The organism is Variovorax atrisoli, assembly GCF_014195185.1.
GTDB lineage: Bacteria > Pseudomonadota > Gammaproteobacteria > Burkholderiales > Burkholderiaceae_C > Variovorax > Variovorax atrisoli.
The window spans coordinates 497,527-553,102 of sequence record NZ_JACIBG010000003.1 but is presented as its reverse complement, the minus strand read 5'-3'; the positions used below and the strand labels follow the sequence as shown (position 1 = coordinate 553,102).

The following is a 55,576-nucleotide window of genomic DNA, read 5'->3' as shown; positions in this document are numbered from 1 at the left end:
GTCGGTAGCCATCGAGCGACAGCAGTTCATGCTGTGTCCCGAACAGCAGTGCCTCGCGCACCGCCGCGCGCAAGACGACCACGCCCTTGGCGACAGCTGAACGTTCCAGTGGGTGGTCATTTACCCATGTGGGCAGCGAGGTGGCGATCGAGCGAGGCAATTGTTCACGCGTCTGCCCACGCAACACTAAGCTTGTACCGACGAACGCCAGTGCGAACGGCAGGCTGCCCGTGTCACTGCCGAGCGCAATGGCCTCGGTGTGATAGCCCCGCGCGAGGTGCCATACGGCGATCGCGCAGAAGGCCGGATTGAGCAAGTTGCGCTGCTCGATGGTGCGGTCTTGCCAGACACTCATGCCACGCAACCCTTACCGGACTCACTTAAGACCGCCTGCAGCCGCGCCTGGAATTCGGGATGCCAGCCGAGGCGCAGATCCTCTGCCAGCATGTGCAGCGAACCTCGACAGACCCAGGGCACATTGACGCCCGATCGGATCGGCACATGTGCGTCCTCGGCCCACTTTAGGATGGCCCGGCCGGCCCGGGCCATGGCGTCCTCAGAGGCGCTGGCGCCGAGTTCGTCGCAGGCCTGAGCGAACTGCAGTTCCCACTCCGTATGTAGGCGCTGGTCGTACTTCTGCAGGTCGGCATCGAACAGCAGGTCGTCGCGAGTCCAGGCCGAGCGCTGACGGAAAGCCTGCAAGTAGCTAGTGATCGCGTTGCGAATGCGTAGTTGGCTGCCTCCGACTAGCTCCACCTGCTTGTAGAAAGGGCGGCTGGCGAACTCTGGCAACTGCTCCAGTGCCACCATCAACGCGTCAAGCTCGCTGTCGATCGGCAGAGAATTGGGCTTTAGCGACTCCTGGATCTCCGTGATCTGGGCATCGATCTCCGCGCGTGGGATGCCACCGGCGGGTTGGACCAGTTCGTCGAGCACACGCCTGAACCACCAACCTTCGAGCATTTGGACTGACAAGTCCTGGTGGTGCAGGGAGACATGGTAGAGCTCAGACTGCAATTGCGCTTCGATAGCGGCTACGTCGGGCTGGGACGGCAAGACGTAGACACGGCCCAATAGGGCCTCGCGCTCAGCTTCCTCTAATCCTAGGTACGCTTCGAACGCTTCCTTGAGCTCGGTATTGCTCGATGTGATTGCAGCCTGCTTGAGCAGCTTGGCCGCCTCGGCCACGTCGCGTCCAGCCCCTTCTACACCTAATGCGGCGCAGGCGCTGCCCGCGGGGGCGTCTGCAGTGGTGATCAAGAATCGGGCTGTCTCGAGCGGAATCTCTCCGCTGGCCAATCCGACAAGCCAGATTCGCAGGGTCTTCCACACCTCTGAGCTCAAGTCAGTCAAGTTGGCTACTGCGTTAAGAGAGTGCTTGGTCTGCAGCACGGCGTCGGCCTTGCCGCTGACCTCGAAGCTCACATCGTCCAGCGTCTCAATGCTGACCGTGAAGTCGCCGACGCGACTGCGTCGGATGGACCAAAGCAGCGCGATCCGGACCTGGTAGAGATAGCCCGCCATCGAACCGGCGGCGCCGAAAGTGGAAAGGGCTGGACTCATGGAGATGAACCTCCTGGGAGCACTATGCAATCGAAGGGGTTCGGGCTCCGAACAGTTGCACGAATGCCTGCAGTATCTCGGTCTTGCCCGAAGCGTTCGCACCGACGAATGCGATGAGACCCGCGCTTAGCGGGATGCCTGCCGGAGGGAAGGCCAAAACACCGGAGCCCAGTGATCGTGACACTTTCGATATGCATGGCCGATGTCCCTCGTAGTCGGTATTCTCATTGCTTTGGTCCTGCAACTCGGCGGCAGCGTTGCATTCGTCTAGCCTGCTGGGCGAATCCCTTCTCGTAGCCACGTACACCTACTCCTGCAGTACATCAGTTCGTCAATGGAGAGCCCGTCTCTGTATCCACTGGATCTTGGGCCACTAAGCTCACAGACCACAGTCCCTCGGCCTCCTGCTGCAGAATCAAAAGATCATAGGTCCGGACCATGTCGAGCAGTCCTGAGTGGCCATAGAGCTTCGGTGAGAAGGCTGGATCGGTGCGCTTCAGATATTGCCCGAGGGCCCCGAGACCGACTTTGCCTTCGGAGGTATCGCTGGCGAGCAGGCTGACTGCATCGACGAGGAAACGCGGCCTACGTTTGGCTGCCGGCTTCGTCGCTTCCGGCTTTACCATCGCTGCCTTCACGATTGCTTTCTCGGGCGTGTCCGGTAGTAGTTCAGACGCTTCTGGTCTCACCCACTCGAAGAATTGGTCGCTGGCATTGCGCAATGCGTCTGGTGTCTTGGCTTCGCCGACGATACACACCGTCGCGCCGCGCTCGCGAAGCTTTCGGCACAGGTATGCAAAGTCGGAATCACTGGTAACCAGGCAAAAGGTCTCGGCCCGATGATCAAACATGGCCTCCATTGCATCGAGAGCCAGCGCGATGTCTGCGGTGTTCTTGCCGGCCGCGTACTGATACTGCAGGCAGGGGGTGAATGCCAACCGAACCAGAGCATCCTGCCATTTGTGCGCAAGAGTGCCGTGATTCCCGTAGCCGCGACGCAAGACAACACGACCGAACTGAGCGATCACGCGCAATGCATACTCAAGAATCTCTGGGGTGACGTTGTCGCAGTCAACTAGGACGGCGACGCGCATCTCACCATTCGCGGATGAGGGATTCATTTACGCGCTGTTTCAGCACGAGACGGTAAAGATACTTCGGGACCGCTTTGAGTTCGCATGCTCTTCGCCTTATGGCCTCGTCTGCAGAAGCACAAGGCGCCGTGAGTCAATCAGCGGTATCTGGCAAGGATCGTCTGCAGGCGATCCTTGGCTGCGGGCTTCAGCCGTTCGGATCCCGCTAGCTCACCGGCTTTGGCGAGGATGCTGTTCTTCGCTTCGGTTTGAGATGTCTTGTAGAACTGAAGAAGTTGCTGGGCGTTGTCGGAGACAGGCGTGGGGACAGCTTTCGATGCTGCACGATAGACCATGCGCTCCGGACCTGGCAGAACGCCGGAAAGCTTCGGCTGAAGCACAGTCAGCATCGCAAGCTGGATGCCGATGGTCTCGACATACTCGTCCTGATACCACCTGCCCTGGCTCTTCTCGAAGGCCATTTCGTAGCGCTGCAAGATCGGCGGCAGCCCGTTGAGAATCTCGTTCGTGACCTTTTCGCTGCCGACACCCGCTTGCGCAAGGCCATAGAAAATCATTGCCGCGTTGTCCGCATTCAGAACCGTATCAACGCTCCTGCCACCTTCATCGCGCAGCCACAGCGGCTCGTCAGGGTAGGCAATCTGTCGCTTCTCCATCGCACGAAGCGCGAGCACGTACTGATTCAAAAGGCTGGAACTCTGGACGGCAGGGTACGGAAGTGCTGGAAGCGTTGCTCTACCGCAGGCGGACACCATCACGATTGCACAAAGAGCGAGTACGAATCGAATTCGGAGCAGCAGTTTCATGTGGCCGAATGTAATCTTTGGTTACGCAAACGGTATCCCATATTCAAGCGATGGATAAGCCAGCGCAGCGGCCAGCCTGCTTTCTGGCCTTCGGCGGCAACATCAGCAACCCGGGGAGCATCGGCAAGTTCCCGAGCCCGTCGTCAAGTCACCTGTCAGGGGCGGAGGGAGCTCAGCAGGGGCAGTAGCTCGAGGCACAATGCTGCCTCCCGTCAGAGGACAGCCGCGAGATGAGACCCGCCGCAGTGGAATTTGGCGAGGTGCTTCGCATCTTGAATTTCCGTTCTTGGCGCAAGCCTGATTCGGGGACTTCCCGCAAGGAGCAAAGTCGCGTTCGGTCGCGGCGTGTTGAGGCTGGATCGAGGCGTTCCTTTCATGCGCGAGGACTTGCGGTTCGTGCGTGGCTCCTGCACCATCCGCAGCACATAAGCAGGAGGGAATCGATGCCAGACGACAAGAATTCTGTCTCGCCCGAGGCAGCTGGAAAGCCCAAGGCAAAGCCTGAGGAAAAACCATCGGCGCCGCTGCCGGCTTCTCCGGGAGCTGAAAGACAAAGGTTCAAGCTCGAGCGATGGAACACCATTGCGCGCTGGAGCGCCGCATTTGTGATGCTCCTCGTCCTGATCTATGTCATTGTCGGACCCGAGCGCGCATACGTTCCCCACGCGCGCGTTCTGATCTACCTTATCGCCGGCGTGACGTTGGCGCTGATGACGGGAGCGGAGCTCGCCAACAAGTTCGAGCTCAAAGGCCCTGGGTTTGCGGTCACGCTCGTGGGGGCCGCTGCGGTCGCTCTCGGAACGGTGGCCGCGCTCGTGCATCTGACCAAGCCCGAAACAGAAGTGGTTGTCATCGACATCCTCGACGGCAACTTGGAGCCGGCGATGTTCGCCGACGAGATGGTGACCCTGCGGCCCGAGGCGGGCCAGAGCGAAATCACTTCGGTGGCGAAGAATGGCAAGCTCTATGTGGTGTACCCGAGCGACGTGGGCGTCGTGTTCATGATGCTTCGGTACGACGGCAGCAGTCCTTACACGGCCAAGATTCTCAGGCCCGCCAGCAACCGACTCACGCTCAAGAAGGGCAAGAACGGGAAGGGCGAAAACGTACTGACCCCGGTTACGTGAAGGGAGACAGCATGTGGATTCGAGGAGCTACCGTGGCGTCGATGCTGGCGCTTTCTTCTGGCCTAGCATTCACGCAGGGCAATGTGGCGGGGGACTTCTGCAAGGTTCGCGCCCTGAAAGATATGGAGTCGAGCTATCCGTCGGGATTCATCAGCCTGGGCCCGTCGCAGATATTCGCGTTCTCGAACAATTGGCGCAACGAGGGGTTGCAAGAGTCGTTCGATCGTGAGGCGAAATTCGCCAGCGGGAGGAAGATCGTGGCCCAGCTGGACTCGACATACGGATCCGGCAAGGAAACCGCACGACTGCTATCCCTGCATCTTTCGTTGAAGACGGCGCAGATCTGGGTCATGACGACGGACATCCGCTCGGGCAGCATGAACGCCATGCCGGTTGACAGTGGCGGGGCCTTCGCTGCCGCCGCCATGTTCTTCGATAAGATCGTGTGCACCGCGACCATTGCCACGACGACGATCAAGGCCAAGGTCGCCAGCGCGGATCTGCCCTCCGGTTATCGCTTGCTTCAGGATGCGCAGACAGATCCCTATGTACTCGCGAGCGTTCGCACCGACCTCGCTGCGAAGTACTATGACCGTCTCAACAACGCGAAGGCACTCGAGCTCGACCAGTTCAAGCAGAGGGCGCCGTTGGATTTCGAAAAGGCGCAGAGATCGAACCAGCTCATCAGGCTCGAGATGAAGCGCAACGTCTCGAGCTTCAAGTTCGACCAGAGTATGGTCGATGCTTGGGGGAACACCGCCGATTCTCTCGGGGCGAGCAATGTCCAGCGCTTGCAGCGGCAGAGAGATCTCGCGGACGCCATACAGCGTGCGCAGATCCGCAGCGGCTCGCTAAACAAGTACCAAGTCCAGCTCCCTTCGAGTGGCGGATCGAAATGACGGGCGGCGAACCGGGTTTGTCGGCGCAGTGCCACCGGGCCGGCCGGACGGAGCCACAGTGCTCTGACATTCGATCAGATGCGAAGGCGTGGCCCCGGCACTGGTGGGCATCATCCCCGAGCGCCTTGGCGCTCCGCACGGACGCGGTGCCCATCCGCGTTTCGCGCTCAAAGTCGCCAGGAGGCTGGAGAGCGCCAGCGTAGACATTGTCGCCGCGGACTTCGGCGTGAGCGGCCGACACCTGCATCGTGTGTTTCGCGAGGCCCTGGGCAGCAGCCCCAAGGCGTTCGCAATGCTCACGCTCCGATCGCACGCTGCGCACCAGGACGTCAGCGTGGGCTGGACGGGCATCGTTGCTGCCGCAGGCTGCCACGACCAAGGTGAGTTCTTTCTCAGCAGCAGCCGAGCGCCAAGTCCATGCTCCCCAAAAAAGGGGATGTATCCAAATCGGGATTTGTCTGAGGATTCTCATCCACCGGATGGAGGAACCTATGCGAAATCTTGTCCCAGTTTGGCGCTTGGTCTTGTCAGTTTGGGTGCTCGGCCTATGGGGGTGTGCCGCATCTTCGAACTTCTCGCGCGCCATGGACGACCCCATCAAAATGGTCGGCAAGGCGAGTTCCATCGCGGGGGATGCAACGAGTACGGTCATCGCGCTCCAGGCCATCGGGGTGAGTTCCGACGTGCTCGTCACCCCAGTTAGTACGCTTGCTTGTGAATATCCCAACACCGGCACCGCTGCGGCAGTGCGAACCTTGTCGGTGTATTCGAACGGTCTCGAGATCGTTCAGGACATAGGATCGGCGCCCGAAGATAAATCGTATGCCGGCTACATTCGTCAATTCAAGAAGAACAACGAAGCCCTGACCTCCAAAGCCAAGACAGATGTGCAGCGCCAGGCTGAGGTCCACGCGCTGTTGGCCAGGCAGCAGGCACGCTGCGTTGCGATGCTCGCCGCAGACCTCAACGCATCCACCACGTTCCACAGTCTGCCAGGAATTACAGGAGGAGCCACTCCTGCCATCGTCGGCACACTCATCTCCTTGGATAAGCTCGCGAAGACTCTGCTTGAACAGGCGGAAAGGTTGCAGCGTGAAGCGGCCGTTCGCAAGACCCTTGACGATCTGACACCGCAGTTCGAAAGCGCGACCCGCGTCCTGGCTGCAGAGCCCAACACCTTCTTTGGGCCACTCGTTGTCTACGACCCGTCAATGGACAATGAGGCAACTCGGATGAACAAGTCGGTCCTTGGTGCGGCTCTCACCATCGACCGATGGATGACCGCCAAGGTCATGGTGCAGCAGTGGCGCGCGTTGGCCCCTTGCAGAGTCACCGTGGAGCTTGGTACTCAATGCCTGGGTGATGCGCAGAGGCTGGCGGTGGCAAACGCATTTGCAGCGAACGCAAGAAAATATCAAGCCTTGTCGCAACTTGATGCGGAAAGACTCTTGAATGGCATTTCCAAGGCAACGGATGCCGCGAAGAGCGCCAGCAGACTTGATGGCGTCGGTGGATTCCTCGATGCCCTGATGGGTCTCGCGGGAGCGCTCTCAGACGTGGACGCTGCCTACGTTGCTACGCAAAAAGCAGATTAAGGGGTGATGCCATGCAGCTTGTTGCATTGATTCCCCAGGGTCTGAAGATCAGCAGTTCGGAGATGTCGGCAGTCAGCAGCGCAATCCAGGTTCAGTTGCAGCGTGACTTTACGGCCTGGGGAATTACCGCGGGCTGTACCTGGTATCCCAGAGTCGAGGACATGCCTGGAGGCGTGTGGCCCGTATTCATTAGGGACAACGCGGCAGGAATTGCCGGCTTTCATGCGCAACCGAACTGCGAGATGCATCCACCGATGCCGCCGTTCGCCGTGGTTGCTTACGCTCCGGAGGGCGCTTGGTCGGTCGGCGCTAGCCACGAAATCCTCGAAATGCTGGTCGACCCCCGAGGTGACGCAATGTCGTGGGGTCCGGATCCAAGAGGTTCCGGCGAGTCAGTCGAGTACCTGATGGAGATATGTGATCCATGTCAGGCGCCGGCGCTCGCTTATCAAGTCGATGACCATCAGTGGCCGCTGGTCTCCGACTTCTGCCTACCCTCCTACTATCGCAGGGGCACCGCCCTGGCGCCTTACACATGCCGGAACAGCATCCCAGCACCCTTGAGCACGGCCCTCGGGGGACTCGTCTCGTACAGGGCGGGTGAGCAGTGGTATCAGTTGGTTGGGGGGCGTATTGTCAAGGTTGATGCCGATCGGCTAATGGGAGACGTGTCGGCGCAGGCCTTGAACTTTCGTGGCAGGATCGACCGCAAGGATGGTGTCTATGCAGGTCCGCCAAGCTCCGGAACGTCCTCAGCGAGAGCGAAGATTCGCGCGTCGATGCTTGCGCTCGCATCTCAGAGTCGAAAGCAGGTAGCGCGCCAACTTAGAAGGGAACTCGCGCGCCTCGATGAGATGGCCGCTGAGGCAAAGACCAAATTGACACGAAAAGTTGACGGCCAGTTGTAATGCCTGACGTCTACTAGATGACCAGGTGTTGGCGCCGACAGAAATTGAGCCAGTGGGGGCGGTTAAAAATTTGGAATGGTCTTATGTCATTAGCCCAAGACTCTCGGTATTCGATGGAGTGAAAATCCAGGGATATCTTGATCCATTCTTCGTTGTACCAACGGATGTAGGAGTCGACCACCTCGATGAACTGCTCGGTGGTGGCGTTCTTCCAGTATCAGGATAGAACAGCTCGTTCTTGAGCCGACCGAAGAAGCCTTCACAAGCTGCGTTGTCAGGTGAACATGCCTTGCGAGACTGTTGATTTGGGAGCGTCGTCGTCTGCGTCGGCTTTGCGGCCGCTATTTCGTGATGCCACCGACCTCCGGAGACTTGGCCGCTTGGGTACGGGCGGTCGGCTCGATAGCCGCCATCGGCTTCTCGATTGGTCTCGTGGGATGACCGGATGCTCACTGCTCGCATACCCAGGGCTAAGGGTATCCAAGATTCTTCGCAGGCCGATAACACACGCCATTGTGGTCGCTGGGTCGTGCTTGGTTCGGGTGTTCTCTTTACAGGCGCATGGGTTGGCTCGGTGTGCTAGCGGGGAGCACTCATTCGCTGAGCTACGAATTCCCGCCGAAGGTTGATCGGTCGGCTTCGAGCCGGTAGCGCCTGGACCGGGACGAGACTGAGAGGGCATCACAGGTTTCGCCATCCTGCTCGCGCTAGATGCGAGCTTTTTTGCCTCTCAGGCATGGGCAATCCGCTCGGAAATTCCACTGACTTACCGCTGGTCGCCGTGATCGGCTGCAACGCTATTCATGCCGCGTTCCCCGAGTCCGCCCATGAGATGGGCTCAGCAACTCACTTGGCGCAACGTTCAGTGCGTGAGCAAGACGGTGGATGTTGAATAGCGAGACGTTTTTCAGTCCACGTTCGATCTGACTGATGTATGTCACGTGCATATCGCTGAAGTCCGCGAGTTGCTCTTGAGTCAGCTTGCGTTCGTCCCTAAACGTACGCACGGCAAGCCCAAAGTTCAACTGAACATCCTCCTTGCTGGCTAGTTTGGAGGTCGACTTCGGCATCACCCGGAGTCTGAAAATTCTAGACTCAGAAATCCATAGACGATGAATCTATATCTGGCAAACTATGCGAAATATAGATCTAAAAATCTATGGCGCTTTGTCCAAGAAGGCTTGGGTAGCGATTCCAGAAATCTTCAAACACATATGACTTCCTTGAGCTTTGGAGGAGGCGCGTACTTGCTGTGCGCGACTGAGCGGATTGGGTGCGTCCGAGCACCGGATACGCCCCGGCTCAAGGGCATTTCCACCGAAAACCTAGGAGAAATCACATGACCAACTTCGTCCACTGCCGCGGCTGCGGCCACCAGATCCACGAAACCGCCCCGACATGCCCCAAATGCGGTGCCCCCCAGACCCCCGCAGGGCAGGGACCTGCCACAGCGCAGGCACCGCTTTCCGGAAGCCCGAGTCCCTACGGCTCGATCCCTTGGTTCCGCCAGCGCTGGGCGCTGGTCTGCATTTTCCTGGTGTTCCCGCCGGCTGCCGTAGTCATTGCCTGGAGTGGCGAGATCTACTACCTCGTCGGCACCACCATCAAGACCTTCCCAAAGAGCGCCAAGATCATCATGACGGTGATGATGGCGGTACTGCTGATCGCCCTGGCAAGCGATGACGAAGCCTTCCAGGGCTTCGCCGGCATGCTGCTCGTCGGCGGCGCCATCGGCTTGTCGATCCGTAGGTGAGCCGAGCGGCCAATAACTTCTTCCTCTCCACACACCATGAAAACCATCATCAAGGCGCTGCTCGCGCCGTGCATGTCCGTGGGCGCCGCATTCCTGCTGGCCGGCTGCGGCCCCTCGACCCTGGAGTTCCGCAACGCCGAGGTCGTCAACGGCAAGATCTTCCGGGCTGGTGCCGACAAGCCGTACTCAGGGCACCTTACCAACATTCCCGCACGTACAGCCATCATGGGTCGCAGGGACTATGGGGCTTACCACCAGACCCTTTCCAACGTCTACACGTCGCTGGGCATCCAGGCGGACATCTACACCGCTGTCGCTGTCTGCGACGTCGATGTCGATCAAGGCGTTCTGGATGGCAAGGCAGTCTGCCGCGCCACTGCGGACCAACTGCTGTCCGACGAGATGAGCTTCGACAAGGGAGCGCTGGATGGACGCATCAAGACCTACTTTCCTCGCAACGGCAGCAAGCTCGCAGCAGAAGCGCAGTTCGACAACGGCGTCCTGGATGGCGACATGACGATGTACGGGCCCGAGTCCGGGCGCAAGATCCTGCAGGTGAGCTTCAAGCAGGGGAAGGTGCACGGCAAACAGGAAATCGTCGACGACGAGACCGGCAAGCTGGTCTTTCGCGCCACGTACTCCAAGGGCCTGGTCGACGGCGAGCTCGTACGCTATTCACGCGGCACCGACCGGCTGGTGTACCGCGTCAGGATGGTCGACGGGGTCAAGGACGGCATCGAAGAAAACTACGACGTTTTCTCCGGCAAGCTCAGGGATCGCAGCGGGTGGAAGATGGGCAAGCCCCATGGTGACGTCGTGGTCGCCACGCTGGACAGCGACAGGAACACAACGGACGAGCTCAAGGTCGTGGCCAGGTACGACAACGGCGTGGAAGTGCCGTTGGCACCGACAGCGAAGTCGGCAGTGACGGTGGTGCCACCGGGCGCTGCCTCCAATGTGCAGGGCTGCGTGGATACGCAGATCGTCGCCTTCCGCGTCCAGCATGGTGAGGACGAGTTGATCACCGCCGACCAGCTCGGCGAATGGGAGGCCGAGTGCCGCAGTGGCAAACGCCCAGGCTGATGCCTCCGTCTCGACCTTCCAATTCCTCTCAAGCCGCCTTCGGGCGGCTTTTTCGTTTCTGCATGCCGTCTCGCCTGGCCGTGCCCGGCCCTGTCCGGCCGTGTGGCCGGGCGCTATGCCGTCTGCTCATTGACGCAGCGCGGCCCGAACCCTTCCCAGACACCCAATTGCCCGACCCCATCGGGCCAAGACTTGGAGACCCCATGGAACTCATTACCCCCGAGTTGCGCCAGTTGCTGCTCGCCAACGGCGAAGCCTCGCGCGATAACCCTCGCTTCGATCCACCTCCCGTGGTCAAGTGGTTCAACCCCTGCGGGGCCGCTACCTGGCTCATCACCGAGCTGGACCCCGATGACGAAGACCTGGCCTACGGCCTGGGCGACCTCGGCATGGGCATGCCTGAGACGGGCCATGTGTCCGTGCAAGAGCTGATGTCGATCCGACTGATGGGCGGTGCCCTCGGCATCGAGCGTGACCTGTACTGGAAGGCGAACAAGCCCTTGAGCGAATACGCACGCCTGGCACGGCTTGCTGGCCGCATCGTCGACTGACGCCTGTTCCTCCTTCGCTCCCCGAATTCAGCAAGAGCCTCCGAAGAGCCCGGTCCGGCCTCGCCGTCGACCGGGCTTTTTGCCGCCTGGGTCCGGCCTTTCCAGCTCTTCTCTTCCTCTTTTTTCCACCTGCTTTCAAAGGAGCACTTTCACCTTGTCTTCCCTTCAATGTCCCAACTGCGGCTGCGACCGCATCGAAACCCGCGACATCGCCCAGCGAACCGGCGGCACGCTCGGCGGCCTGGCAGGTGCCGCCGGCGGCGTTGCCGGTGCGCTTCGCGGCGCGCGCGTCGGCTTCGCCGTCGGTATGGCCGCCGGTCCGGCCGGCGGAACGATCGGCACTGTCATCGGCGTGGTGCTCGGTGGCCTGGGCGGCGGCGCCCTGGGCACCGAGGTCGGCGCCATCTTCGGGCGCGTTGTCGATGACCGTGTCCTGAACAACTGCAGGTGCACCAACTGCGGCCACACCTTCAGCGGCCGACGCGGTGCGTCCGACGGACCGTGGTCGTCCCCGGACCCAGCGCCGGCGTCGTCAACGTTCCGGACAGCGGGGCCGTCCCCAGCCGACGCTCCGTTCTACGACGACCCCGAAGACCCGGATCTGGACTGACGCAGCACTCACGGTCCCGGTTCTTCTTTTCTTCCCCATTTCCTTCCTCATTCTCTTCCCGATTCCCAATGGCACATCTCATCGAACAAATGGCCTTCGCAGGTGATACCCCTTGGCATCGCCTGGGTCACCGTCTCCCGCCCAAGCAGCCGATCGACGTCTGGGCTCGCAGTGCCGGCATGGACTGGACCATCCGAGAAACCTCCGTGCGCTACATGACCGAAGGTCCGGAGACAGACCCGTCGCTCCAGACCCTGGAGTCCTTCCAGGACCACAAGGTCCTCTACCGCAGCGATACCCAGGCCCCCCTGTCGGTCGTGAGCAGCCGCTACCAGGTCGTGCAGCCCCGGGCGGTGCTCGAGTTCTACCGCGACCTTACTGAGATCGGTGGCTACGAGATGGAAACCGCCGGTGTGCTCAAGGCCGGACGCAAGTTTTGGGCACTGGCGCGCACCGGCAAACAGGCCGTCCTCAAGGGCTCGGACGTCGTCGACGGCTACCTGCTGCTCGCCACCTCCTGCGATGGCACGCTTGCCACTACTGTCACCCCGACCACCGTCCGGGTGGTCTGCAACAACACCCTGTCCATCGCGCTGGACGGCACGAGCAACGCGATTCGGGTGCCCCATAACACCCGCTTCGACGCCGACGCCATCAAGCAGAAGCTGGGGATTGCTGTCTCCCAGTGGGATCACTTCATGCACCGCATGAAGCAGCTGTCCGAACGCAAGGTCAAAGGGAAAGAACCGCTGGACTACTTCCTGCACGTGCTGTGCGGACCGAACGCCCATGAGGCCATCCGCAGGCAGGGCGACACCGGACAGTCGGGCCTGCCGAATGACCGTGCCCTGAATACAGTGCAAGCCCTCTACGAGGGCAGGGGACGAGGCGCCGCACTCGCTGCCGCGAAGGGCACAGCGTGGGGCCTGCTCAACGCGGTGACCGAGTTCGTCGACCACGAACGCCGGGCCCGCAGCCCCGAATACCGGCTCGACAGCGCCTGGTTCGGCCAAGGCGCGGCGATCAAGCAACGCGCCCTTGACCGCGTACTTCAGCTCACGTCCTGAAGCCCTCTCACAGGGGCTTTTTACCCCCCGTCCCCCCAAAAAGAGGCCTCTCTCCTTCACGGGAGAGGGGCTTTTTGCCGGACGGACATCAGAACCTCTCAAGGAGAAAAACATGGTGAATACACGCGCGGAGCGTCTGCGAGCGACGTACCCCACAGGGCGGCCGCAACTCCAACTGGTCCAGCCGCCTCAGCCCCAACACCCGCGCTGCGACCGATGGCCTGACATGCGCGAGCCCGGAATCGGAGACCTCGATGCGGCCGCTGCCCTCGACCGGGATCCCTTCAAGTCCCAGGTCCGTCTCTGGATGGAGAAGACCGGTCGACAGGACCTGTTGCATCCGACGCAGATCCAGGACGACAGCCTTGCCTACTGGAGTCGGCTGCTCGAACCGATCGTGGCGGCGCACTACACGCTCAGGACGGGGCGCAAGGTCCGGCGCGTCAACACCACGCTGCGGCACCCGCGGCACTCGTGGATGCGCGCCATGGTCACGCGCGAAGTCGTGGCGTCTTCCGATGTCCAGCTTCTCGAATGCTTCTCCGTTGGCATGAACCTCACCGACCTCTGGGCTCAAGGTGTCCCCGAGCACATCAGGCTGCGGGTGTTGCACCAGCTCGCGGTCACAGGCGCGAACGCCGCCGACGTGATCGTGCTGCTGGGCGGCCAGCACCTGCAGGTCTACCGGATCGAACGCTGCGAAGCCGAGATCGCGCGACTTATCCGACAGGAGCAAGCGTTCTGGCGATGTGTCGAGCTCGACAAGACCCCGTCTGCACCGGACAACGACGCACAGATGCCGTGACGCACCGACGTCAGGGTGAGAACCGCACTTGGCTCGGCGGCACTTGCTCGTTCTTTTCAGTGTGCGCGCCAGAGCTTCCACCACGGGCGCCGCGCCGTTCTCTTCTCGAGTGGGCGCATGTCCAGGGTGTCGTAGCTCGTGAACGGTGCACCGGCACGTCGGCGCAATTCCGTCTCAAGTTCGTGGGCAGTGCCGCGTGCATGAAGGTCTCCCTCCAGGGCCTTCCTGCGCCACTCCACTGCCATCGCACTCAGCACCTCATCAGGCAGCTCTTGCATCGTCGTCATGCAGAGATTGTGCCGCCTGAGGCGGCATGTCTTGACGAGTGTCCCAGCGCCGCGCGCACGAAGCGTTTTTCCTCTCCCTTTTCCTTTCTTCTTTTTCCAAGCAGTCCCATGAACATCGATCCAACTCTTCACGGTCCGGTGGCTCACGAGCCTTCTGCATTTCCGCCGGCAGGCCTTTATTGCTACATCGCCCGAACGCTGCGAGTCAGCGCATGCCATCTGCCCTGGGAGGTTGCGCGGCAGATTCACGCCGAACATCAGGCTGTAGAAGGCGACAACACCTCACAGTCCCATCTCGCTGGCTTACGGGTCCTCGAGCTGGACGACTTCAGCTGGCGCGTCGACGTCACCGCCGACAACATCGCAGCAGCCCAAGCGCTGGGATGGCACGAACTGCGTCGATTGCTCCGGCTCGCGCAGACCTACCAATGCGAGGCCCTGGAACTGGCCGCCGACAACCCGGCGTTGCCAAGCGTCTTGGACTTCGTGGTCTTTGCATGGCCTTGAATCGAAGTCGTGTCCATGCGAAGTCAACAGCCCTTGACCCCAGAACCAACCCGCCTCGTGCGGGTTTTTTTACGCCTGTTCCATGCGCAACAAAAACCACTCTCCTCGGACAAATATTCCCTTCATCCTCGCCGTGAACCTGTCTTCTCTCGGGCTTCACGCGAAGGTTTCATCCATTCGTTCGTTCATTGCGCAGGCCTGACATGGGAAGCATCGTCTACCGCGCCACCAAGGATCAGGCCATCCACGATGAATTGGCCAGTGTCGGCGCCTACGCCACGGTGCTGGCACACCGCGTGATCGGCAACCGCCTGTGGTTCCTTGCCCAACACCGTGCCGGTGAGCGCACCGGGTGCAAATGGATCGGGCTGACGCTCGTCGAATCCCGCAAGGGGGAGGTGGCCGTCAAGAGCATGGACGAGACCTGCGGGCCTTGCTACTACGACTGCCCGCTGTCGTTCCTCGCACAGGCCGATGCGCCTGCAGGGCCCTATGCGGGGCCTTGGCGTGAGAGGGTGCGCGCGTTCCATGCGAGCCGATCCGCAAGGCGTGCAGCGATCCGGCCAGGTGTGCGCATCTCGTACGACGCTCGGATCTATGCGCTGCAGCGTTGCCTCGGCCGCCGAGGGTGGGATGTCGCGCGCGAGAGTGACGGCCAAGCCTTCCGCATGAAATCCCACCAACTCGCCAGCGCCACGCTGCTTCCACCTCTGGAGCCAACCGCATGAACATTCATTTCGAGCGGCACGAGACGGTGCCTGCCTACACACGGAACCTCACCTCCAAGGACCAGATCAAGTGGTCGGCCGAATTCGAGGTGCCAGCGATCGGAGCCGACATTCTGATTCGCCTCAACGGCATTGGCCGGGCCAGGGTGGTGGGCTATGCCACCCAAGGCGGTTACCTGGGCGTGATGTCCGTTCCATGCACTCCGCCCGACTGGTGGATCCGCCAGAACGGCCCGCCCACACCGGACAACGCCGCCTTGGCCTTCGGTGCGGAGATTGCGCTGCTGTCATCCAAGGAGGCGCGATGAACCATCGTCAGTCGAATGTCGAGTTCGTCGTCGATTTGATGGAGTACAGCGAACACGGTGCGCTTATTCAAGCCTTCGTGATCCATGCGCTCAAGCAGTACGCGAGACGGGTTGCGGCGGTCACGCCCGAGCAGTTGGACACCGGTCTCGTGAGTGGCCATGCCTGGCATGGCTGCGCCGTCGAAGTGGGTAGGAAGCTGGCGCAATGGCTGGGCGAGGAAATATCCGAGCCTCCGGGCGCGTGCCATGCCGCGGCCAACGCCAGGGAATCCTCGGGCGATTCCGACAGCTGAGCGCTTGCGATCCAGTCGAACGACCCGAGTGCCGCCATGGCGCTCGCACCGGGCCGTCGCTGCCTTTCTTGGACCTGCGAGTCCGTTTTACCCCCGCGCATGTCCTGAATCCTTCTGAGCCTTCCAGGCGGAGCGAGGGAGGGGAGGGCATGCGCTGCCTTGCCGCAATCCGCGGCCCACCCCGAGGAGCAGATCTTGGTCACCATGCATTCGCGTGGTCGATCGAAGCGATTCGTCGCATCGGTCGCATCACCGTCGACTTTCACATATCACTTCACGCGCATCAGCCGCAACGCCAAGACCGGCCCGATGCCAGTCACCACGACGAGTGCGAACTCCTGTCCACCCGGCTGCAGCCTCAAGCACAACGGCTGCTATGCCGACAGCGGGCCTCTGGCGCTTCACTGGAGAGCTGTCTCGGAAGGAGGGCGCGGCAGCAGTTTCGACGAGTTGCTGCAGGAGATCTCGACGCTGCGTCGACACGCCCTGTGGCGGCACAACCAGGCGGGAGATCTGACGCCGTCCTCGCCAGGCGTGATCGACGAGAAGCTGCTCATCCAACTGGCGCTTGCGAACAAGGGGCGGCGCGGGTTTACCTACACCCACTACCCGCCCACGCCAGCGAACCGCATTGCTATCCAGAGGGCCAACCAAATCGGCTTCACTGTCAACCTGAGCGCGGAGACGCTTGCCCAGGCCGATGCTTATGCCGCGCTCGGAGTCGCGCCCGTCGTGGTCCTTCTGCCTGCCGGAATGACCAAGGCTGTTCGGACGCCTGCAGGTCGTCACGTCGTCGTGTGCCCCGCCAGCCTCGGCAGCAGCGATTGCCTGAATTGCGGCATCTGCCAGCAACGCGATCGGATCGCCATCATGGGATTCCCGGCGCACGGGAGCGGCGCAAGGCACGTCCAGGCGATCTTCTTCGGGCGGCATGTCCAATGAAGGCGACCCATGCCGTCAGCGAAGCGGCGGGACAGGAAGGTGCACCAGAGCTTGACGAAGAATTCCTTCTTCTCGTGGACCGTGTCATGCTGGCTCGCAAGCAATGTGATCCGTATCAATTGGAACAGGTCCATCGCGCTGCAGCGGAGGAGACGCGGATTGCCAACCTTACTGCTCAACATGAGTCCAACGCGAAGCACCGCGGTGATCTCGGTAGAGTCTGATGCGCGATACGACCTTGACAGATATTCGAACCAAATCAACGCTGAACAAGCATTGAGACGCCTGAAAAGTCCTCCTTGGTTTCGCCTTCTCGGCGAGCCTAGGAGGACTCCGTCGCAGGTTTCATTTTTTTGATTGCATGGGTGCAAGAAGCTTGAGCATCGAGGTTTGGTGATGTGATGGCGCGCCACTGTGTGACACTTGCCACCAGTCGTTCAGCAGCATTATGGGTCGTTGAAAAATAAGGAAGAGCGCTGACAACGGCCGTCCATTTGCCCAGCGTATGCTTGCGCCTTTTCCAGTTTGAAAGCTCCCATGGCAAAGACTTATCTTCAGGTTCAGAAGCAGATTGAGCAATTGCAAAAGGAGGCTGAGCAATTGCGCAACAAGGAAGCCAGCGGCGTTCTCAGTCGCATCAAAGAAGCTATCGCGGTGTACGGTTTCACCGCTGCTGATCTTGGTTTTGGCAGATCAACCGGAAGAGGCGCCGTGGTGAAAGAAGCCACCGCGAAGAAGGGGCGCAAGACCAAGAAGTTGGCTGCGGCCAATGGTGCACCGAAATTCAAGGACGATCAGGGCAATGTCTGGAGCGGCCGCGGCCCACGCCCTGCTTGGTTCAAGGCAGCACTCGAGGCGGGCAAGTCGGCCGATGAGATGCTGGTGAAATAGTCGGCTCTCATGAGAGAGCGGTCAGGGTGATCGCACGCGCCGGCGCCCCAGTTGGGCTCCGTGCGTGACCGTGGCGGAAGAAGGTGCGGGAGTTTCACGCGAAGCGCGCGGCGACGTGAGCGGGCAAGAACCCAGTATCCACAGGATCCTTGCGGCGGCGCTGCACCAGGTCCTCAAGGTCGTACATCCGCAGGTCAAAAAGCGTCAATGAATCGGCGCACCAGTCGCCGCTTGCTTACAGCGAGAGGTACGGGCTGCAATCCTCCATGTGCAGCCTCGCACTCCGCGCAGGCAATCACCACCGCCGTTTCCTCCAGGGTGCCGAGGCCATCGTCATCAAACGAGTTGACAGCGATCAGGTAAACGGGTTGCCAATTGTTCCTTTTGAGGTGAGTCTGACCGCAGCTTGTGCATAGACGAACGCCCTCGTAGTCCTCTATGTCATGGCAGGCGAAACCACGCTTCTCCAGATCCTTACGGGCAGCGTTGACTCCGCACTTCATGCAGTACGACTTCAGCACGCGGGCGTTTCTCACCTCCAAGGTGCTTGGCGGGCCAGGTTTCTGAAAGCGTTCTTCATTGCGGTGCAAGTTCACGTGAAGATGATCGATGAGCGCTTCGCAATTCGAGCAGTGCTTCGAAGGGACTTTATTCCAATAGGGGGACATGTTGTTTTTCTCTTGTTGAGATGGTTCGGAGACTCGCGTGGCGCAGGCGAGCAACTCCACACTGAATGGCTGACGTGTTCAGGCCTACGGCTTTGGGGTGGCTGCAGATGTAATGGCGAGTTGTTGCACGTCGGCCGGTGGCATCCCTCGCGGTCAAAGGGGATCTGTCCTTGTCTAGCATGAGGAAGGTGCTTCTCGGCGTTCTGGAGAACGTTTCGCTGGGCGAAGAACAGCTGTACGTGCTGTCATCTCATGGCTTGCCTCGGTAAGAATTCAACCAGCTGCGACTTGGATGTGGGGAGGCCGGGAGTTCGTGGCCCTTGCTGCGTAACCCGAGCATGAGCGGAAAAGATCAGTGCCGCCGCTGGAGCAGGCTTATGCCTCGTCACAGGTCTAGCGACCGAAGGAGGCGATAAGGCTTTGGCTTTAGCAGAAAGCCGGATTCAGGAGATCAATGCCGACGCCCTTGCATTTGATCCACGGTCCTGACGGGCGCTCGTGGCCGTCACACGCCCAGAGAGCAGCCACGGCGTCTTTTCGGTGCTCATAACAGTAGCGGCGCTGGTAGCCCACATCGTCAAGACCAACTACCACGGCGGTCGTGAAGTTAAATTGCTTTACCGCACACACTTGGCCTTGAACGACGCGAACGTCGGTGTATCCACTGGCCAAGAGTGTCTCTGCGAGAGCGCAAGCAATCGTTTGGGGTTGGATTGGATCGCGGGAGCGGGGATAGGTCTCAGACGACATCCTTCGCATTCTGTTCGCTCTCTGAACTCGGCTTGTCACAGATGGAGTTCAAGAAAGTGGTTCCAAGACCAGAGACATTGAGTGTCTCTGGTCTTCTCCCTTTCTCTTGCCAGTCTGCAGAGAGGTGATCCTCTCTGGGAGTATTGATCAGAGTGAGGCTTTCGGCCTCACTAGAGCTGAGAAGAGAGAGGTGCTGCCGCATCTCTCTCCTTCTAGTCAGAGGGAGTCATCTGACTCCCTATAAATAACAATATAAACGCCGGGGCATGGCTCCCGCACTTTTTATGCCGGATGCCTGGCTACTTCCCAGCGCCTGGCAGATGATGATGCGAGGTGGGTAAATTTTTACTCAAGTTGTGCGCTATTATTTTTGAGACACATCTCATCGGCGCAATTCGCTGCAGAGCGCTTTCAGCGTCTTGGTGATATCGCGACCGGAGGTTTGTCAACTCGGCGGCAATCCTGCATTTGCCAACTTGATATTGATAATCATACAGATCGCCTTGTTACCGAACGGTACGAAAACCTGGGACAAGTCGAAGAACCTGGGTTACGACATCCCATCCGTAGATGGCATTGCATGAATGCATGCGCTGAACTCATCATTTCTGTCGCGCTGTAGTCATCCTATGTGTCACCGCCTGCACGAGACTTCGCGACAAAGCTCAGTGTTGGAACCTTCGCTGCACACCCTGAAGAGCGGCTCCTCGATCTGCACAGCCGCAGTTCGGGGTGAGCCGGCTATAGGCGTTATGCCGCAGTCGAATGAGAAATGGTCTTGACGGCCATCATTTGCCCGAATCTTCAAATGCTTGCATGGCTTTCTTCACCAGGATCTTCTTCGCCGCGTTGAGTGCTTGATTTCCATGCGACGGGTTCTCGGTCCTGGCTCTTTCCGATGGGGGCGACACAGCCTCCCTTGAAGTTGTCCACGTCGTTTGATGCCTGGGTTGCTGAACACTGGCAGTCTGGCCAGTGTGCACATGGGTTGTCATGTGGCGGTCGTCAAGCGTACTGGGTGAGGCTGGCTGCACTCGAGTCACTGGGTGCGCCGTTGCAATGTTTGGGCTAGTAGGCGGATAGCCTGCTACGAAAGCGTCTTTGATCGGCGTCTGGGATGACGACCTCGTTTGCCTGGGATACGGCATTGGTACAGTGTGCGTTGAAAACTGCCGAGGTTGCCAATGTTCGGCAACCTTGGCAGTCTGTCCAAGAGATCCCGCCCCAGCATGATTGGAAGGCCCCGAAGGACTTGGTTGCACATGAGAGCTTGGCTGCCTGTTCGCAAGGTAAGAAGAAGCGGTATACGCATATTCTTGAAATAGGTTTTTCACTGGCGGATGCTGTACAGGTTGATAAACCGTGTCAGTGCGATTTTGCGCGTATGGGAAGAGATGAGGGGCGGTTGGAACAGGCCAGCGGCTCACGCCTGCCGCGGTCGCGCTCTGTTCGGGGAGGTGGTCAAGACCTTGGAGGGACCATAGATCTGGTCCGCGACCCCCACTGATTCCAGGTTGCGACCTTCTTATTACGCCAACATCTGTGGCCGCCCGTCGAAGCGTGTCTTCAGGAATCTGCGCTTGTCCGCCAAGGCGAATCACGGTGTCGCTCCTCATCGGCCCGCGCATAAGAGCATCTCGCAAGAAGTTGGCCGCACGCTGGCGTTGCGTGTATCTCTTCTGCGTAACCTGAAGTGCCTTCCGTTTTGCGAGTGGGCCGTATATGTGTGTGCCGTTCCATTGGAGGACTGCGATGGGAATCATCCCCCCGTTAACTTCAACCTGTACAGTGACAATCTCAAAGCCAAATCCTTCATCGCGCGGTCCAATTGTGGATTTCACCCGCAGCAGGCCAGACACTTCCTCCTCATCTTGCTTGTCCTCGGAAAAGCTGATCTTCGATATCACAAATACGACCGAGGCGCTATTGCAGACTGCCAATCGTCCTACGACGGCTGCGGGCGTGGATGCGAGCTTGTCATCGATCGTTGTTGTGATCAGCACCGCGCAGTCATAGTCTCGCGCAAACTGGGCGTATAGGAGGCCGGCTTTCGTCTCTAGACGTCTGTCGATTCGGGGGAGTCCGTCGAAAATGATCAGAGCGGGGGCACGGCCAAAAGCCTGCAATGCCCCGTCCAGATCTCGCAAATTTTCTTCATGGGAGGCGCTCTCCAAGTCGAAATAGACAATGCTGTCGGCTTCGGATTGAAGTGCCCTGAGCTGGAGATCAAACTTGCTTCTGTCAAGGCTATTGGTTGTGCATACAACAACCAAGCCCTTGCGGACGTTGCTGAGATCTGGCCAGTACGGAATTCCGCCGCCCGAAACAGCCGACGCAATCCACGCGGAAACCTTCGTTTTTCCAGAGTCGGCCGGACCGGCGATCACATGCAAAGACCCCTTGCAAATGTTTCTCTCCCACAGAAAATCGTGCGGCCGGACCTCAGAAATTCCCATTTTTTCGAGTTGCTTCGGCTTATCATGTTTGCTTCCAAATATTTCTTGGGTCGCAAGCCTGTCGTCAGATCTTTCTTCCATCTCGTCGTCGCGGTGTTATCAATCCAGTCTGGGAAGTGCGATTTCTAAAATCGTAGTCCAACCATCTACTCTAGCTGAGATCGTCTTCCTTTGAGAGCGAATGACTCGCTCGGTTTAGTCAAATAGTCATTTCTGGAAGGCGGCATATTGCAGTTCGTGGAGGTTCTCCTGTTTGAACTCTGCCGAAGTCAGGAGAGGCAGGCTACGGTCGGATCGTGCCTCGTGTGGTAGTTGCGCAAACCTTCGATCAGGGCTGCGGCGTCGCAGCGTGAGCGGAACCATTCGGCGGGCAGGCACTCGTTGCGGAACTTGCCGCTGCGGCCACTTGGGGAGCCGTTTTGTCAAGGCTTGCTGATTTCCCGGCCGACGAACCCCTGTCCGTTGTCCGTGCGCATGAGCAACGGCACGTCATATGCCGGCGCTTCGCGCCATGAGCCAAGTTTCAATTCCGCTACTGGGTTGTCCGACGCCGTCTCAGCGCCCCTTCTGCGGCAATGAGGCGATCCACGCATCCAGCTCATCCTCCCGGTAGCCCATGGCGCTCTGCCCAATCTGAACTGCTCTGGGAAAGGTGTTGTCGAAGTAGCGGCCCTTTGGATTTTGACGCTCATAAAAGCTCGAGCGAGAAAGGCCCGTGCGGGAGATAGCTTCCTTGGCGCGAAGGAGCCTCGCGCTGGACTTCGCGGCAGACGGCCTTTCCGCGTGAAATCTCGGCTCCGCGACAGCTGGTGCCGCTGGAGCGCGATGCGATACCTGAGTATCCGCGATCGCGCGTTCTTTGATCTCGAAGCCGGATTCCAGGCAATACCGGACGGCATCCACGCGGCGCAGATATGTCCCTGGCGCGGGAGAGAGCGCTTGTGTCCGGGCCGCAGTAAAGATCTGGAGCTTCTCCCGGACCACCCAGGTCTGCAGGTCCTGTAGGCGGTGCGCACATGCGTCTAGCCAGCGTTCTCTTTCCGACGATATCAATGGCTTGAGAACTTCACTTGAGAGAGCTGCAACTTCCTCTCGCCTACGCTGCATGATCATCTGCCGCGCCGAATATGAGCGCGGGTACAAACGCCTGGAAGCGAACTCATCTGTCCAGACTGCTCGCGTCTCGGATGAGGGCTGCATCTCCTCGATGCGACCGACCAGCGCATCGGCGATCGAAAACGTTAGCTCGCTGCAGGTAAGGAAGTCCTTGTCGGGCAAATCGACGATCCGAGCCTGCAGCCCGGTGCGACTAGGCGCGTCAGATTGTTGGTCAGTAGGGGGCGACAAGCCAGGAGCGTTCATTGGAAGGGATGTCTCACCACATACTCGTATGCGTCTTCGATTAGAAAGATTCTAGAGGCGGGCCAAGGAAATCGGCGGCGTGTTCGTCAAGTGCGACGTGAGCCAGGAAGTCGACGGTCAGGTCGCCGTGGCGGCCGCCCTCAAGCTCGGCAATCTGGTCGGCCTCGTCGGCTCCGCTGGCATCGCCCCGGCCGAGAAGACCATGGGCAAGAATGACCCGCACGCACTGGCCGCCTTCAGCGAGGCCGTCGCGGTCAACCTGATCGGCAGCTTCAACATCCGTCCGATGCTAGGCACCGTGGTGTCCTCTTTGCGCGAGGTGATGCTCCAACGTTCGCCGGCCGGCTGTACGGGATCTTGTAGTCACCCTAGATTCACCAGGTTTTATATCACGACGTGATATAGTTGGCTGACTCCGGCGTTCATTCCATGTCCCCTTCTGCCTACAAGCTCCGCAAGAACGACTTCGAGGCGCTCTCCCAGTTCCGCTACCAGATGCGCCGTTTCGAGCGCTTCTCCGAACGCGCCGCACAGGCCGAGGGCCTCACGCCGCAGCAGTACCTGGTGCTGCTGCACATCAAGGGCGTGCCGGGGCGCGACTGGGCCTCGGTTGGCGAGATCGCCGAACGCCTGCAGCTGCAGCCGCACGGCGCAGTTGCGCTCGTCACGCGCTGCGAAGCGCTCGGACTGGTGCAGCGCCGGCGCAGCGAAACGGACCGCCGGCAGATCGAGGTGCACCTGCTCGCCGAGGGCGAGAGGCTGTTGCTGCGGCTGGCCGAGCTCCACCGCGCGGAACTGCGCTCGCTCAAGGGCGTGTTCGACGTGCCGCAAATCGATCTTCCGGAAATTCCATGAGCTCCAAAGCCAACTCCCATCCGCCGCGCGGCGACTTCGCGCTCAACACGCGCCTCATGCGCATCACCGTCATGGCGGCCGTCATCGGCGCCGTCAGTACCGTGGCCGCGCGCGTGCTGCTTGACCTGATCCGCTTCTTCACCAACCTGTTCTTCTTCCAGACTTTCTCGCTGGCCGACCGTTCGCCGGCCACGCACACGCTGGGCGCCTGGGTCATCGTGGCGCCGGTGATAGGCGGTCTGATCGTCGGCCTGGTCGCGCGCTACGGCTCCGACAAGATCCGCGGCCACGGCATTCCCGAGGCCATCGAGGCGATCCTGTTTGGCAAGAGCAAGATGTCGCCGAAGGTGGCGCTGCTCAAGCCGCTGTCTTCGGGCATCGTCATCGGCAGCGGCGGGCCCTTCGGCGCGGAGGGGCCGATCATCATGACCGGCGGCGCCATCGGCTCGCTGATCGCGCAGCACTTCCACCTCACCGCGGCCGAGCGCAAGGCGCTGCTGGTGGCAGGCGCCACCGCAGGCATGACGGCAGTGTTCGGCACGCCGGTGGCGGCCGTGCTGCTGGCCGTCGAACTGCTGCTGTTCGAGCTGCGCCCGCGCAGCCTGCTGCCGGTGGCCGCGGCCTGCGCGGTGGCGGGCTTCGCGCGGCCGCTGCTGATGGACCCGGGCCCGCTCTTTCCGCTGCAGACCGCTGTGCCCGGCCCGCTCGCCATGCTGTCGTGCGTGATCGCGGGCGTGCTGTGCGGCGTGCTGTCGGCGTCGCTCTCGATCTCGCTCTACAAGGTGGAAGACTGGTTCGGCAAGCTGCCGGTGCACTGGATGTGGTGGCCCGCCATCGGCGGCCTCGCGGTCGGCATCGGCGGCTGGCTGCAGCCGCGTGCGCTGGGCGTGGGCTACGACGTGATCGGCGACCTGCTGCACAACCACCTTGCGCTGGGCGTGGTGGTCGCGCTGCTGGCGGTGAAGGCGGTGATCTGGGTCATCTCGCTGGGCTCGGGCACCTCGGGCGGCGTGCTCGCGCCCCTGCTGATGATGGGCGCGGGCCTGGGCGTGGTGATCTCGCACGTGCTGCCCGGCAATGATCCGATGCTGTGGCCGCTGGTCTGCATGGCGGCCACGCTGGGTGGCGTGATGCGCGCGCCGCTCACAGCCACCATCTTCGCCTTCGGGCTCACGCACGACAGCAACGCGCTGCTGCCGCTGCTGGCCACTTCGGCCGTGGCCTACGGCTTCACCGTGCTGACGATGCGCCGTTCGATCCTCACCGAGAAGATCGCGCGCCGCGGCTATCACATCTACCGCGAGTACGGCATCGATCCGATGGAGCGGCATTCGGTGGAAGAAGTGATGACGCGCGAGGTGCGCAGCATCGACGCGGCCATGCCGGTGGCGCAGGCGATGTTCGAGCATTTCGGCGAGGGGCAGGCGCACCGCGCGTTCCCGGTGTTGCGCAACGGCGCGGTGATCGGCGTGGCCGACCGAGCCATGCTCGCCGCACGCGGCACGCGCGACCCCATCGCCACGGTCGGCGATGCCTGCGCCGACGCCCCGCTCTATTTCGCGGTGCCGGGCGAGAACTGCCGCGCCGTTGCCACGCGCCTCGCGCGCCACAGGCTGGAGCGCCTGCCGGTGGTGAAGGACGCGCAGTCGTTCGCGCTGGTCGGCATCGTGGCGCGCAGCGACTTGATCAAGCCGTCGCTTGCGCACTTCGACGAAGAGGAAAAGCGCGAGCGCATGCGTGGACTGCCGTGGCAGGCCTGAGTGACCTGCCCCCTGTAGACGTGCCAATGTTGAGTTAGCGAGTCCAAGGTTGTGGAGACTACTTGATCTCCGGTGATTGCCTTGCATCGCCAGCGCGCTGGCGATGCAAGGCAGCGAAGCTGGCCGGCGGGATGTTTTGTGGCGGGCGGTCCAGTCCACACCAATATCTCGACATCCCGTACGCAGTTCGATCACCCCAGCTCCACCAACATAACGTCCAAGGGCGTTCACTGAAGTCCGGTGAACGCCCTTTTTCATTGGGGAACCTCCACTTGGCGGTCCAGTGATGTCCGATTAAGTCCACTGGTAGCCGGCGTAAAACCGGGGGAACAGACCGGGGAACAATGGAGCAGAATCCGAGCCATCCGGGACTCTGACTTGTATCTGGAGGTCAGTCCCGCCGGCTCAAAGCGGTGGTTCTGGAAGACCTACGCGAACGGGAAGGAGGGGCGCATGGCTTTGGGCAGCTATCCCGCTATGAGCTTGGCAGAGGCACGCAAGGCTCGGGATACAAGCTGCTAGAGAGCACGTCCGTGGTCATCGTACTGTCGAAGGTACTGGAACTGCTCTTCTTAATAAGGGACTTGGAGGATCTTTGCGTGGCCATGTTGGTGAATGAGTACGACATGGATCGATTGAGTGACCGATTGCATAGCCGAGGGGATTGAGCGTGAGTCTGAGTGCCTCTTCAAGGATCTGATCCTTGAAGAGGCACTCATTCGGCCAGCCAAATTGTTTTTTTTGGGGAAGCAGAGTCGCGTCTTGCGTGGCAGATGAGCGCATCGGCCCCGCCCAATTGAAGCACCGGGCCCGCCTCTCAATGGGCGTTCGAGGATTTGACGCTGACCCAGTGGAAGTACGGATAGCGTAGACAGGGAATCAGCCAGGACCGTCGCTCGCAGCCGCGAGCAGCGGCACCAAGACGTCGCTGATGGGTGTTGGAATGTTGTGAGCCTGACCGCGACGTGAGACGACACCGTTGCGAATGTCCCATTCGAGCGGACGGCCGGCTTCGCGATCCGTGAGGATGGATGTGCCCATGTCGGCGGGAGACGCCTGGAACTTGTCGAGGATCGCCTGCGGCACCTCGTCGCCAAGCTCGGCGCCCTCGGCGCGGGCCACCGCCAGACATTCCTGCAGATAGCCTAGGGTGAGCCTGGAGATGTCGGACCGGCCGAACATGCCCGAGCGACGCTGCGTAAGCGCCATGAGTCCGGCCACCGCGTTCTGCAGCAGCTTGCGCCAGGCCAGGCATTTGAAATCTGCCGCCAGTTCGACGAAACAGCGGGTGCCTTGCATCGCCTCGGCGATCACGCGGGAAGCCGGCGCGTCCGGCAGGCTGAGGCGAGCGTCGCCACGCAAGCGCACCGAGCCATCGGGCTGCGCCTGCGCGGGAAACCACACGATGGCGGGCACGATCCGCCCACGCGGGCAATGTGGCGCGACCCTCTCCAACTGCTCGACGCCGTTTTGCAGAACGCACACGACGGTTTCCGGGCCGGTCAGTGCGGCAAGCCATGCTGCGGCTGCCTCGATCTGCGTCGCTTTGACAGCCAGAAAGACGAGGTCGACCGGGTGATCGATCTGGATGGGATTCGTCCGGATCGGACCAGGAATGGTGATGAGGCGATCGCCATCGCGCAGCGCCAGATGACCGCGGGACGTGCGGCCGCACAGCAACGGCGTGCGGCCGACCTCGTGCAGCACCGCCGCGATCGTGGTGCCGATGGCACCTGGACCCACGACTGCCACGGATGGACTGCTTTCTGGATTCATGCAACGGGACTCCTGCGGCTTGGTTGCAGAGCACCTGCTTGCGTGGCGGTTGTCTGCTTAGGATGAGTACTGTAATATATTTCAGATGAGCGATTATGTTGGTAACGGAGTTTCTTTGGATGGAGGACGGCTCGGGCAATGGATAGGAAGCATCCAGGCCCGCTGCGGCAATCTGGCTGCCAGCGAAGCGAAGGTCGTGGCTCTTCTGCTCGCCGATCCCTTATTCGTCGGCGCGAGCACAACCGCGCAAGTTGCGGCTCGTGCGGGCGTTTCGCCACCGAGCGTCGTCCGCGCCGCGCGTGCCATCGGGTTCTCCGGGTTCACCGAGCTCAAGATCGAGATCGCTCGCGCCCGCGGCACGACCCGGTTTTTCGCACCGCCTGAAATTCTCGGTGCGGACGCGACGTCCGCCACGGTGCTCGAAACGTCCATCCGCGCAGGCACCGACGCACTGGCCGCACTCGCCGGGGCCGTCGAACTCCCTGCTGTCGACGAGGCGGTCCGCGCCATCCAGTCGGCGCGCCAGGTCATCGCGTACGGCACCGGCCCGTCGGCAACCGTCGCCGCCGATGCAGTCTTCCGCCTGCGAGCAGTCGGCGTGACGAGCATCGGCATTCCCGACCACCTGTCGGCGATGATCGCGACGCGCCTGCTCGGACCTGGCGATGTCGTCATCGCCGTGAGTTCGACGGGACGCACGGCGGCCACGCTCGCCGTCGCCGATGCGGCTTCCTCGGCTGGGGCGTCGCTCATCGCCATCACCAACCAGTACGGCACACCGCTGGCCACGCTTGCGGACGTTGCGCTGGTCGTTGGCGGCGCGCCGCTTCCGGCGCAGATGGCCGCGGCGGGGAGCCGGCTGGCGCAGCTCGTCGTGATCGATGCGCTGGTCGCGATGCTTGCGTTGCGAGACCCGGAGCGCAGCCGACGGGCAGAACGGGCGGGCATCGACCTGCCCGACATCTCCTGATGCATCCCGGCACGGTCGCGCTCGTGCTCGTTGCGGCGACAGCGCATGCGCTGTGGAACATCGCCTCGAAGTACAAGCGTGGCGAGACCTTCCTGTTCGTGTGGGCCTATACCTGCGCCTCGGCGCTGCTGTGCGTACCGATCGGCATTGCCCTCATGGCCGAGGGGCAACAGGTGCTTGATTGGCGGCTCGTGGTGGGTTCTGCGGTCTCAGCGGCATTGCACATCGCGTACTCGCTCATCCTGCAGGCCGGCTACGACCGTGCGGAGCTCGGGGTGGTCTACTCGGTCGCCCGCGGCACGGGGCCCATGCTGACGATGCTGTTCGCGGTTCTCCTGTTGGGAGAGCGGCTCACCACGGTCGCCATGCTCGGCGCGTTGGTGATCATCGCGGGCATCCTCGTCGTCGCGGGCAATCTGTTCAGAAGTGGCTCCCGCCATCCGGTGCCGGGGATCCTCTGGGGGGCCGCGACAGGCGGCACCATCGCCGCATACACTCTCTGGGACAGCTACTCGGTCACCTCGTGGTACCTGGCGCCTGTGATCTATTACGCAGGCACGCTGCTGCTCCAAGGCCTGATCCTGACACCCATCGCGCTGCTGCGGCGGCATCGGATTCCCGATGTCCTCCGTGCCGATGCCGTGCCGATCCTCATCGTGGCCGTGTTGTCCCCGCTCGCCTATATCCTCGTTCTCACCGCGATGCTGAGTGCGCCGGTGGCTTTGATCGCGCCGCTGCGCGAGTCGTCCATCGTCATCGGCTCTTTCCTCGCGTGCTGGCTCTTTCGTGAGGACCATCTCGCACGGCGCGTTGTCGGGGGCGTGATCGTGCTGGCCGGGATTGCGGCGATCAGCCTTTGATGTTCATGCGGGGGACTCAGGGGCTGGCGCGATTGCGAATTGGGGTTTCGGTAGCAGGGGAGGGCCGCCGAGCTTGGCCTTCGTCGCGCGGAGAAAGAGTCCCCTATCTTTACTTCAAAAAGCCTCGAGCGCCAGCGCCGTCACGCTCTCGGCACCTTCGACGATGCTGTCGCGGATGTCCGGCACCTTGTTCAGGATGTGCTCGGCATAGAAGCGCGCGGTGGCGATCTTGGCCAGCATGAAGTCGGTGTCGAAGCTGCGCGAGGCGAGGTCCTGCGCAATGATCAGCGAGCGCGCGAGCTGCCAGCCGGCCACGAGGTTGCCCGCGAGCATCAGGTAGGGCACGCTGCCCGCGAACACCGCGTTGGGCGAGGCCTTGGTCTGGCCGGCCACGAAATCGACGACTTCGACGAAGGCTTCGCGCGCAGCCTTCAGGCGCTTGAGCACGGCCGCGGCAGCGGGGTTGTCGCTCTTGGCGAGTTCGGCTTCGGTCTTCTCGATCTGCGCGGCGATCGCCTTGGCCGTCTGGCCGCCGTCGCGCGCCGTCTTGCGGCCCACGAGGTCGTTGGCCTGGATGGCGGTGGTGCCTTCGTAGATCGTCAGGATCTTGGCGTCGCGGTAGTACTGCGCGGCGCCGGTCTCCTCGATGAAGCCCATGCCGCCGTGCACCTGCACACCCAGCGACGCCACTTCGAGGCTCATCTCGGTGCTGTAGCCCTTCACCAGCGGCACCATGAATTCGTAGAAGGCCTGGTTCTGCTTGCGCGCGTCGGCGTCGGGGTGATGGTGCGCGGCGTCGTAGGCCGCAGCCGCCACGCTGGACATGGCGCGGCAGCCCTCGGTATAGGCGCGCATCGTCATCAGCATGCGCTTGACGTCGGGGTGATGGATGATCGGCGCGCTGGCATTGATGGAGCCATCGACCGGGCGGCTCTGCACGCGGTCCTTCGCGTAGGCCACGGCGTGCTGGTAGGCGCGCTCTGCAATCGCGATGCCCTGCATGCCCACGGCGTAGCGCGCGGAGTTCATCATGATGAACATGTACTCGAGGCCGCGGTTCTCCTGGCCCACCAGGTAGCCGATTGCACCGCCATGGTCGCCGTACTGCAGCACGGCGGTGGGCGAGGCCTTGATGCCCATCTTGTGCTCGATGCTCACGCAATGCACGTCGTTGCGCTCCCCGAGCGAGCCGTCCTTGTTCACGAGGAACTTGGGCACCACGAACAGGCTGATGCCCTTCACGCCTTCGGGCGCGCCCGTCACGCGGGCCAGCACCAGGTGCACGATGTTCTCCGCCATGTCGTGCTCGCCGTAGGTGATGAAGATCTTGGTGCCGAACACCTTGTAGGTGCCATCGGGCTGCGGCTCGGCGCGGCTGCGCACCATGGCGAGGTCGCTGCCGGCCTGAGGCTCGGTGAGGTTCATCGTGCCGGTCCACTGGCCGCTCACGATCTTCTCGAGATAGGTGGCCTTGAGCTCGTCGGAACCGGCCGTGAGCAGCGCCTCGATGGCGCCGTCGCTCAAGAGCGGGCACAGCGCGAAGCTCATGTTGGCCGAGTTGAGCATCTCGCCGCAGGCCGCGCCGATGGTCTTGGGCAGGCCCTGGCCGCCGAAGTCCGCCGGATGCTGCAGCCCCTGCCAGCCGCCCGCCACGTACTGCGCGAAGGCTTCCTTGAAGCCCGGCGTGGTGGTGACCGCACCATCCTTGAACGACGAGGGATCGCGGTCGCCCGCCACGTTCAGCGGCGCGATCACGTCCTGGTTGAAGCGCGCGCACTCTTCGAGCACGGCCTGTGCGGTTTCGAGGCCGGCATCCTCGAAGCCCGGCAGCTTCGCGATCTCGCCGATGTTGGCCAGATGTTCGATGCCGAACAGCATGTCTTTCAGGGGTGCTATGTAACCCATCTCTATCTTGCTTTTGCAGCAACTCCAAAGTAATCGGGAAATGTGGCCGGGCCGCATAGGGGGCAGCAGCCAGGCGGCAAGAGGCCGCTCGGTATGAATCTGAAGGACTAGCCTTGCTTGTCCATCTTTTCGTGTGCATCCACGAGCTGCGCCAGCAGCTTCATGAAGACGGCGCGATCCTCTGGCGACAGCGGCTCGATCAACAGCTCCTGCGATCGGTGGATGCTTTCCTGCAGGTCGTTGATCAGGTTCAGGCCGTCCTTGGTGATCACCGAAAGTCTTGACCGCCGGTCGTCTGGATTGACGCGCGTTTCGACGAGCCCCTTGTCGCCAAGGCGTTTGAGCACTTCCGCCGTCGTCGTCCGATCCAGGGAAAGCTCCCGGCCGATGGCCTTCTGATCAAGCCAGGGGTTCATGGAAAGTGCCGTCAACATGCCGACCTGCAGCGGCGTGATGCTCTCGGACTTGCACAGATCGAAGAAGATCGCCTGGCCGATCTGGGTCAATCGACGAATCAGGAAGCCCGGGCGACGCCACATCACTTCGCGCAGCGGATTGAAAGGCTCGGGGCCCTGAGGTTTTGCCGCCTCTGCTACGCCACCTGTCTTCTTCTGAGCGGGGGAACGCTTCGTCATCATCTCGAGATCGCCGATAGTCAGCCGGCGAGTGTACCGGCTGCCCTGTGTGTGAATGGATAGCCAATCGCGCCTCCACCGCTACGACAGGTCGATTTTCAGATGCTCGCCGAGCTGGCGATGGAACCCGTCCTCATCGTCCCAAGGGATCATGTGGCCGGCGCCCTGGACCCGACACTGCACCAGGCCTGGCGCGAGTGCTTCGATCTCCGTCAGGTCTTCCGCAAGCACCACGCCGCCTCGTCCCGCCGTCATGAGAAGCCCGGGCGTCTGCAGCTTGGCCAGGTCGGCGTGGATGTCGTCGCTGTGAAAACCGGCATGCGCCTGCACGATGGCCTCCTCGCTGCAGGTATGCAGCCACTCGGCCCGCAGTTGCAGCTGTTCGTCGGTCCAGGTCGGCGCGTAGGGGCGAAGCTCGTCGGCCGTCACACCCTCGATGGCCATCCGGATCGACTCCACATACCAGGACAGCGGCACCGGATAAGGCCGGCGGCCGGGACCGGAGACAGGGGGGTCGACCAGCAGCAGCCTGTCGATGCGACGGGCGTCGCGCGCGGCTGCGCGAATCGCCACGCGCGCGCCCATCGAATGACCCAGCAGCGTCACGGACGACCAACCCTGAACCTCCAGCAGCGCGAGCACGTCGGTCGCCATGGCATCGAGGCTCGCGTCCATGCCGGGCGCGCTGGAGGACAAGCCGCGCCCACGAAAGTCCAGAACATGGACGTCGAAGTGGCGAGCCAGCCGCTCGGCAACGAAACCCCAGGTGATCGCGGGGCTCGTGATGCCGGGCAGCAGGAGCATGCGCGAGCCGTGCCCGCCATAGCGCAGCAAGTGCAGCCGCACCCCGTTCGCGCGTACGTGATAGCCATGAAGAAGGGAACTCATTGCGACTCCGAACTGTTCCATGCACAGTCGCTCTCGCTCCAGGCCGGTGTTGAAAATTGCATCGATGAAAAATCCTGTCATTGCGCCGGGGCTTGCGGCACCCGGCGTGGCCTGTCTCAAGGCCGCGGCGGTCTTCCCAACCAGCCGCGGATGCGGTTCCAGAGCACGCTCCACATCATCGCGGCCATGGAGACAGTGGGCTGCGGCTCACCGGCCGACACCGCCTGCCCGCCCAGCCTGCGGGTGATCTGCTTGCCGAAGTCCGCCACCATGCGGCGCACGAAATCCTTCACTAGGCCGGAGCGGGAGAATTGCGCGAGCGGGCCCTGCAGTGCGTAGATCATGTCTATGTGCACCCGGGTGTTGTCGGTCGACAGCGCCTCCAGCCGATAGCTGATGTCGCCCTGGGTGCGCGATTTGCTCAGGCTGTCCTGCCCGGCCCCCCGGAGGACGGCGCGCTTGGCCGCGTCGTCGCGCTCCAGCCGCGCCGCGCCGGCGAAGGCCGCCGACATCGGGCCGAACTTGATGGCGATGGTGCCCTTGACTCTTTCGCCCTCGTGCGAGTCGATGGTCGCGCCCGGCAGGCACGAAGCCACCGCAGGCAGGTCACCCATGAATTCCCACACCCGATCAAGCGGATAAGGCACGTCGAAATGGACTTCGATCGCGTTGCCCTTCGCCTTGGCCTTGGCCATCGGGACCGGATCGACTTCCGCCATGTCCGCCGCAGCGGACGGTTCGGAGGCGGCCGGCTTCCCGGTCGATGAAGTGGATGTCGAAGTGGATGACGGGGTGGCCGATCCGGCCTGCGCCGCCGCGGCGACACGCTTCATCGTGACCGAGCGCGGCGCGCTCAATCGTTGCCGCAGTTGCTCGAACTGCGCGTCGGGGCTGATGCGCTGTTGCTGAAGGACGTCCAGGATGGCGTCCACGATGCCCTGGTACCCGGTGCAACGGCACAGGTTCCCGGACAGCTCGAGACGCACGCACGCTTCATCAGCTTCGGGCAGGCGAAGCACGATGTCGCGCGCGGTGGTGAGCATCCCCGGCGTGCAGAAGCCGCACTGCAGTGCGTGGTGGCGCGTGAATGCCTGCCGCAGCCGCTGCATCACCGCGTCGTCTTCGTAGCCTTCGATGGTGGTGACCTCGCGGCCTTCGCAAGCCACGGCGAACGTGATGCACGAGCGCGTGGGCTGGCCGTCGACGAGCACCGTGCAGGCGCCGCAGACGCCATGTTCGCAGCCGAGATGCGTTCCTGTCAGGTGCAGTTCGTCGCGCAGGAAGTCGCCAAGATGCATCCTCGGCTCGGTCTGCCGGCTGAAGCTGCGGCCGTTCACTTGAATGGAAATCGGGTCCAAGTCTTTTTACTCCGCTTGTCTGGTGTCGGCAAAGATGCCGGACTGATCGAGTGCGCGCTCCAGGCTGGCCGTGAAGAGCTTGCGGTCGATGGCGTCGCGTTCGGGGAGTGCGGTTTGCACGGCTGCTCGCAGTGCCTCGCGCCCCGCCGCGCCCGTGCCCTTGAGCGCGATCTCGGCCGCCAGCGAATGCAGCAGCAGGGGAGGGCCGTCAGCGGCTCCCAAGACGATTCGCGCTCGCTTGCGTGAGGCATCGAAATAGACCGCCGCACTGGCCTCTGCAAATTCGCCCGGCTTGCGGCAGACCTTGTGATAGCCCCAACGCGTCGTGTGAGTCTGCGAAGGCACCGCGACGGAGACGATGAGTTCATCGGACTCGAGCACGGTCGTGTAGGCGCCGAGCATGAACGCGTCGGCCTCGACCGTGCGTTCGCCTCGCGGCGACCTGACCGTCACGCGTGCGCCGAGTGCCGCGAAGGTTACGACCCAGTCGGCCGCGGGATCGGCATGCGCCAGGCTGCCGCCGACGGTACCTCGGGTGCGGATCGCGCGATAGGCGATTCCGCGAGCAACCTGGCGCATGGGGTGTTCCGCCAGCGGCGCATGCACGCCGTCCTCTATCTCGGCGTGGGTGACGGCAGCGCCGATCTCGATCCAGTCGGCCTTGCGGCTCACCGTCCGAAGGTCGGGAATGTGTGCGACGTCGACCACCTGTGCAGGCCGCGCCAGCCTCAGGTTGAGCATCGGTCCGAGCGACTGGCTGCCGCTCATTGCCTTTGTGGCGCCTGCGCCGGCGGCCAGCGCTGCGATCGCCTCATCCACTTCGAGGACGCGCGCGTATGCGAATTTCGGCGCTTTCATCGAGCGTGCTCCTGTTGGCTCTTCGCGCCTTCCAGCGCCGTGAGCAGGCGGCGTGGCGTCAACGGCGTCATCAGCACTTCGGCGGCGCCCGTGCCGCGCAGGGCGTCGTTCACGGCATTGAAGATCACTGCCGGCGGTGCGATCGCGCCGCCTTCGCCCACGCCCTTGGCACCGAATTCGGTGTGCGGCGAAGGCGTCTCGAAGTGTTCTATGCGGATGCGCGGCACTTCCGTGGCGCCGGGCAGGATGTAGTCCGCCAGGGTGGAAGCCAGCGGCTGGCCCTGTTCGTCGTACGGGCTCTCCTCGTACATCGCGGTGCCGATGCCCTGTGCGATGCCGCCGATGGTCTGCCCTTCCACAATCATCGGATTGACCATGGTTCCGCAGTCTTCGACGACGACGTAGTCGAGGATCTCGACTTCGCCGGTCTCGGTATCGACGGCCACCACCACCGCATGTGTCGCATACGTGAAGGTGCCGGTATCGACGTTGGGCTTGTACGCACGAGACACCTCCAGGCCACCGAGATGAACGTCGGCAGGCAGGTCCTGCGGCGTGAGGTACCAAGCGCCTCCGACTTCCGACAGGGGGATCGACTTGTCGCCGGCCACGGCGCGTCCTTCGATCAATGCGACGGTTGGCGCATCCACGCCCATGAGGTAGCCCGCGATCGACTGGATGCGAGGCAGGAGCTCCTTGCACGCGACCGAGATGGCCCCTCCGGACATGACCGTGGCGCGCGAGGCGTAGGTGCCTGAGGAGAACGGGGTGAGCGCGGTGTCGCCATGCACCACCCGAATCCTGGCCACCGGGATGCCGAGCACGTCGTTGGCGATCTGCGCGAAGCTGGTCTCCATGCCCTGGCCGTGCGAGTGCACGCCGACACGCACTTCGAGTCCACCGTCGGCGGTCATCCTGACCACTGCCTGGTCGAAGCCGGGCACCACCGGCAGGCCCCAGTTGGCGAACACCGTCGTGCCGTGGGCGGACTGCTCGGTATAGGTGGCCGTGCCGAAGCCGATGAGGCGGCCGTCCGGCTCGCCGCGTGCCTGCCGCTCGCGTACCGCGTCCAGTCCGATCATCTCCACGGCGCGCCGCAGGCTTGCGGGGAAGTCGCCGCTGTCGAAGTGTTTGTTGGCCACGTTGACATAGGGCATGGCGGCGGCTGGTACGAGATTCTGCATTCGCACTTCCCAGGGCTCGCGCCCCACTGTACGCGCCACTGCATCCATGAGCAGCTCGATCGCGAAGCAGACGCCGGTGCGCGCGACGCCGCGATAGGCCATGAACCCGGGCTTGTTGGTTGCGACGCAGAGGGTCTCGCACCGATAGCCTCGAAAGCTGTAGGGGCCGGGCAGGTTGCCGATCGCCTGCCCGGGCTCCAGGCCGACGAAGAAGGGATAGTAGGAATAGGCGCCGCCGTCGATGGTGATGATGGCATCCAGCGCCAGCAGCTTTCCGGTGCGGTCCGCATAGGCGGTGAGCCGATAGTGATGCTGCCGCGTATTGGCACCGACGATCAGGTGCTCGCGCCGGTCCTCGAGGTAACGGAACGGCGTGCGGTACGTCTTGGCGAGCCAGGCAACGCACAGGTCTTCAGGGTAGAGCTGCCCCTTGTAGCCGAAGGCGCCGCCGACGTCTGGCGACACGACGCGCACGGCTTCCTCGTTCATCGAGAGGTGCTGGGCGATTCCCACGCGCAGCAGATGCGGAACCTGCGTCGCACTGACGACCACGAGTTGATCGGTCTGGAAGTCCCAGTAGGCGAGCACCGACTTGCCCTCCAGCGGCACGATGCACTGGCGCGACAGCTCGACCGTGCGGCTGACCTTCACCTCGGCCTTCGCGGCAAGCTCCTCGAAGTCGCGGTTGGCGCGCAGCGTGAGAAACACGTTGTCCTTCCAATCGGGATGCATGAACTCTCCCGTGGCTGCGAGAGCGGATTCGGCGCTGTGATAGACGGGCAGCTCTTCATATGAGACCTGCACTTCCTCCAACAGGTCTTCCGCCATGGCGCGCGTCGGCGCAACCGCCATCGCGATGGCCTCGCCGACGTGACGGACCTTGCCGGAGGCCAGTGGCGGCAATGCCGAGTACTGGTAGGTGGGCAGCGAGGACGGCGAGCCGATGTCTGCCGCGTCGGGCATCATCTCCCGCAGGAACACCTTCCCGGCCAGCGCCTCGGGAATCTCGACGCCTGTGACGACGGCATGGGCCAGCGAGCTGCGCAGGAACGCGACCTCCTGGAGCCCCGGCAGCACGAAGTCGCCCACGAAGTTGCCCTTGCCGACCAGATGGCGCGCGTCTTCCTTGCGAGGCACCCGGGCGCCGATGCCTTCGCGCTTCAACAGCCGTGCAGGAATGTCTGCTTGGTCCATGCGTTTCCTTCTCCTTCCGATTTCCATGTGCCGGGCTGCACCGGATGTGCAGCATCGAACACGCGAGATACGAACCGGCCGAATCGATCAAGCCCATCCATCACGGCCACGCTCCCCTGCGAAGGGACGGCCTCGAAGCTTCTTCGCAGGCGGTTCGGCGCGTGGATCGAGACGCCGGCTCGCATGCGCGGCACCTCCGTCCAAAGTGTGATCCGGTCAACAGGCATTGCCGAGTAAGTCAGTTAACTTGCATAAGTGTAAGAGCCATTTGATTGCGTGGAAAGATGTTTCGCTGAAGCCCGGCATAGGGAGCGCAAGTTCTCACGAACATGGTGCATTTCTCCAATGAAAATGCGCCATATCGAGGCGAATTGGCAGATTTCCAAAGTCCATCTTGGGGCATCGGAATTCCGTAGAAACCCGAACAAAAAACACGAGACAAATCGATATTTATGTCAGTACACTGACTACTTTCGATGCTCAAGATCGACAGGATGGAATCATGGAATGGATCAAGGTCGCTTCAGCGCAAGAGCTGAGTAACGACGAAGCGAAGACCGTCAATGTCGCGGGCCAAGGTGTCGCGCTCTTTCGTATCGACGGCGAGTTCTTTGCCACGGACAGCATGTGCACGCATGCCACTGCGCTGCTCTCGGAAGGCTATGTGGAGGACGGCTGCGTGGAATGCCCGCTGCACCAGGGCCGCTTCGACATTCGTACGGGCAAGGCGATGTGCACGCCGGTTACCGTGGATCTGCGCACCCATCCCGTCAAGCGGGAAGGCGACGACATCTATGTGTTGTCGCCCGAAGCCAAATGACGTCGCCCGGCGTTCTCATCATCGGCGCGGGCCAGGCGGCCGCAGTTGCGGCACGTGCGCTGCGCGAACTGGGCTTTCGCGGCGGCATCACGATGGTGGGGCGGGAGCGCCACAAGCCGTATGAGCGGCCGCCGTTGTCGAAGGCCGTTCTGGTGGCAGCGCAAGAGCCCTGTCTCGACGTTCTGGCGCAGGAGGTCTGGGCACTCGGCGACATCGACTTGCTGAGAGGCAGCGATGCGGTCGGCCTGGATGTCTCGAAGCGGCAGGTCCGCCTTGCCGCTGGCCAGATGCTCGCCTACGACACGTGCCTTCTTGCCACGGGTGGGGAGGCGAACACGCTGACATCGGCTCCAGCTGGCCATCCGCACGTGCACTACGTGCGCACGCTGGACGATGCGCGCAGGCTGCGCGCCGCCCTTCATGGCAAACCGCGAGTCGCCATTCTGGGTGGCGGCTTCCTCGGCCTCGAGATCGCTCACGCTGCGATGTCGATAGGCGCGGCGGTGACAGTGCTCGAGCGCGCGACATCCTTGCTCGATCGCTTCCTGCCGCCAGAGGCGTCGACGTGGCTCGAATCCGGGCTGCGCGAGGCCGGTGTACGGCTGCTGCTCGGGACCTTTCTCGGCGGCATCTATTCGATGCCTGGCGGTCGCATGCGGCTGGTCACCGATGCGGGCGATCTGGAGGTGGATGAAGTCGTCGTCGCCGTCGGCCTCTCGCCCAATGATTCGCTGGCCCGCGATGCGGGCTTGGCGATTGCGGCGGGCGGCGGCGTCCTGGTCGACGCGCAGTGCCGCACCAGCGACGAGCGCGTCTTCGCATGCGGCGACTGCACCAGCCAGCAGCGCCCCGGACAGACGGCGCCCGCGCGATTGGAGTCGTGGCAGAACGCCAACGACCAAGCACGCACCGCAGCTGCAGCCATGCTCGGCGTGCCCATTCCCGCGCCAGCGGTTCCCTGGTTCTGGACCGACCAGGGCAAACACAACATCCAGATGCTCGGATTGCCGGCGCCGGGTCTGGACTACCTGCGTCGAGGCGATCCGGCCTCCGGCAAAGCGCTGTGGATCGGCCATCGGGGCGGCGTTCCGCTTCATGGCGTTGCCCTGAATGCGGGCGCCGATCTGCGCGCCATTCGTCCGCTCTTCGAAAAGGGGCTGCCCGTGCCGCTCGACGACTTCCCGCTGAACGCCACCAACCTGCGCGCCTGGGCCAGGCAGATGCAGGCCGGCGCCGCTGCCACCGTTTAACCACCTCTCAGAGCCAAGGAGCTTTCCATGTATCAATCGCAGGCGGTCATCGGCATCACCAATGCCCGAAAGAACCCGCCCCTGGAGCAGTGCGTCTGGCCCGCCGACGCGCTCAACAACATCCCCGATTGGGTGTACACCAGCCAAGCCATCTATGACCAGGAGATCGAGCGCATCTTCCGTGGGGACACCTGGAACTTTGTCGCCCTGGAAGCCGAAATTCCGAACCCTGGCGACTACAAACGCGGCTATGTAGGTGCCACCGCGGTAGTGATTGTTCGCGCGGAAGACAACACGATCTCCGTCTTCGAGAACCGCTGCGCCCACCGCGGTGCCGAATTCTGCCGCTCCAGCCACGGCAACGCCAAGGAGTTCGTCTGCCCCTACCACCAGTGGTCGTACGACCTCAAGGGCAATTTGCAGGGCGTTCCGTTCAAGCGCGGAATCAACAAGATCGGCGGCATGCCGCCGGACTTCAAGAACGCGGAGCACGGTACCCGCCAGCTGCGCGTGGCGACGCGCAACGGCGTGGTGTTCGCCACCTACTCCGACAACACTCCGCCGTTGGAAGAGTACATGACCAAGGAGATCGTCGAGGAGTTCGACGTTCCCTTCTCGGGCAAGAAACTCAGGATCCTGGGCTACTGCCGCAACGAGCTTCCGTGCAACTGGAAGATGTACCACGAGAACCTCAAGGATCCGTACCACGCAACGCTGCTGCACTCGTTCCTTGTGGTGTTCGGCCTTCTCGTGCCGGGCATCAAGTCGATCGTCTTCGCGGACAAGGAACATGGCCGCCACGGCTACATGGCGTCGTCCAAGCCCGACCAGGTCTATGCCACCGTCGCCGCCGACGACAAGGCGGAGATGCGGTCGTTCAGCGACAACCTCCGGCTGCGCGACGAGCGGTTCCTGGACTATGTGCGCGAGTTCGACTCCCCCTGGTCCGCCAACATGATGACCATGTGGCCGAACCTGATCGTGCAGCGCCAGATGAACACGATGGGTGTGCGCCAGATCATCCCGAATGGCCCGAACAGCATGGTGATGCAGTGGACCATGTTCGGTTATGAGGACGACACGCCGGAAATGACGCGGCACCGCCTGCGCCAGGGCAACCTGATGGGGCCGTCGGGCTTCCTCGGCCTCGAGGACAACGAGGCGCTGAAGTTCGTGCAGGAGGGCATCCGCAATTCGTCCACGGACAACAACGTCGTCAAGCTTGATGCCGGCCATCAGGGCACGGCACGCAACCTGATCTCGGAGTCGTGCATCCGGTCGCTCTACGAGTACTACCGGGCCGTCATGGGCATCCGTGTCGCGGAGAACGCAGCATGAGGGAGCAACTCGCCTACGCCAGCTCTGTGGTGTTGCCCCTTCGCGCGGCCGAACTGCGCGCCGAGATCGACTCCTTTCATGTCGAGTACTGCGCCGCGCTCGATGCCAATGACGTCGAGCGTTGGCCCGAGTTCTTCAGCAAGGAAGCGACGTACCGGATCACCTCGCGCCAGAACGCGCTGCTGAACATGCCGGTGGGGCTCGTGTACTGCGAGGGCCTGGACATGATCACCGACCGCGCGCTCGCCGTGGCGCACTCGCAGATGTTCGCGCCCCGGCACATGCTGCATGTCCTGGGCATCACGCGGGTGCTGCGGGAGACGGGCGACACGGTCAGCTCGCAGACCCCCTTCATCCTGATGCAGACCCTCGTCGAGGGGCCTTCCACCGTGCATCTCGCGGGCATCTACCACGACCGTTTCGTGCGCGAAGGCGCAAGGCTGCTCATCGCCAGCCGCGAAGTGGTGCACGACACCGAGATTCTTGACACAGCCCTGGCCTACCCGGTCTGAACCCGATGAGGACAATGATGAATCGAACTCCCAAGATCGCGCTCGAAGAGCACTTCTCCGCCCCCGGCTTCGATGCGTACTCCGCCAAGTACACGCGCGCGCTGCCGGTCGACTTCGTGGCCCGGCTCGACGCCAGGCTGAGCGACTTCGACGACCGGCGCCTCGCCGAGATGGATGCCGGCAACATCGAATACGCCGTGCTGTCGCAGACGATGCCCGGCGTACAGGCCGAGGTGGATAGAACCACCGCCGTGCGGCGCGCACGCGAGAACAACGAGTTCCTCGCCGAGCGCGTGGCGCGCCATCCACAGCGCTTCGGCGCCTTTGCCCACGTTGCGCTGCAGGATCCGACCGAGGCGGCGCGAGAGCTGGAGCGCACGGTCGTCGAGCACAGCTTCAAGGGGGCCATGATCAATGGCCACACCCTGGGGCGCTATTACGAGGGCAGCGAATTCGACGTGTTCTGGGAGCGCGCGCAGGCGCTCGGCGTGCCCATCTACCTGCACCCCAACGCGTTCAGCCAGCCACCTGCGCTGCTCGAAGGCATGCCGGTGCTCCAGGGAGCTGCCTGGGGATGGGGCGTGGAAACGGCAGGGCACGCCTTGCGCCTGCTGTTCGGCGGGGTGTTCGACCGCTTCCCGCGACTGACCTTGCTGCTGGGCCACATGGGCGAGGCCCTGCCGTATCAACGCTGGCGCATCGACAGCCGCTTCGCCGCGTATCCCTCGGGCATCAAGCTGGCCCGCAAGCCCAGCGAGTACATCGGCAGCAACATCCTGATCACGACGTCCGGGGTGTGCTCCGCGCCGGCACTGCTGGGCGCCATCGGCGAGCTCGGCGCCCATGCCGTGCTCTTCTCCGTGGATTACCCCTACGAGTCCACCGCCGAGGCCTGCGCCTTCATCGAGCAGGCGCCGCTCGACGCGCGCACCCGCGAGCTGGTGTGCCACGGCAATGCGCGCCGGCTCTTCAAGCTCGGCAGCCCGCAGGACCTTGCGCTCCTGCAGATCTGAACTTTTCAAACAAAGGACGAAACATGCCAGTCAGCGATTACCAGATGGTCAAGGCCTGGAACGAGGTTCTGAAGCTCAGCAAGGTGGAGCCGGGCCAGAAGGTCTCGATCCTGTGCGGCCCCCACACCCATCCGCAGACGCTTCAGACCGCGACGATTGCAGCCCAGGCCGCGGGCGCGGTCGTCACCAGAATCGAGCTGCAGCCCATCAACGCCGAGAAGGCCCCCAGCCGGGACCTGATGAACTACCTGGGCGAGACGCCGCTCACCAACAATCCGGTTGCGCTCGCGGCGATGAAGAACAGCGACATCGTGCTGGACCTGATGCTGCTGCTGTTCTCTCCCGAGCAGATGGAGATCCTCGAGTCGGGGACGAAGATCCTCCTGGCCGTCGAGCCGCCTGAGGTGCTGGTGCGGGCGGTGCCCACCGAGGCCGATCGCGAGCGCGTGCTTGCCGCATCGAAGCTGCTCAAGGCCGCCAGGAAGATGCACGTGACCTCGCCGGCCGGCACGGACGTGACTTTCAAGCTCGGCGACTACCCGACCATCTCCGAGTACGGCTTCTGCGAGGAGCCCGGGCGCTGGGACCATTGGCCCAGCGGCTTCCTCTTCACCTTCGCCAATGAAGGCGGCAGCGACGGCACCATCGTGATCGACCGCGGCGACATCCTGCTGCCGCAGAAGAACTATGTCTCGGACAAGATCACCATGCATCTGCGCGAAGGCTTCGTGCGCAGCATCGAGGGTGACATCGACGCCGCCTTGCTGCGCGAGTTCATGGAGGCCTACAAGGACCCCGAGGCCTACGCCATCGCGCACATCGGCTGGGGGATGCAGCCGCGCTGCTATTGGCACACGCTGTCGCTGGTGGACCGCGAAGCCACGTCCGGGCAGGACGCGCGTGCGTTCGAAGGCAACTTCCTGTTCTCGCTGGGCCCCAACAACGAGGCCGGAGGGCCTCGCACCACGCCCTGCCACCTGGACATTCCCTTGCGCAACTGCACGGTGGAGCTCGACGACGTCGTCGTGGTTCGCGACGGCAAGGTCATCGACGAGGCCTTCCGATGAGCGCCGATCCGGAGATCTACCAGAAGCAGGGCTTCGGCAATGCCGTCGCGCCGAAGGCGCCGTACGGCCTGCTGATCATCGACTTCGTCAACGGATTCGCCGATCCGCTCACGTTCGGCGGCGGCAACATCGAGCCGGCCATCGAATGCGCTCGCGGCCTGCTGGCCGCCGCGCGCGAGCGCGGATGGCCCATCGTCCACACGCGGGTCGTGTACCAGGACGACGGCGCTGACGCCAACATCTTCGCGCTCAAGGTGCCGCCCATCCTCGCCCTGCGCGAGGACGCGCCGCAAAGCCAGATCGTCGCGCAACTGCAGCCGCGCAGCGGCGAGCTGGTGCTGCGCAAGATCCATCCGTCGGCCTTCTTTGGCACCTCGCTGGCGTCTTGGTTGTCGGAACGCGGCGTGCAGACCTTGCTGATCGCGGGATGCACCACCAGTGGGTGTGTCCGTGCCAGCGTGGTCGATGCCATGTGCCACGGCTTTCGCCCCCTGGTCGTCACGGACTGCGTGGGCGACCGGTCGCTGCAGGCGCACGAGGCCAACCTCTTCGACATGGACCAGAAGTACGCGACCCTGATGCCCCGCGACGCCGCACTGCAGGCGACCGAAGCAGCGCAGCCGCGCGGCGTCCCGGCCTGAAGCCTGGCCGCGCCCCACGATTCCCGACCCACCTCTCGTCAAAACCCGGGCGCATGCCCTGCCAGCGACCCTACCTGGAGAAGAAGATGACCCTCAAACTCATTGCCGCGATGGCGGTCTCACTCGCGACGCTCGCCTTCCAAAGCCGCGCCGACGTCGTCAAGGTGGGTGTGATCGCACCCATGTCCGGACCGTTCTCCGCGGTGGGGCAGACCTGGGAGGGTGCGACCAAGGCCTATCAGAAGCTTAACGGCACCACTGCGGGCGGACACACGATCGAGGTCATCTACCGCGACCTGCCGGACATCAATCCCGCGCAGGCCAAGGCATTGGCCCAGGAGCTCATCATCAAGGAAGGCGCCCAGTACATCGCCGGCCTGTATTTCACGCCCGATACCTTGGCTGTCGCCGCACTCGCACAGGAGGCGAAGGTGCCCGTCGTGATCTTCAATGCGTCGACCTCGTCGCTTCTCGAGAAGTCTGACTACCTGCTGCGCACCTCGTACACACTGCCGCAGATGGCGGTGCCGGTGGCGAAGTACGCGCTCGAGAAGAACGTGAGGAACGTCGTGTCGCTGGTCAGCGACTTCGGCCCAGGCCTCGACGCCGAGAAGGCCTTCAACACCGCTTTCGTCGCCGGCGGCGGCAAGCTGCTCGAAGCAATCCGTGCGCCGCTGAAGACGACGGACTTCGGCCCCCTGATGCAGCGCGTGAAGGCGCTCAAGCCCGATGCGCTCTACGTCTTCGGTCCGGGGGGGCCGGCCACCTACGCGATGGTCAAGGCCTACAACGAAGCGGGGTTGAGGGCCGCGGGCGTGCGCTTCCTGGGCACGGGCGAGACGGATGAAGACCAACTGCGCGCGATCGGCCCCGAACTGCTGGGAATCGAGACCGGCATGTTCTATTCGGCGACGCACAACTCGCCGCTGAGCAATGCCGCCGTCAAGGCCTTGGCCGAAGTGGCACCCAAGGCCATCCCGACCGTCCAGCTCGCGAATGCGTACGACGGCCTGCATGTGATCTATCACATGGTCAAGGCGACCGATGGCAAGCGCGACGGGCCCAAGGCCATTGCCGCCGCCAAGGGCTTTTCCTGGGAAAGCCCGCGTGGCCCGGTGAAGATCGACCCCGCCTCCCGCGAGTTCGTGCAGAACGTCTACATGCGGGTGGTCGAGAAGGATGCGGCCGGGCGCTTCGTCAATCGCGAGTTCCGCACCTTCGAGATGCAGCCCGACTACGGCCGCATCCAGAACGCAACCAAGTAGGAAGAGGCTGCAGCATGTCCGTTGCGCTTCTCAGCAGCATCCTGGTCGACGGGATCACGTACGCCATGATCCTGTTCATGATCACCGTGGGCCTGTCGATGACCATGGGCCTGATGCGGGTGGTGAATCTGGCCCATGGTGCCTTCGCGATGCTCGGCGGCTTTCTCGCGGCCAGCATTCCGCAGCGCTTGGGCGTGCCCATCGGGCTGGGTTTCATTCTGGCGATCGCCATCGTGGCCCTGGTGGCGGTGCTTTTCGAGCGCATCCTGCTGCGCCGTTTCTACCGGCGCGACGATCTCGACCAGATGCTCGTGACCATCGGCCTGATGTTCGTCGCGACGGCGGCGGTCAACCTGATGTTCGGATCGTCGGTGACATCCGTCGCGCTTCCCGAGGCATTCGGCGGCTCTGTGGACCTGGGGTTTCGCTCCATTCCCCGGCACCGGCTCATCGTCGTCGCCTGCGGGCTCGTGGTCGTCGGCGTCCTGTGGCTGAGCGTGGACCGGTCTTCCTTCGGCATCCGGGTGCGCGCCGCGGTCGACAACGCGCCGATCGCCCGGGCCATCGGCATCGACACGACCAGGATCTATGCGGCCACCTTCGCGATCGGTGCCGCGCTCGCGGCGCTGGGCGGCATCGCCGGTGCAGAGATGCTGCCGATGGAGCCGACCTACGCCTCCAAGTACCTCGTGATCCTCCTGGCCGTCGTCGCCGTGGGAGGCAACGGAAATCTGTTCGGCTCTTTCTTCGCAGCGTTGCTGCTCGGCATCGTGGAGACCTCGATGAAATACATGGTTCCGCAGCTCGCATCGGCTGCCTTTTTCCTGACGATGATCATCGTCTTGCTGGTCCGCCCGCAGGGGCTGTTCGGGAGGCAGGCATGAGCGCGGTGATTCCACCCATGGCAATGGCTGCGCCGGCGCGCTTGCGCCCGTGGAAGCAGTTGCGCGCCGAGATCGTGCTGATGCTCGCGGGGCTGCTGGCTTTCGCGCTGTTCCCGCAGGACCTCGGATTGCTGACCAACATGGCCACGATGTCGATCTTTGCACTGTCGCTGAGCCTCGTGCTCGGACAGGCGGGCATCGCGACCCTGGGCCAGGCCGCGCTGTACGGCACCGGCGCCTATGTCGCGGGCTGGACCGCGCTGTACCTGACGACCGATCCCATCGCCGGGCTACTACTCGGCGGCCTGGGCGGAGGGCTGATCGCGCTGCTGAGCGGTGCCGTCATGCTGCGCTCGACCAAGCTCACGCTGGTGATGCTCACCATCGCCGTGGCGCAGCTGCTGCTCGAGCTCGCCAACTGGGCCAGGTGGCTCACCGGCGGCGACGACGGACTTGCCGGCTTCGAGGTTGCGCCGCTGTTCGGCATCTGGGAGTTCAACTTCATGGGCCACACCGGCTATTTCTACGCGCTCGGCGCGCTGGTGCTGGTTTACTTCCTGGTGCGCAACCTGGTCGAATCGCCCTTCGGCCTGACGGCCAGGGCCATACGGCAGGACCCGGGGCGCGTCCAGGCGCTGGGCGGGCGCGTGTACCTGCACCTGTTGGCCGTCTACACCGTGGGCGGCGTCGTGGCGGGGCTCGCGGGCGCACTGACGGCACAGACCAGCAAGGTGGCCAATCTCTCCATGCTGGACTTCACGACGTCCGCGGGTGTGGTGGTCATGATCGTGCTGGGCGGCACGCGCCGCCTGGCGGGTGCGGTGCTCGGCACCGTCGCGTACATGACCATCCACCACATCGCGTCGACCTTGAACCCGTATCACTGGCTGTTCGTCATCGGGTCGATGTTGATCGTCGTGCTCATCGTTCTGCCGGAAGGCCTGATCGGGCTTCTTGACCGGGCCGTGGCATTCGCCAGGCGGCCGGGCCGCAGCGGGGGAGGCCGATGACCCACCGGTTGCAAACCCAGAATCTCTGCCATTCCTTCGGAGGTCTGGCGGTCACGCAGAACGTCACGCTGTCCCTACCGCAGGGTGCACGCACGGCGCTGATCGGTCCCAACGGGGCCGGCAAGACGACGCTGGTCAACCTGCTGAGTGGAGCGATGCGCCCGCAGTCGGGCGATATCCGGTTGGACGGCTGCTCGATCGTCCAGCTGCCGCAGTACGCACGCGTGCGCAGCGGCATCGTCCGCACGTTCCAGATCAGCCGCCTGTTCAAGGACCTCACCGTGGCGGAGAACGTCAGGGTCGCGGTGCTGCAGCGGCTGCGGGCCTCGATGCAGTGGTGGCCCTCGCAGGCGCGTTCGGCGCGTGTTCGCGACGAGGTTCACGAGACGCTCGGCATGCTGGGCCTGCATCCCTACGCGAACCGGGTGGTAGGACACCTCGCGCTCGGGGAACAGCGGCTTGCGGAGATCGCCCTGGCGCTCGCGATGAAGCCGCAGGTGCTGCTGCTGGACGAGCCCGGCGCGGGTGTGCCGCAAGGAGAAGGCGGCCGCATCATGGACGCCATCGAAAGCCTGCCGAAGGAACTGTCCGTGCTGCTCATCGAGCACGACATGGACCTGGTGTTCCGCTTCGCCTCACACATCATCGTGCTCGTTGCCGGTGCGGTGATGGTCGAGGGCACGCCGCAGGAGGTCGCCGCCAACGAACAAGTCAAGCAAATCTACTTCGGACGAGACGGCCATGCCCAAGCTCCCTATTGAACTCCGGTTCGACGATGTCACGACCGGCTACGGCGGCGTGCCGGTCGTCGAGCATCTCAGCTTCAGCGTGCGCGAAGGCGAGCGTCTGGGCCTCATCGGGCGCAACGGCGCCGGCAAGACCACTACGCTGGCAACCGCGATCGGCCTGGCCGACCTGATGCAGGGTCGTATCCACTTCGGCGGCAACGACATCGGCGGGGCTACCACGTATGCGCGCGCACGGGCAGGGCTCGGCTACGTGCCGCAGAGCCGCGACATCTTTCCTTCGCTGACGGTAGAGGAGAACCTGCTGTCGGGCCTGCAGGGACGCTCGGCCGGCGTGGCCCTGCCGCCGGTCTATGCACTGTTCCCGCGGCTCAAGGAGCGGCGGCGCAACGGTGGCACGCAGCTGTCGGGCGGCGAGCAGCAGATGCTGTCCGTGGCACGGGCACTCGTCGGCCAGCCGCGCATACTGCTGCTCGACGAGCCGCTGGAGGGCCTCGCTCCGATGGTGCGAGAGGAACTGATGGACGCCATCGTCCGGATGAGCGACCAGCTCGGAGTCGGCTGCGTCCTCGTGGAGCAGCACGTCGACGTCGTTCTCGACTTCTCCACGAACGTCATCGTGCTGGAGCGGGGCGTCGCCGCTTATTCCGGCTCCGCGTCGGCCCTGCGCGAAGAAGAGGACCTTCTGAACCGCACCATCGGCATCCAGAAATGCTGAAGCCGATGCGTGCGAGTGCCGAGACAAGCAGTTTGCCTCTTCAGGGAGCGCTGAGTTTGCCGGAAATTTCAATCCTGTCATGCAGAACCTTCGCGCGCTCCTGAGCCCGCTGCGTGCGTTCGATGCGGTGTATCGGGCCAAGGGGGTGTCGCGAGCCGCTCAATTGCTCCACGTCACTCCCGGGGCCGTGAGCCAGCAGATCAAGCTGCTGGAAGCGGGGCTGGGCGTGCAGCTGTTCCAGAGGGCCGGTCGCGAGATCGAACTCACCGCAGTGGGAGAACGACTCGCCACCCGCGTCTGCGACGCCTTCGATCGCCTGCACGACGCGCTGGGCGACCTGGCCGACAGCCAGCGGGAGAAACGGCTCCGCCTCAAGGTGCCTCCGAGCATCGCCATCCGCTGGCTGGTTCCCCGCCTTCACGGCTTCCATGCGCTTCATCCCGACATCGGCCTGGAGATCGCGACGATCGCACTCGCGGATGACGTCCGACTTGAAGGCGCCGACTGCGCAATCCGGCACGGCATGGGCGAGTGGGCCGATGTGGAGCTCGACCACCTGTTCGACGACGAATTCGTCCCGGTCTGCGCACCCGCCCTGGCGGGGCAGTTCCAGGTGCCTGGCGATCTGCTGCGGGCCGAACTGCTGCACTCCATGCTGCGCCCGCAGGCCTGGCCGCTGTGGCTCGGCTCGGCCGGCCTGTCGGATACCCCATGCCTGCCGGGAATCGCGTTGGCGAATGCTGCGTTGTGCTATCAGGCCGCAGCGGATGGCCTGGGCGTGGCAATGGCGCAGCGGGCCTACGTGCAAGATGACCTGCGCACCGGGCGCCTCGTGGTTGCGGTGGACCATGTCGCCAGGACGGAGCTCGGTTACTACCTCGTCTGCGACCCTTTGAAAGCGGCCACGGCACCGGTCCGGCTTTTTCGGGATTGGATCCGCTCGGTGCGCTAGGCGCGCCGCGGGGAGCGCGCGGTCGCGTCATCGCGCTAATCGGCCTTGAATCCTGAGGCCTTGACGACCGGTTCCCAGAACCCGCGCATTTCGTCGAACCTGGCGCGCGCTTCGGCGGGCGAGCTTCCCGTGTTCATGAAGCCGAGCATGCGGACCTTGCTCGCGAACTGCTCGGTGGAAGCCGCCTTGCGCACGGCGGTGCTCCATTCGGAGACTACGGCCGCGGGCGTGCCGGGGGCCAGGCATATGGCCAGTACGCCGACTGCGGTGAGTTCCTTGCGGCCGAGTTCGCCAAAGGTCGGCACGTTCGGCAGCAGCGGCGAGCGTTGTGCGGAGGTGACGGCCAGCACGCGCAGCTTGCCGGCGTTGTGGTGCTGCGCAAAGTCTCCGACCGTGGACGTGCCCGCCGCGACATTGGCGCCCGTCAGGTTCACGATCATCGGCGCTGCGCCCTGGAACGGTATGTCCTGCAGCGGTGTGCCGATAATCCTGGCGATCTGAAGTCCCAGGAAGTGCGTCGGACCGCCCGATGCCGCGTGGCCGAAGTTGGCTTTCTCCGGGTGCGTACGCACCCATTGGGCGTATTCGGCGAAGGTCTTGACGGGCGAGGAGGAGGGCACGGCCAGTGCCATCGGGAACTCGACCACCGTCGACACCGGCAGGATGTCCCTCTGCGGGTCGTAGTTGAGCTTGTTGAAGACGAAGGGGTAGATCGATGCGAGAAAGTCGGGGCACAGCATGGCCACGCTGCCGTCGGTGGGAGCGGCGCGCATCGCATCGATCGCGATCTTCCCGCCTGCGCCCGGCTTGTTCTCCACCACCACAGTGCGATCGAGCGGGCCATGCAATTGATCGGCAAGCGCGCGCGTCACCACGTCGAGCGTGCCACCGGGCGAGAAGCCGACCAAGATCTTGGCGGGTGGGCGGCCGGCTTGCTGCCCGATGGCCGGTGATGCACCGACGAACGCGGCAACGATGAGTGCGAGGTTGTTGAGCCAGGCGGTACGCGGTTTATTCACGGGATGCTCCAGGAGAAAGCTCACATCGGTTGTTCGAGCGTCGACTCGTGCTTGCGAGCAGATCGAAGGCTCGCCCAGAGAACGCATCCGTCTCGCGGGCGAGGCATTTCAGCGGCCGCGAAACACGGGAGGGCGCTTCTCGGCGAAGGCGCGGCGCCCCTCCAGCCGATCTTCGCTGTCCCTGAGCAGCCCGAAGGCCTGGCGCTCCAGGGCCAGCCCGCCCGCTAGCGGCAGCTCGCGTCCGTTCATCGCCAGGCGCTTGGCGGCGGTCATCGCCAGCGGGGCATTGGCTGCCATCGCGCCTGCGAGCTGCAGGGCTGCCTGCTGCAATTCGGAGAAGGGAACCACCTTGCTGACCAACCCGATCCGCAGCGCTTCCGCGGCGTCGATGCGTTCACCGGTGAGCAGCATCCACATCGCGTCCGACTGGCCGACCGCGCGGATCAGGCGCTGCGTGCCACCGGCGCCTGGGATGCTGCCAACCCGCACTTCCGGCAAACCGAAGCGTGCGTTGTCGGAGCAGATGCGAATGTCCGCCAGCAAGGCCAGCTCCAGCCCGCCGCCCAGGGCGTAACCGTTGATGGCGGCAATGACGGGCTTGTCGGTCTGCAGCGTGCCGAAGTTGAAATGTCCGGTTCCGCAGCGAAAGACCTGCCGCGCCGCGCTGTCGGCGGGCGGCATGGTCTTCTTGAGGTCCGCGCCTGTGCAGAAGGCGCGCTCTCCCGCACCCGTGAGGACGAGCACGCGGACGTCCTCGTCGTTCGAAACCTCGTCCCAGATCTCGAGCAATTGCTCGTTCGACTCCGGGTCGATGGAGTTCATGGCCTCGGGCCGATTCAGGGTGACGACGGCGACGCCGTTCTGGACTTTCTTGACGATGGGCATGGTTGTGCTTCAGTTCTGGGAAGGGCTGGGGGCGATCACCGAATCGATGGCCGCGGCCGGCATGCCGAGCTCGGCCAGCACCTCCCGGGTGTGCTGGCCCAGGGTGGGGGCGGGGCGTCGCGCCCGGGGCCGCTCCCCGACCGCGCCGATGACGCTGCGTGGCAGCGTCATCGACCCGGCGACCGGGTGCTGCAGCTGCTCCGCGAGCGCCGCTTCGAGGAAGGGCGCGGACTGCGCCACCTCCGCATAGTTGTTGATGGGGCCGCAGATGATGTCCACGGCTGCGAACTTCTCCAGCCAGAAGGCGCGGGGATGCGCGAGCATGCGCTCTTCGAGCAGGCGCAGCAGCGTCTCGCGGTGCTGGAGCCGGCCCTTGTTGTCGGCGAAGCGTGGATCGCAGGCCAGTTCAGGCGCGCCTATGGCGGCACACAGGGCCTGCCACCGTGCGGGGTGATAGGCCGCCACCATGATCCATCCGTCGGCGCAGCGCAGGGCTTCGTTCGGGGTCGAATACGGCGCGGCGTGCCCCTGCGGCCCGGGCACGTGGCCGTCCGCGAAGTAGGACGCGAAGCTCACGTGCTGAAGCGCGATGGCGCTTGCGAACATGCTGGCTTCGACGTGCTGCCCCTGGCCCGTGCGTTGCCGGTCCGAGAGGGCGGCCAGGACTGCGATGGTCGCCAGCGACCCCGTGACCAGGTCGACCACCGGCACCGGCACCTTGCACGGCTCCCCGTCGCGCGCGCCGGTGACGCTCATCAGGCCGCTCACGGCCTGGAGCACGCCGTCGACCCCGGGAAGATCCTTGCTGGCGCCGTGCTGGCCATATGCCGAGACCGAGCAGTAGATGAGCCGCGGATTGCCCGCGGACACCGTTGCGTAGTCCAGGCCGAGGCGCGCCATCACGCCCGGGCGGAAGCTCTCGACCAGCACATCCGCCTGCGCGACCAGCGCCTGCGCCGCCTGCAGGTGCTCGGGGTGCTTGAGGTCGAGCACGACACTGCGCTTGTTGCGATTGAGCGCCATGAAGGCGACCCCCTCGCCCCGCACCCAGGGCGAAAGGGCCCGCGAGAGATCGCCTGCAGGCGCTTCGACCTTCACCACGTCGGCGCCCAGGTCGGCCATGCACAGCGTGCAGGTCGGACCGGCCATCACCTGCGTGAAGTCGATCACTTTCAAACCGCTCAATGCATTGGCGAGCATGCGATCTTCAGTCTTGTTGGATTGCTCATGTCGTGATGTCGGCGCGCTATACGGAGGGGCTGCCGAGGCTGCGCCCGCCGCAGACGTACAGGAGCTGGCCGGTGACGTAGCTCGAGCCGGGTTCCGCGAAGAACCGGACGGCGCGGCCGATGTCCTCCGGCTGGCCGATGCGTTCCATCGGCACGGTCTTGTGGAGCCCCTGCCGGACCTCCTCGGTCAGTGTTTCGAACAGCGGCGTCTCCACGATGCCGGGCGCGATGGCGTTCACGGTGATGCCCTTGCGCGCATATTCGAGCGCCAGCGAGCGCGTCAGGCTCACCACCGCGCCCTTGGAGGCGGAGTAGGCCGCCTGGCCGCGGTTGCCCAGCCATGCGCGCGAGCCGATGTTGATGATGCGGCCGAACCGGTTCTCCGCCATCTGTGCCAAAACCGCCCTCGAGCAGATGAACTGCGAATGGAGGTTGACCTCGATCACGCGGGTCCAGAACGCGAGATCCATCTTCGAGACCAACTTGTCGCCGCCGATGCCTGCGTTGTTGACCAGGATGTCGATGCGGCCATGAGATGCGAGAAGCCGGGCCACCGTCGCCTCCACCTGCTCCACCGAGCTGACGTCGACCTTGAAGGTCCGCACGTCGAAGCCCTCGCCCGAAAGGGCCTGCTCGGCGGCCTGCAGCGCCGCCTCGTCGAAGTCCCACAGCGCGATGCGGCATCCGGCTTGTGCGAGCTCGCGGGCGATGCCGAGGCCGATGCCCTTGGCGCCACCGGTCACGACGGCAACGAGGCCGTGCAGCGAGGCCGGCGTGGTTGTGCTTGTCTGGTTCATGATGCTTGCAATCAAAGCGAAAGAATGTTGATGGAGCAGGCGGCGTGGTCCACGCCCCAGATGCCGCCACCGGTCACCTGCGTGAGGCCGATGCGCGCTCCGCGCACCTGCCGTGCGCCGGCACGGCCTTGCAGCTGCTCGCAGACCTCCACGACCTGTGCGACGCCCGTCGCTCCCGGCGGATGCCCCTTGGCGATCAGTCCGCCGCTGGGGTTGACCGGCACGCGTCCGCCAAGCGTGGTCGCGCCGCTTTGCAGGAGGCTTGCCGCCTCGCCCCGGCTGCAAAGACCAAGCGCCTCGTAATAGAGCAGCTCGGAAATGGTGAATGCGTCGTGCACCTCCAGCAGGCTGAGATCCTGCGGTCCGATGCCGGCCTGTTCATAGGCCAGCCTGGCGGCGCGCGCGGTGATCTCGGCCTCAGTCATGTCGACCGGTGCGGTCTCGAACAGGCCCGACTGCACCACCGATGCCAGGACCCGGACCGGCTTTGCAACGCCCCTGGAGGGCTTGGTGCTGAGCACTAGCGCCGCCGCCCCGTCGACCACCGCGGGGCAGCACTGGAGCAGCGTGAGCGGCTCGGCCACCGGGCGGGACGCCAGAATCTCCTCGCGGCTCGCCAGCTTGGCGAACGTAGCGACGGGATTCAGGACGCCGTGCTTTCGATTCTTGACGGAGATGTCTGCCAGCGTCTCCAGCGTGAGGCCGTGGTCGTGCATGTATCGCCTGGCGCGCATGGCATACAGGGCCGGCATGATCATTCCGCGTCGGTTGTTCCAGTCCTTCTGGCTGAGCTGCAGCGGGCCACCGCCAAGGCTGCTCAGGTGGTCCATGCCGAACACCACCACGGTGTCGTACTGGCCGACCTTGAGCGCCTGCAGCGCAAGATTCAACGCAGTGGCGCCGCTGGAGCAGGCGTTGTCCACGTTGTAGACGGCACCGCCCTCGGCATGCAGCTCGCGCAATGCACGCTGGCCGGGCAGCATGGCCCCCAGCGCGTTGCCGCAGTAGAACGCCTGCACCTCCGAGAGCTGCGTGCCGGCATCGGCAAGGGCATCGAGAATCGCTGCCTGGGCCATGGCTTCTTCGGTCAGTTCGGGAAAGCGGCCGAAGTCCGTAATGCCGACCCCGGTGATCAGTGGTTGCTTCATCTCGCATCACTCCTTGAAGGCATAGTCGGGCGTGCTGTCCGGCAACGCGAAGGGCACCACCCGCAGGCGGCTGCCGATGGCCGGCGGCTCGGTGCCGAACAGCAGCCGCCCGAACGCCCGCACGCCGGGCGCGAAGTCGACCATGGCGAGGCCGTAGGGCGGCTTCTCCTTGCCGGGGTGGACGATCGTGAAGCTGTAGAGGGAGCCGGTGGGGCCGAGCTCGATCTCTTCGACCTGCTGGTCTTCGTGAACGAATTCGATCGGCGGGAACTGGGGTGGCTGGCTGGCCACGCGTGTGGCGACAAGCACCATGCCGCCGGGGGTGTCGCGGAAGGGGGATTCCGTTCGCTTGATGATCTTCAAAAGGTGTCTCCTGTTCGTGTGGAGCTGGCCACAGCAACAGGAAGTATCGAGACGCACACCCTCGTGGTCATTGGATTTCTGCTCGGCATTCTTTAGGCTCGCTAAAACATGTAGCCAGGCTAAAGAAAGGCCAGTCAAACTGATAGGACGGCGGCCCGGGCGCAACCGCATACTGGGTCGATGAAAGAACAAATCAACGTACCGGTCACCTTGATGCGCGGTGGCACGAGCAAGGCCGTTTTCCTCTCGCAGCAGGACGTGCCCGCCGATGCCGAGGCGCGCCTGCGATTTCTGCTGGCTCTGTTCGGCAGCCCGGATGTGCGGCAGATCGACGGGCTCGGCGGCGCAGACATCCTGACGAGCAAGTGCGCCATCATCGGGCCGCCGTCGCGCCCGGATGCGGACATCGACTACACCTTCGTGCAGATCGGCATCGACCAGCCCACGGTCAGCTTCGAGATCGTCTGCGGCAACATTTCGTCGGCCACGGGGGTGTATGCGTTGCAGGAGAAGCTGGTTCCCGTGCAGGAGCCCGTCACCACCGTTCGGGTGCACAACACGAACACCGGAAAGATCCTTCGAATGACGGTGCAATGCGCCGATGGCGAGCCGCGCGTGGAGGG

58 protein-coding genes and 2 pseudogenes (2 of these 60 running past the window's edge) are annotated in these 55,576 nt (G+C 63.4%); 37 read left to right on the top strand and 23 right to left on the bottom strand.

Annotated elements, in window-relative coordinates:
* The 4 genes from FHY06_RS13785 to FHY06_RS13770 form a co-directional block, all read right to left on the bottom strand.
* A protein-coding gene (locus FHY06_RS13785; protein WP_184605504.1) for a three component ABC system middle component crosses the window boundary here: on the bottom strand, positions 1-355 show its 5' portion. 161 nt of this gene lie to the left of the window's left edge; 355 of the gene's 516 nt are visible here — the first part of the coding sequence; its start codon is at positions 353-355; its stop codon lies off the left edge, out of view.
* Positions 352-1,563 (bottom strand): ABC-three component system protein, encoded by a 1,212-nt coding sequence (locus FHY06_RS13780; protein ID WP_184605503.1) that lies wholly within the window; start codon positions 1,561-1,563, stop codon positions 352-354. Before FHY06_RS13780 ends, FHY06_RS13785 begins: the two co-directional genes overlap by 4 nt.
* 323 nt (positions 1,564-1,886) lie before the next feature.
* Positions 1,887-2,684 carry an NYN domain-containing protein gene (locus FHY06_RS13775; protein ID WP_184605502.1) on the bottom strand — a complete coding sequence of 266 codons (798 nt, stop codon included), beginning with the start codon at positions 2,682-2,684 and terminating at the stop codon, positions 1,887-1,889.
* 110 nt (positions 2,685-2,794) lie between these two features.
* The gene (locus FHY06_RS13770; protein ID WP_184605501.1) at positions 2,795-3,463 is read right to left on the bottom strand and encodes a hypothetical protein; all 669 of its coding nucleotides are present in this window, start codon (positions 3,461-3,463) and stop codon (positions 2,795-2,797) included.
* A 443-nt stretch (positions 3,464-3,906) separates the two neighbouring features.
* Between FHY06_RS13770 and FHY06_RS13765 the strand changes: the two genes are divergently transcribed.
* The 4 genes from FHY06_RS13765 (at position 3,907) to FHY06_RS13750 (ending at position 7,992) form a co-directional block, all read left to right on the top strand.
* On the top strand, positions 3,907-4,590 hold the full coding sequence (locus FHY06_RS13765; RefSeq protein WP_184605500.1) for a hypothetical protein: 684 nt from the start codon (positions 3,907-3,909) through the stop codon (positions 4,588-4,590).
* 32 nt (positions 4,591-4,622) lie between these two features.
* On the top strand, positions 4,623-5,489 hold the full coding sequence (locus FHY06_RS13760) for a hypothetical protein (protein WP_184605499.1): 867 nt from the start codon (positions 4,623-4,625) through the stop codon (positions 5,487-5,489).
* Between the two features lie 584 nt (positions 5,490-6,073).
* Positions 6,074-7,084, top strand: coding sequence for a hypothetical protein (locus FHY06_RS13755; protein WP_184605498.1), 1,011 nt, complete (start codon positions 6,074-6,076; stop codon positions 7,082-7,084).
* An 11-nt stretch (positions 7,085-7,095) separates the two neighbouring features.
* Positions 7,096-7,992, top strand: coding sequence for a hypothetical protein (locus FHY06_RS13750; protein ID WP_184605497.1), 897 nt, complete (start codon positions 7,096-7,098; stop codon positions 7,990-7,992).
* A 97-nt stretch (positions 7,993-8,089) separates the two neighbouring features.
* Here the strand turns inward: FHY06_RS13750 and FHY06_RS13745 are convergent.
* A pseudogene (locus FHY06_RS13745) lies at positions 8,090-8,304 on the bottom strand (IS3 family transposase); the annotation flags it as partial.
* A gap of 485 nt (positions 8,305-8,789) precedes the next feature.
* Positions 8,790-9,062, bottom strand: a complete 273-nt coding sequence (locus FHY06_RS13740; protein ID WP_184605496.1) for a helix-turn-helix domain-containing protein — start codon at positions 9,060-9,062, stop codon at positions 8,790-8,792.
* 269 nt (positions 9,063-9,331) lie between these two features.
* Between FHY06_RS13740 and FHY06_RS13735 the strand changes: the two genes are divergently transcribed.
* The 6 genes from FHY06_RS13735 (at position 9,332) to FHY06_RS13710 (ending at position 13,861) form a co-directional block, all read left to right on the top strand.
* Complete coding sequence (locus FHY06_RS13735; RefSeq protein WP_184605495.1) at positions 9,332-9,745, top strand: zinc ribbon domain-containing protein; 414 nt, start codon at positions 9,332-9,334, stop codon at positions 9,743-9,745.
* Positions 9,746-9,781: 36 nt separating this feature from the next.
* Complete coding sequence (locus tag FHY06_RS13730) at positions 9,782-10,828, top strand: toxin-antitoxin system YwqK family antitoxin (RefSeq protein WP_184605494.1); 1,047 nt, start codon at positions 9,782-9,784, stop codon at positions 10,826-10,828.
* Positions 10,829-11,031: 203 nt separating this feature from the next.
* The gene (locus FHY06_RS13725; protein ID WP_184605493.1) at positions 11,032-11,379 is read left to right on the top strand and encodes a DUF2958 domain-containing protein; all 348 of its coding nucleotides are present in this window, start codon (positions 11,032-11,034) and stop codon (positions 11,377-11,379) included.
* Positions 11,380-11,533: 154 nt separating this feature from the next.
* On the top strand, positions 11,534-11,989 hold the full coding sequence (locus FHY06_RS13720) for a hypothetical protein (protein ID WP_184605492.1): 456 nt from the start codon (positions 11,534-11,536) through the stop codon (positions 11,987-11,989).
* A gap of 68 nt (positions 11,990-12,057) precedes the next feature.
* A complete protein-coding gene (locus FHY06_RS13715) occupies positions 12,058-13,056 on the top strand; it encodes a TIGR03299 family phage/plasmid-derived protein (protein ID WP_184605491.1) in 999 nt (332 codons plus the stop codon).
* Between the two features lie 112 nt (positions 13,057-13,168).
* Positions 13,169-13,861 carry a YqaJ viral recombinase family nuclease gene (locus tag FHY06_RS13710; protein ID WP_260310389.1) on the top strand — a complete coding sequence of 231 codons (693 nt, stop codon included), beginning with the start codon at positions 13,169-13,171 and terminating at the stop codon, positions 13,859-13,861.
* 56 nt (positions 13,862-13,917) lie between these two features.
* Here the strand turns inward: FHY06_RS13710 and FHY06_RS13705 are convergent, their stop codons facing one another.
* On the bottom strand, positions 13,918-14,148 hold the full coding sequence (locus tag FHY06_RS13705; protein ID WP_184605489.1) for a hypothetical protein: 231 nt from the start codon (positions 14,146-14,148) through the stop codon (positions 13,918-13,920).
* Between the two features lie 108 nt (positions 14,149-14,256).
* Here FHY06_RS13705 and FHY06_RS13700 point away from each other — a divergent pair, with 108 nt between their 5' ends.
* The 7 genes from FHY06_RS13700 (at position 14,257) to FHY06_RS13670 (ending at position 17,817) form a co-directional block, all read left to right on the top strand.
* On the top strand, positions 14,257-14,655 hold the full coding sequence (locus tag FHY06_RS13700) for a hypothetical protein (RefSeq protein ID WP_184605488.1): 399 nt from the start codon (positions 14,257-14,259) through the stop codon (positions 14,653-14,655).
* Between the two features lie 203 nt (positions 14,656-14,858).
* Positions 14,859-15,383, top strand: a complete 525-nt coding sequence (locus tag FHY06_RS13695; protein WP_184605487.1) for a hypothetical protein — start codon at positions 14,859-14,861, stop codon at positions 15,381-15,383.
* Complete coding sequence (locus tag FHY06_RS13690; RefSeq protein WP_184605486.1) at positions 15,380-15,691, top strand: hypothetical protein; 312 nt, start codon at positions 15,380-15,382, stop codon at positions 15,689-15,691. The genes FHY06_RS13695 and FHY06_RS13690 overlap by 4 nt, the downstream gene beginning before the upstream one ends.
* Entirely contained in the window at positions 15,688-15,984 is a 297-nt protein-coding gene (locus FHY06_RS13685; RefSeq protein WP_221404240.1) for a hypothetical protein, read from the top strand. Before FHY06_RS13690 ends, FHY06_RS13685 begins: the two co-directional genes overlap by 4 nt.
* Positions 15,985-16,188: 204 nt before the next feature.
* Complete coding sequence (locus tag FHY06_RS13680) at positions 16,189-16,926, top strand: DUF7227 family protein (protein WP_260310448.1); 738 nt, start codon at positions 16,189-16,191, stop codon at positions 16,924-16,926.
* On the top strand, positions 16,923-17,150 hold the full coding sequence (locus FHY06_RS13675; protein ID WP_184605485.1) for a hypothetical protein: 228 nt from the start codon (positions 16,923-16,925) through the stop codon (positions 17,148-17,150). Before FHY06_RS13680 ends, FHY06_RS13675 begins: the two co-directional genes overlap by 4 nt.
* A gap of 313 nt (positions 17,151-17,463) precedes the next feature.
* Complete coding sequence (locus tag FHY06_RS13670) at positions 17,464-17,817, top strand: H-NS histone family protein (protein ID WP_184605484.1); 354 nt, start codon at positions 17,464-17,466, stop codon at positions 17,815-17,817.
* Between the two features lie 194 nt (positions 17,818-18,011).
* Here the strand turns inward: FHY06_RS13670 and FHY06_RS13665 are convergent, their stop codons facing one another.
* From FHY06_RS13665 to FHY06_RS13655, 3 genes are all read right to left on the bottom strand, one after another.
* On the bottom strand, positions 18,012-18,485 hold the full coding sequence (locus tag FHY06_RS13665; protein WP_184605483.1) for a hypothetical protein: 474 nt from the start codon (positions 18,483-18,485) through the stop codon (positions 18,012-18,014).
* A 1,538-nt stretch (positions 18,486-20,023) separates the two neighbouring features.
* Positions 20,024-21,772 (bottom strand): AAA family ATPase, encoded by a 1,749-nt coding sequence (locus FHY06_RS13660; protein WP_184605482.1) that lies wholly within the window; start codon positions 21,770-21,772, stop codon positions 20,024-20,026.
* A 474-nt stretch (positions 21,773-22,246) separates the two neighbouring features.
* Positions 22,247-22,969 carry a helix-turn-helix transcriptional regulator gene (locus FHY06_RS13655; protein WP_184605481.1) on the bottom strand — a complete coding sequence of 241 codons (723 nt, stop codon included), beginning with the start codon at positions 22,967-22,969 and terminating at the stop codon, positions 22,247-22,249.
* Between the two features lie 145 nt (positions 22,970-23,114).
* On the opposite strand from FHY06_RS13655, the pseudogene FHY06_RS13650 reads away from it, so the two are divergent.
* The 4 genes and pseudogenes from FHY06_RS13650 to FHY06_RS35145 all read left to right on the top strand — a co-directional run.
* A pseudogene (locus tag FHY06_RS13650) lies at positions 23,115-23,333 on the top strand (3-hydroxyacyl-CoA dehydrogenase); the annotation flags it as partial.
* 149 nt (positions 23,334-23,482) lie between these two features.
* Positions 23,483-23,908 carry a MarR family winged helix-turn-helix transcriptional regulator gene (locus FHY06_RS13645; protein ID WP_184605480.1) on the top strand — a complete coding sequence of 142 codons (426 nt, stop codon included), beginning with the start codon at positions 23,483-23,485 and terminating at the stop codon, positions 23,906-23,908.
* Complete coding sequence (locus tag FHY06_RS13640) at positions 23,905-25,668, top strand: chloride channel protein (protein ID WP_184605479.1); 1,764 nt, start codon at positions 23,905-23,907, stop codon at positions 25,666-25,668. Before FHY06_RS13645 ends, FHY06_RS13640 begins: the two co-directional genes overlap by 4 nt.
* Before the next feature lie 240 nt (positions 25,669-25,908).
* Entirely contained in the window at positions 25,909-26,190 is a 282-nt protein-coding gene (locus tag FHY06_RS35145) for an Arm DNA-binding domain-containing protein (protein WP_409327452.1), read from the top strand.
* A gap of 357 nt (positions 26,191-26,547) precedes the next feature.
* On the opposite strand, the gene FHY06_RS13630 is transcribed toward FHY06_RS35145, so the two are convergent.
* A complete protein-coding gene (locus tag FHY06_RS13630; RefSeq protein WP_184605478.1) occupies positions 26,548-27,444 on the bottom strand; it encodes an oxidoreductase in 897 nt (298 codons plus the stop codon).
* 85 nt (positions 27,445-27,529) lie between these two features.
* Between FHY06_RS13630 and FHY06_RS13625 the strand changes: the two genes are divergently transcribed.
* A complete protein-coding gene (locus FHY06_RS13625) occupies positions 27,530-28,414 on the top strand; it encodes a MurR/RpiR family transcriptional regulator (protein ID WP_184605477.1) in 885 nt (294 codons plus the stop codon).
* Positions 28,414-29,274 carry an EamA family transporter gene (locus FHY06_RS13620; protein ID WP_184605476.1) on the top strand — a complete coding sequence of 287 codons (861 nt, stop codon included), beginning with the start codon at positions 28,414-28,416 and terminating at the stop codon, positions 29,272-29,274. Before FHY06_RS13625 ends, FHY06_RS13620 begins: the two co-directional genes overlap by 1 nt.
* Positions 29,275-29,388: 114 nt before the next feature.
* On the opposite strand, the gene FHY06_RS13615 is transcribed toward FHY06_RS13620, so the two are convergent.
* The 6 genes from FHY06_RS13615 to FHY06_RS13590 form a co-directional block, all read right to left on the bottom strand.
* Positions 29,389-31,179 (bottom strand): acyl-CoA dehydrogenase, encoded by a 1,791-nt coding sequence (locus FHY06_RS13615; RefSeq protein ID WP_184605475.1) that lies wholly within the window; start codon positions 31,177-31,179, stop codon positions 29,389-29,391.
* Between the two features lie 107 nt (positions 31,180-31,286).
* Positions 31,287-31,817, bottom strand: a complete 531-nt coding sequence (locus tag FHY06_RS13610) for a MarR family winged helix-turn-helix transcriptional regulator (RefSeq protein WP_184605474.1) — start codon at positions 31,815-31,817, stop codon at positions 31,287-31,289.
* Between the two features lie 78 nt (positions 31,818-31,895).
* Entirely contained in the window at positions 31,896-32,702 is an 807-nt protein-coding gene (locus tag FHY06_RS13605; RefSeq protein WP_184605676.1) for an alpha/beta fold hydrolase, read from the bottom strand.
* A gap of 116 nt (positions 32,703-32,818) precedes the next feature.
* Positions 32,819-34,060: a xanthine dehydrogenase family Fe-S subunit gene (locus FHY06_RS13600; RefSeq protein ID WP_184605473.1), complete on the bottom strand. Its 1,242-nt coding sequence runs from the start codon at positions 34,058-34,060 to the stop codon at positions 32,819-32,821.
* A gap of 6 nt (positions 34,061-34,066) precedes the next feature.
* On the bottom strand, positions 34,067-34,918 hold the full coding sequence (locus FHY06_RS13595) for an FAD binding domain-containing protein (RefSeq protein WP_184605472.1): 852 nt from the start codon (positions 34,916-34,918) through the stop codon (positions 34,067-34,069).
* A complete protein-coding gene (locus FHY06_RS13590; RefSeq protein ID WP_184605471.1) occupies positions 34,915-37,296 on the bottom strand; it encodes a xanthine dehydrogenase family protein molybdopterin-binding subunit in 2,382 nt (793 codons plus the stop codon). The genes FHY06_RS13595 and FHY06_RS13590 overlap by 4 nt, the downstream gene beginning before the upstream one ends.
* Positions 37,297-37,798: 502 nt before the next feature.
* Here FHY06_RS13590 and FHY06_RS13585 point away from each other — a divergent pair.
* The 13 genes from FHY06_RS13585 (at position 37,799) to FHY06_RS13525 (ending at position 49,512) form a co-directional block, all read left to right on the top strand.
* Positions 37,799-38,116 (top strand): non-heme iron oxygenase ferredoxin subunit, encoded by a 318-nt coding sequence (locus tag FHY06_RS13585; protein WP_184605470.1) that lies wholly within the window; start codon positions 37,799-37,801, stop codon positions 38,114-38,116.
* A complete protein-coding gene (locus FHY06_RS13580; protein WP_184605469.1) occupies positions 38,113-39,366 on the top strand; it encodes an NAD(P)/FAD-dependent oxidoreductase in 1,254 nt (417 codons plus the stop codon). The genes FHY06_RS13585 and FHY06_RS13580 overlap by 4 nt, the downstream gene beginning before the upstream one ends.
* A 27-nt stretch (positions 39,367-39,393) precedes the next feature.
* Complete coding sequence (locus tag FHY06_RS13575; protein ID WP_184605468.1) at positions 39,394-40,704, top strand: aromatic ring-hydroxylating oxygenase subunit alpha; 1,311 nt, start codon at positions 39,394-39,396, stop codon at positions 40,702-40,704.
* Entirely contained in the window at positions 40,701-41,216 is a 516-nt protein-coding gene (locus FHY06_RS13570; protein WP_184605467.1) for an aromatic-ring-hydroxylating dioxygenase subunit beta, read from the top strand. Before FHY06_RS13575 ends, FHY06_RS13570 begins: the two co-directional genes overlap by 4 nt.
* 17 nt (positions 41,217-41,233) lie before the next feature.
* Complete coding sequence (locus tag FHY06_RS13565; RefSeq protein WP_184605466.1) at positions 41,234-42,229, top strand: amidohydrolase family protein; 996 nt, start codon at positions 41,234-41,236, stop codon at positions 42,227-42,229.
* 23 nt (positions 42,230-42,252) lie between these two features.
* Positions 42,253-43,296 carry a 2,5-dihydroxypyridine 5,6-dioxygenase NicX family protein gene (locus FHY06_RS13560; RefSeq protein WP_184605465.1) on the top strand — a complete coding sequence of 348 codons (1,044 nt, stop codon included), beginning with the start codon at positions 42,253-42,255 and terminating at the stop codon, positions 43,294-43,296.
* Complete coding sequence (locus FHY06_RS13555) at positions 43,293-43,937, top strand: isochorismatase family protein (RefSeq protein ID WP_184605464.1); 645 nt, start codon at positions 43,293-43,295, stop codon at positions 43,935-43,937. The genes FHY06_RS13560 and FHY06_RS13555 overlap by 4 nt, the downstream gene beginning before the upstream one ends.
* Before the next feature lie 86 nt (positions 43,938-44,023).
* Complete coding sequence (locus tag FHY06_RS13550) at positions 44,024-45,202, top strand: ABC transporter substrate-binding protein (protein ID WP_184605463.1); 1,179 nt, start codon at positions 44,024-44,026, stop codon at positions 45,200-45,202.
* 14 nt (positions 45,203-45,216) lie between these two features.
* A complete protein-coding gene (locus FHY06_RS13545) occupies positions 45,217-46,086 on the top strand; it encodes a branched-chain amino acid ABC transporter permease (protein ID WP_184605462.1) in 870 nt (289 codons plus the stop codon).
* Positions 46,083-47,096, top strand: coding sequence for a branched-chain amino acid ABC transporter permease (locus tag FHY06_RS13540; RefSeq protein ID WP_184605461.1), 1,014 nt, complete (start codon positions 46,083-46,085; stop codon positions 47,094-47,096). Before FHY06_RS13545 ends, FHY06_RS13540 begins: the two co-directional genes overlap by 4 nt.
* A complete protein-coding gene (locus FHY06_RS13535) occupies positions 47,093-47,857 on the top strand; it encodes an ABC transporter ATP-binding protein (RefSeq protein ID WP_184605460.1) in 765 nt (254 codons plus the stop codon). The genes FHY06_RS13540 and FHY06_RS13535 overlap by 4 nt, the downstream gene beginning before the upstream one ends.
* Positions 47,838-48,560 carry an ABC transporter ATP-binding protein gene (locus tag FHY06_RS13530; RefSeq protein WP_184605459.1) on the top strand — a complete coding sequence of 241 codons (723 nt, stop codon included), beginning with the start codon at positions 47,838-47,840 and terminating at the stop codon, positions 48,558-48,560. Before FHY06_RS13535 ends, FHY06_RS13530 begins: the two co-directional genes overlap by 20 nt.
* A gap of 79 nt (positions 48,561-48,639) precedes the next feature.
* Positions 48,640-49,512 (top strand): LysR substrate-binding domain-containing protein, encoded by an 873-nt coding sequence (locus tag FHY06_RS13525; RefSeq protein ID WP_184605458.1) that lies wholly within the window; start codon positions 48,640-48,642, stop codon positions 49,510-49,512.
* Positions 49,513-49,547: 35 nt separating this feature from the next.
* Here FHY06_RS13525 and FHY06_RS13520 read toward each other — a convergent pair whose 3' ends face one another.
* The 6 genes from FHY06_RS13520 to FHY06_RS13495 form a co-directional block, all read right to left on the bottom strand.
* Complete coding sequence (locus FHY06_RS13520; RefSeq protein WP_184605457.1) at positions 49,548-50,531, bottom strand: Bug family tripartite tricarboxylate transporter substrate binding protein; 984 nt, start codon at positions 50,529-50,531, stop codon at positions 49,548-49,550.
* Between the two features lie 108 nt (positions 50,532-50,639).
* Entirely contained in the window at positions 50,640-51,416 is a 777-nt protein-coding gene (locus tag FHY06_RS13515) for an enoyl-CoA hydratase/isomerase family protein (RefSeq protein WP_184605456.1), read from the bottom strand.
* Between the two features lie 9 nt (positions 51,417-51,425).
* Positions 51,426-52,616: a CaiB/BaiF CoA transferase family protein gene (locus FHY06_RS13510; protein WP_184605455.1), complete on the bottom strand. Its 1,191-nt coding sequence runs from the start codon at positions 52,614-52,616 to the stop codon at positions 51,426-51,428.
* A gap of 46 nt (positions 52,617-52,662) precedes the next feature.
* Positions 52,663-53,442 (bottom strand): SDR family NAD(P)-dependent oxidoreductase, encoded by a 780-nt coding sequence (locus FHY06_RS13505; protein WP_184605454.1) that lies wholly within the window; start codon positions 53,440-53,442, stop codon positions 52,663-52,665.
* A gap of 11 nt (positions 53,443-53,453) precedes the next feature.
* Positions 53,454-54,590: a thiolase family protein gene (locus FHY06_RS13500; protein ID WP_184605453.1), complete on the bottom strand. Its 1,137-nt coding sequence runs from the start codon at positions 54,588-54,590 to the stop codon at positions 53,454-53,456.
* 6 nt (positions 54,591-54,596) lie between these two features.
* A complete protein-coding gene (locus FHY06_RS13495; RefSeq protein WP_260310348.1) occupies positions 54,597-54,953 on the bottom strand; it encodes a Zn-ribbon domain-containing OB-fold protein in 357 nt (118 codons plus the stop codon).
* A gap of 180 nt (positions 54,954-55,133) precedes the next feature.
* Between FHY06_RS13495 and FHY06_RS13490 the strand changes: the two genes are divergently transcribed.
* Positions 55,134-55,576, top strand: partial view of a 2-methylaconitate cis-trans isomerase PrpF family protein gene (locus tag FHY06_RS13490; protein ID WP_184605452.1) — the 5' end (the start) only. The gene runs 751 nt beyond the window's last position; only the first 443 of its 1,194 coding nucleotides appear in the window; the start codon lies at positions 55,134-55,136; its stop codon lies off the right edge, out of view.

Bases quoted from the DNA above. Each gene is read 5' to 3' on its own strand.
- FHY06_RS13605 (WP_184605676.1), bottom strand. From the start codon at position 32,702: ATGAGTTCCCTTCTTCATGGCTATCACGTACGCGCGAACGGGGTGCGG.
- FHY06_RS13660 (WP_184605482.1), bottom strand. From the start codon at position 21,772: ATGGAAGAAAGATCTGACGACAGGCTTGCGACCCAAGAAATATTTGGA.
- FHY06_RS13505 (WP_184605454.1), bottom strand. From the start codon at position 53,442: ATGAACCAGACAAGCACAACCACGCCGGCCTCGCTGCACGGCCTCGTT.
- FHY06_RS13755 (WP_184605498.1), top strand. From the start codon at position 6,074: ATGGACGACCCCATCAAAATGGTCGGCAAGGCGAGTTCCATCGCGGGG.
- FHY06_RS13615 (WP_184605475.1), bottom strand. From the start codon at position 31,179: ATGGGTTACATAGCACCCCTGAAAGACATGCTGTTCGGCATCGAACAT.
- FHY06_RS13570 (WP_184605467.1), top strand. From the start codon at position 40,701: ATGAGGGAGCAACTCGCCTACGCCAGCTCTGTGGTGTTGCCCCTTCGC.
- FHY06_RS13680 (WP_260310448.1), top strand. From the start codon at position 16,189: ATGCATTCGCGTGGTCGATCGAAGCGATTCGTCGCATCGGTCGCATCA.
- FHY06_RS13690 (WP_184605486.1), top strand. From the start codon at position 15,380: ATGAACATTCATTTCGAGCGGCACGAGACGGTGCCTGCCTACACACGG.
- FHY06_RS13530 (WP_184605459.1), top strand. From the start codon at position 47,838: ATGCCCAAGCTCCCTATTGAACTCCGGTTCGACGATGTCACGACCGGC.
- FHY06_RS13670 (WP_184605484.1), top strand. From the start codon at position 17,464: ATGGCAAAGACTTATCTTCAGGTTCAGAAGCAGATTGAGCAATTGCAA.
- FHY06_RS13715 (WP_184605491.1), top strand. From the start codon at position 12,058: ATGGCACATCTCATCGAACAAATGGCCTTCGCAGGTGATACCCCTTGG.
- FHY06_RS13585 (WP_184605470.1), top strand. From the start codon at position 37,799: ATGGAATGGATCAAGGTCGCTTCAGCGCAAGAGCTGAGTAACGACGAA.
- FHY06_RS13640 (WP_184605479.1), top strand. From the start codon at position 23,905: ATGAGCTCCAAAGCCAACTCCCATCCGCCGCGCGGCGACTTCGCGCTC.
- FHY06_RS13560 (WP_184605465.1), top strand. From the start codon at position 42,253: ATGCCAGTCAGCGATTACCAGATGGTCAAGGCCTGGAACGAGGTTCTG.
- FHY06_RS13725 (WP_184605493.1), top strand. From the start codon at position 11,032: ATGGAACTCATTACCCCCGAGTTGCGCCAGTTGCTGCTCGCCAACGGC.
- FHY06_RS13535 (WP_184605460.1), top strand. From the start codon at position 47,093: ATGACCCACCGGTTGCAAACCCAGAATCTCTGCCATTCCTTCGGAGGT.
- FHY06_RS13510 (WP_184605455.1), bottom strand. From the start codon at position 52,616: ATGCTCGCCAATGCATTGAGCGGTTTGAAAGTGATCGACTTCACGCAG.
- FHY06_RS13765 (WP_184605500.1), top strand. From the start codon at position 3,907: ATGCCAGACGACAAGAATTCTGTCTCGCCCGAGGCAGCTGGAAAGCCC.
- FHY06_RS13550 (WP_184605463.1), top strand. From the start codon at position 44,024: ATGACCCTCAAACTCATTGCCGCGATGGCGGTCTCACTCGCGACGCTC.
- FHY06_RS13595 (WP_184605472.1), bottom strand. From the start codon at position 34,918: ATGAAAGCGCCGAAATTCGCATACGCGCGCGTCCTCGAAGTGGATGAG.
- FHY06_RS13780 (WP_184605503.1), bottom strand. From the start codon at position 1,563: ATGAGTCCAGCCCTTTCCACTTTCGGCGCCGCCGGTTCGATGGCGGGC.
- FHY06_RS13750 (WP_184605497.1), top strand. From the start codon at position 7,096: ATGCAGCTTGTTGCATTGATTCCCCAGGGTCTGAAGATCAGCAGTTCG.
- FHY06_RS13500 (WP_184605453.1), bottom strand. From the start codon at position 54,590: ATGAAGCAACCACTGATCACCGGGGTCGGCATTACGGACTTCGGCCGC.
- FHY06_RS13540 (WP_184605461.1), top strand. From the start codon at position 46,083: ATGAGCGCGGTGATTCCACCCATGGCAATGGCTGCGCCGGCGCGCTTG.
- FHY06_RS13775 (WP_184605502.1), bottom strand. From the start codon at position 2,684: ATGAATCCCTCATCCGCGAATGGTGAGATGCGCGTCGCCGTCCTAGTT.
- FHY06_RS13580 (WP_184605469.1), top strand. From the start codon at position 38,113: ATGACGTCGCCCGGCGTTCTCATCATCGGCGCGGGCCAGGCGGCCGCA.
- FHY06_RS13525 (WP_184605458.1), top strand. From the start codon at position 48,640: ATGCAGAACCTTCGCGCGCTCCTGAGCCCGCTGCGTGCGTTCGATGCG.
- FHY06_RS13575 (WP_184605468.1), top strand. From the start codon at position 39,394: ATGTATCAATCGCAGGCGGTCATCGGCATCACCAATGCCCGAAAGAAC.
- FHY06_RS13620 (WP_184605476.1), top strand. From the start codon at position 28,414: ATGCATCCCGGCACGGTCGCGCTCGTGCTCGTTGCGGCGACAGCGCAT.
- FHY06_RS13630 (WP_184605478.1), bottom strand. From the start codon at position 27,444: ATGAATCCAGAAAGCAGTCCATCCGTGGCAGTCGTGGGTCCAGGTGCC.
- FHY06_RS13685 (WP_221404240.1), top strand. From the start codon at position 15,688: ATGAACCATCGTCAGTCGAATGTCGAGTTCGTCGTCGATTTGATGGAG.
- FHY06_RS13555 (WP_184605464.1), top strand. From the start codon at position 43,293: ATGAGCGCCGATCCGGAGATCTACCAGAAGCAGGGCTTCGGCAATGCC.
- FHY06_RS13740 (WP_184605496.1), bottom strand. From the start codon at position 9,062: ATGCCGAAGTCGACCTCCAAACTAGCCAGCAAGGAGGATGTTCAGTTG.
- FHY06_RS13565 (WP_184605466.1), top strand. From the start codon at position 41,234: ATGAATCGAACTCCCAAGATCGCGCTCGAAGAGCACTTCTCCGCCCCC.
- FHY06_RS13545 (WP_184605462.1), top strand. From the start codon at position 45,217: ATGTCCGTTGCGCTTCTCAGCAGCATCCTGGTCGACGGGATCACGTAC.
- FHY06_RS13735 (WP_184605495.1), top strand. From the start codon at position 9,332: ATGACCAACTTCGTCCACTGCCGCGGCTGCGGCCACCAGATCCACGAA.
- FHY06_RS13625 (WP_184605477.1), top strand. From the start codon at position 27,530: ATGAGCGATTATGTTGGTAACGGAGTTTCTTTGGATGGAGGACGGCTC.
- FHY06_RS13610 (WP_184605474.1), bottom strand. From the start codon at position 31,817: ATGATGACGAAGCGTTCCCCCGCTCAGAAGAAGACAGGTGGCGTAGCA.
- FHY06_RS13515 (WP_184605456.1), bottom strand. From the start codon at position 51,416: ATGCCCATCGTCAAGAAAGTCCAGAACGGCGTCGCCGTCGTCACCCTG.
- FHY06_RS13710 (WP_260310389.1), top strand. From the start codon at position 13,169: ATGGTGAATACACGCGCGGAGCGTCTGCGAGCGACGTACCCCACAGGG.
- FHY06_RS13590 (WP_184605471.1), bottom strand. From the start codon at position 37,296: ATGGACCAAGCAGACATTCCTGCACGGCTGTTGAAGCGCGAAGGCATC.
- FHY06_RS13700 (WP_184605488.1), top strand. From the start codon at position 14,257: ATGAACATCGATCCAACTCTTCACGGTCCGGTGGCTCACGAGCCTTCT.
- FHY06_RS13705 (WP_184605489.1), bottom strand. From the start codon at position 14,148: ATGACGACGATGCAAGAGCTGCCTGATGAGGTGCTGAGTGCGATGGCA.
- FHY06_RS13665 (WP_184605483.1), bottom strand. From the start codon at position 18,485: ATGTCCCCCTATTGGAATAAAGTCCCTTCGAAGCACTGCTCGAATTGC.
- FHY06_RS13645 (WP_184605480.1), top strand. From the start codon at position 23,483: ATGTCCCCTTCTGCCTACAAGCTCCGCAAGAACGACTTCGAGGCGCTC.
- FHY06_RS13770 (WP_184605501.1), bottom strand. From the start codon at position 3,463: ATGAAACTGCTGCTCCGAATTCGATTCGTACTCGCTCTTTGTGCAATC.
- FHY06_RS13695 (WP_184605487.1), top strand. From the start codon at position 14,859: ATGGGAAGCATCGTCTACCGCGCCACCAAGGATCAGGCCATCCACGAT.
- FHY06_RS13675 (WP_184605485.1), top strand. From the start codon at position 16,923: ATGAAGGCGACCCATGCCGTCAGCGAAGCGGCGGGACAGGAAGGTGCA.
- FHY06_RS13730 (WP_184605494.1), top strand. From the start codon at position 9,782: ATGAAAACCATCATCAAGGCGCTGCTCGCGCCGTGCATGTCCGTGGGC.